Origin of the sequence: Enterobacter sp. DSM 30060 (assembly GCF_013375955.1) — a bacterium.
GTDB lineage: Bacteria > Pseudomonadota > Gammaproteobacteria > Enterobacterales > Enterobacteriaceae > Enterobacter > Enterobacter intestinihominis.
In genome coordinates, this window is record NZ_CP056118.1 from 4,348,412 (window position 1) to 4,404,824 (window position 56,413).

A 56,413-nucleotide genomic window follows, 5' to 3' on the forward strand; every position below is an offset into this window, starting at 1 on the left:
CAGCTTTTACCGCCATCGTGGTCGCGTTACGGGGAGGTTTCGTTCTTCCTGGGGACTGATGATCTCGGACGCGACGTGCTAAGTCGTTTACTGAGCGGCGCCGCACCTACGGTAGGCGGCGCGTTCGTGGTCACCCTGGCCGCCGCGATATGCGGCCTTGCGCTGGGCATTTTTGCCGGCTCAACCCACGGGCTGCGGTCTGCCGTGCTTAATCATATTCTTGATACCTTGCTCTCGATTCCTTCGCTGTTGCTGGCGATTATCGTCGTGGCCTTCGCGGGGCCGCACCTCACACATGCGATGTTCGCCGTCTGGCTGGCCATTCTGCCCCGCATGGTGCGATCGGTTTACAGCCTGGTTCACGACGAACTGGAGAAAGAGTATGTCGTCGCCGCCCGTCTGGACGGTGCCACCACGTTTAATATTTTGTGGTTTGCCGTGCTGCCTAACATTGCCGCCGGGCTGGTGACGGAGATCACCCGCGCCCTGTCGATGGCGATTCTTGATATCGCAGCGCTGGGCTTCCTGGACCTGGGCGCGCAGCTCCCCTCCCCGGAATGGGGCGCAATGCTCGGCGATGCTCTGGAGCTGATTTACGTCGCGCCGTGGACGGTCATGCTGCCGGGCGCGGCCATCATGGTGAGCGTTCTGCTCGTTAACCTGCTTGGCGACGGGATCCGCCGCGCAATCAATGCGGGGGTGCAATAATGCCGTTACTTGATATCCGCAACCTCACGATCGAAATTAAAACGGGCGAAGGCTGGGTTAAAGCGGTGGATCGCATCAGTATTACGCTCGCAGAGGGCGAAATACGCGGGCTGGTGGGCGAATCGGGTTCCGGTAAGAGTCTAATCGCCAAAGCCATTTGCGGCGTGGCGAAGGACAACTGGCGGGTGACCGCCGACCGTATGCGTTTCGACGACATCGATCTGTTGCGTCTCTCCCCGCGCGAACGCCGTAAACTGGTGGGCCATAACGTCTCGATGATTTTTCAGGAGCCGCAATCCTGTCTCGATCCGTCCGAGCGCGTCGGGAAACAGCTGATGCAGAATATCCCCGGCTGGACCTATAAAGGCCGCTGGTGGCAGCGTTTCGGCTGGCGTAAACGCCGTGCCATTGAGCTATTGCACCGTGTGGGGATCAAAGACCATAAAGACGCGATGCGCAGTTTCCCCTACGAACTGACCGACGGTGAATGCCAGAAAGTGATGATTGCTATCGCCCTGGCCAATCAGCCGCGTCTGCTGATTGCGGACGAACCGACGAACGCGATGGAGCCAACGACTCAGGCGCAGATTTTCCGCCTGCTCACGCGTCTGAACCAGAATAACAACACCACCATTTTGCTGATCAGCCACGACCTGCAAATGTTGAGCAAGTGGGCGGATAAAATTGACGTGATGTATTGCGGACAAACGGTAGAAACCGCGCCAAGTGAAGACCTGGTGACGACGCCGCATCATCCCTACACGCAGGCGCTGATCAGGGCGATCCCTGATTTCGGCAGCGCAATGCCACACAAGAGCCGTCTGAATACTCTGCCTGGCGCGATTCCGCTGCTGGAATCGCTGCCCATTGGCTGCCGTCTGGGTCCGCGTTGCCCGTATGCTCAGCGTAAATGCATTGAAACACCGCGCCTGACAGGGCCGAAAAATCATCTGTTTGCCTGTCATTTCCCGCTGAACATGGAGAGAGAGTGAAATGGTCGAAACCTTACTGGAAGTGCGTAACCTGAGTAAGACCTTTCGCTATCGCACCGGCCTGTTTCACCGTCAGACCGTCGAGGCGGTTAAACCGCTGAGCTTTACGCTGCGCGAAAAGCAGACGCTGGCGATTATCGGTGAAAACGGCTCGGGCAAATCGACCCTGGCAAAAATGCTCGCGGGTATGGTTGAGCCAAGCGGCGGTGAAATACTGATTGACGATCATCCTCTGGAATTTGGTGACTACTCTTTCCGCAGCCAGCGCATTCGGATGATTTTTCAGGATCCGTCAACGTCCCTCAACCCGCGCCAGCGTATTTCGCAGATCCTGGATTTCCCGCTGCGGTTGAATACCGACCTGGAGCCGGAAGCGCGTCGCAAGCGGATTGTCGAAACCCTGCGTCTGGTAGGTCTCCTGCCCGACCATGTCAGCTATTACCCCCACATGCTGGCTCCGGGCCAAAAACAGCGTCTCGGACTGGCCCGCGCGCTGATCCTGCGCCCGAAGGTCATTATCGCCGACGAAGCGCTGGCGTCGCTGGACATGTCGATGCGTTCGCAACTCATCAACCTGATGCTGGAGCTACAGGAAAAGCAGGGGATATCGTATATCTACGTGACTCAGCACCTGGGCATGATGAAGCACATCAGCGATCAGGTGCTGGTGATGCACCAGGGTGAAGTCGTTGAGCGCGGCAGTACCGCTGACGTGCTGGCCTCCCCGCTCCACGACCTGACAAAACGCCTGATTGCCGGACACTTTGGTGAAGCATTGACGGCCGATGCGTGGCGGAAAGATCGTTAGCCGTTGCGTAACCCGCTTGCCAGCAGAGTAAACACCTCGATGGCATGCGGCAGCGTCTTCTGCGGCTCATCACTCGCGGCAATCATCAAGGCAGCATTCAGCGCAACGCCGTTCAACAGATGGGCTGCGACTTTCGCATCCATTTTTTTAAGCACGTTGCGTTCGATTAATTTTTCGATAGTCTGGCGGGTCGACTCAAGACAGCTGTTCTGGCTGGGCCATTGCGCCGGATCGCCCAGAACGGCCGGACCGTCAAGAAGCACGATACGCTGAACTTCCGGAACGAGCGCCATGTTGATGTAGGCGATGCCTTCCGCCAGCAGTCTCTCCCAATCATCGTCTGTGGCCGCGGCAACGGCTTTCGCGTTGCCCGCCATTTCGCTGTCTATCTGCGCGACCACCGCCGCCAGTAACCCTTTCTTATCTCTGAAATTATGATACAGCGCACCGCGCGTTAACCCCACGCTTGCCGTCAGTTCATCCATCGACGCTGCAGCAAAGCCTTTCTCAGCAAACGCCTTTCGCGCCGCATGAATCAATTTTTCGCGATTTTCCTGAGCTGTTTCAGCACGACGTTTTGTAGCCATAGAACTTCCTATAAAAGCGATATTTTTAATTTGACATACGCGGCGTATGTGAATTACATTTTTTCACATACATTGCGTATGTTACTTCTCTTAAGTAACCACAACAACGCCTCTGACAGAAAAGGAAATGCCATGCATCCACGTAATCCTGTCTTCCCTGCCAATCGACATGCCCTTTATGAGGAGCATGGCTATTCGGCTGCCATTCGCTCTGGCGATCTGTTATTTGTTTCCGGTCAGGTCGGCAGCCGCAGCGATGGCACGCCTGAGCCTGATTTCGCCGCTCAGGTGCAGTTGGCATTCGATAATTTACAGGCGACTTTGGCCGCCGCAGGATGCACTTTTGACGATCTGATTGATGTCACGACGTTTCATACCGATCCAGAAAACCAGTTCCCCGTCATCATGGAGGTGAAAAAACTGGTGTTTCCACAGCCACCTTACCCAAACTGGACGGCTATCGGCGTTAACTGGCTGGCCGGATTTGATTTTGAAATTAAGGTTATTGCCCGAATCCCCTCGCCAGCGAATTAATATCCGGCCGTCTTAGCGCGAAGCTTCTGGCCAACCTCTGGTTGGATGAGGCGAACCCAGCACCTGGTGATATACTGCTGGAATACACACGAAATAGCCTGATAAAGAGTCAGTTCAACGTCTTTCGTGCGCCCAGTCACGGCACGTGAGCGAGAAATATCGTGACACAAGGGGCTGTGAGTGGGCTATAATTTCGAGCTAATTTCGAATGATTTTGAAATACTGCCTGTAACGCTATGAATTACAAGGCAAAATAAGCAATGAATATAAGGATTAAAGCTATGGGTTTTCTTTCCGGTAAGCGCATTCTGGTAACTGGCGTTGCCAGCAAACTGTCCATCGCATACGGCATCGCACAGGCTATGCATCGCGAAGGCGCTGAGCTGGCGTTCACCTACCAGAACGACAAGCTGAAAGGCCGTGTTGAAGAATTTGCCGCGCAGCTGGGTTCCAGCATTGTTCTGGAATGTGACGTTGCACAAGACGAAAGCATTGATGGCATGTTTGCTGAACTGGCTAAAGCATGGCCGAAATTCGACGGTTTCGTTCACTCCATCGGCTTCGCTCCGGGCGATCAGCTGGACGGCGACTACGTGAACGCGGTTACCCGTGATGGCTTCAAAATCGCCCATGACATCAGCTCCTACAGCTTCGTTGCGATGGCAAAATCCTGCCGCGCGATGCTGAACCCGGGCGCAGCCCTGCTGACCCTGTCCTACCTGGGCGCAGAACGCGCTATCCCTAACTACAACGTTATGGGTCTGGCGAAAGCGTCTCTGGAAGCCAACGTGCGCTATATGGCGAACGCAATGGGTCCTGAAGGCGTGCGTGTTAACGCAATTTCTGCGGGTCCAATCCGTACTCTGGCCGCTTCCGGGATCAAAGATTTCCGTAAAATGCTGGCACATTGCGAAGCGGTTACCCCGATTCGTCGTACCGTTACCATCGAAGATGTGGGTAACTCTGCGGCATTCCTGTGCTCTGACCTTTCCGCGGGTATCTCCGGCGAAGTGGTTCACGTGGACGGCGGCTTCAACATCGCTGCCATGAACGAGCTGGAAATCAAATAAGTCTGTTACTCTCTTCCCGACTGGGAAGAGAGTTTTCTCCCCTCCCCGCACTTCGTTATTCCGTTCTGCTATTTGTTATCACCTAACAATATTTTTCCCCTCATCCGCCTTACGCCAGGATATTGATCGCCATTTTGAGATCAAGGAACGCCCATGGAACAACGCCGTTTTTCCGGCAAAGGCCACTGGTATCACGAAACCCAGTCGAATCATTCGCAGACGGACGTTCTGCCGCTGGTGCCTGAAGCCGCTAACGTCGACGATCGTTTTTTGCTCGATTTAGCCCTGCCTGACGACATTGCCGCAAGCTGTTGTGGGTGGCTTACGCCAGCCCGAACCTTGTGCCGCCTCTTATTCCCGCTCGATACTCCCGTAAACCGTCTGCACACGCTTAGCGCCTACGACAGACTGAGCACGGCGTTGACGGTTTCCCAGGCGTGTGGCGTCCAGCGGCTCTGTAACCACTACGCGGCGCTCCTCGCCCCCCTTCCGGGCCCCGACTCTTCCCGGGAAAGCAATCGACGCCTTGCAGAAATCACTCAGTATGCCCGCCAGCTGGCGAGCTCCCCGGACGTCATTGACGATAAAGCGCAAACCCAGCTTGATGAGGTGGGACTGACAACGTATGACATTGTGCTTATCAACCAGATCATCGGCTTTACTGGTTTTCAGGCGCGGGCGGTTGCAGTGTTTCAGGCGCTGCTTGGCCATCCGGTACGCTGGCTACCGGGACACCACATTCAGCCCCATACACTACCGCTGAGCTTTACCCGATGGACAGCCACCCAGCCCGTAGTCGAACTAAAATATGCCAGTGCGGTTCAACTTGAGGCGCTCTCACGCTGGCAGGCCGAACCTGCGCTTTCAGCGCTCACGCCGGTTCTCTGCCATGAGCCGATGCTGCTGAATCTGACGGGCGAGATACTGGTTAACCACCCACAAAGCGAAGCCCAGCCATCTGCATCGCTCTCAGCCGCCCATACGCTGCTGCTTACGTCTCCCGATCGTTTTAGCGCCGCCCAGTTAACGCCTCTCACGGAGGCCGGTATCCCACCGGGCAAGGCAATTAACCTGTTAACCCACGGCGCTTTTAATGGCTGGCTGGACCGTCTTCGCGTGGCGCTTGGCAAAGAGGAATAACCACACGCTTTACCTAAAGAGCGCTTGCTGTAGCAGTGAGAATCGCGTAAAACTGTCAGCCGCTCAATGGCTACGAAAATAGAACATTATGTTTCAGGACAACCCGCTGCTAGCGCAGCTTAAACAGCAACTACATTCCCAGACGCCCCGTGCAGAAGGGGTCGTAAAAGCCACGGAAAAGGGCTTTGGCTTTCTTGAAGTTGACGGACAGAAGAGCTACTTCATTCCGCCTCCTCAGATGAAGAAAGTGATGCATGGCGACCGCATTTCGGCCGTTATTCATACCGAAAAGGAACGAGAGTCTGCCGAGCCGGAAGCACTGATCGAACCTTTCCTGACCCGCTTTGTCGGGAAAGTGCATAAAAAAGACGATCGTCTTTCTATCGTACCGGATCATCCTCTCCTGAAAGATGCCATCCCTTGCCGCGCTGCGCGTGGCGTTGAGCATGACTTTGTCGAGGGTGACTGGGCGGTTGCCGAAATGCGCCGTCATCCTTTAAAAGGCGATCGCGGTTTCTACGCCGAGCTGACCCAGTTCATCACCTTTGGCGACGACCATTTCGTCCCATGGTGGGTGACGCTGGCGCGCCACAACCTCGAAAAAGAAGCGCCGGATGGCGTAGCGACCAAAATGCAGGACGAAGGTCTTGAGCGTCGCGATCTGACAGCGCTGGACTTTGTCACCATCGACAGCGCCAGCACCGAGGATATGGACGATGCGCTGTATGCCGAAGAGGCAGCGGATGGCAAAATGCATCTGACCGTCGCCATCGCCGACCCTACCGCATGGATTGTCGAAGGCAGCAAGCTGGACGAAATGGCCAAAGTGCGTTCGTTCACCAACTACCTGCCGGGCTTCAACATCCCGATGCTGCCGCGCGAGCTTTCCGACGATCTCTGCTCCCTGCGTCCCCATGAAGTGCGTCCGGTACTGGCCTGCCGCATGACCATCGCGGCTGACGGTACCATTGAAGAAGATATCGAATTCTTCGCCGCCACTATCGAATCCAAAGCTAAACTGGCTTATGACAACGTGTCCGACTGGCTGGAAAATACCGGCAGCTGGAAGCCTGAATCCGATAATATCGCTGCGCAAATTCGTCTGCTGCATCGCGTCTGCCAGAGCCGCAGTGAGTGGCGCCAGACCCACGCGCTGGTATTTAAGGACCGCCCGGACTACCGCTTTGTGCTGGGGGAAAAAGGCGAAGTGCTCAATATCGTCGCCGAGCCACGCCGTATTGCCAACCGTATCGTTGAAGAAGCGATGATCTCCGCCAACATTTGCGCCGCACGCGTGCTGCGCGACAAGTTAGGCTTTGGCATTTACAACGTGCACACCGGCTTTGACCCGGCTAACACCGAAGCGCTGGCCGCCCTGCTCAAAACCCATGACGTCCACGTCGATCCGGAAGAGGTGCTGACCCTGCCAGGCTTCTGCAAGCTGCGCCGCGAGCTGGACGCACAGCCGTCAGGTTTCCTTGACAGCCGCATTCGCCGCTTCCAGTCCTTTGCGGAAATCAGCACGGAGCCAGGCCCGCACTTCGGTCTCGGTCTTGAGGCTTACGCCACCTGGACCTCCCCGATCCGTAAGTACGGCGACATGGTTAACCATCGTCTGCTGAAAGCGATCATCAAAGGGGAATCTGTTGCCCGCCCACAGGATGAGACTACGTTGCAGATGGCAGAGCGTCGCCGTCTGAACCGTATGGCGGAGCGTGATGTCGGCGACTGGTTGTACGCGCGTTTCCTGAATGATAAGGCAGGGACTGACACCCGTTTCCCGGCTGAAATCATTGACATCAGCCGCGGCGGTATGCGCGTGCGTCTGGTGGATAATGGCGCCGTTGCCTTTATTCCTGCCCCGTTCCTGCATGCCGTTCGCGACGAACTGGTTTGTAGCCAGGAAAACGGGACCGTGCAAATTAAAGGCGAAACGGTTTACAAAGTCACTGACGTGATTGATGTAAACATCGCTGAAGTCCGCATGGAAACCCGCAGCATTATCGCGCGCCCTGTCGCCTGATAACCGCGTAGACTCCCGGCCGTTCCGTTCAGGGATGGCCGGGAGTTCTCCCCAGTATTATCTCTCGCAAAATCATCGTTTTTTCTCACACTTTTCTGTTTCCTACCGCCACATTTCGCCAGAATTATCTACAGTAAAAAGAGCCGTCATAGTCGACTGCAAATGAATAATTTGTGCGCTACTCAGCAGCCGCGGGAGAAAACGGGATGGACGATCTGGAGCAGAATTTGCTGTTTCGTTACATGGGTACGCATAGCCCCTGGTGGCGACTAACAGCAGACAGCAATGCTCTGCATCTTGCTGCCAGTGAAAGCGCTGACATCGTTCAGGTGGTTGCGCTGGACGATGAGCAGGCTGCTCTGATTCGCCAGCTCACCGTTATCACCGCCAGCATTGCCATGACCCTTCCCTTGTATGGTTTGGACGTTCCCGTCCATCTTGTCGGTCGTAAAATTAACAAAAATGAGTGGGCGGGAACGGCATCAGCATGGAACGACACGCCTTCCGTGGCGCGCGATCTGGCGCAGGGACTCTCCTTCGCCGAACAGGTGGTGTCCGAAGCTAACTCCGTAATTGTAATCCTCGACCAGAACGGGAATATTCAGCGCTTCAACCGTTTAAGTGAAGAATATACGGGCCTGAAGGAACAGGAAGTCATCGGGCAAAACGTGTTTAAACTGTTCATGAGCCGCAGCGAAGCCGCGGCCTCAAAACGCAACATCACCGGTTTTTTTCGTAACGGCAGCTCCTACGAAGTCGAACGCTGGATCAAGACCCGCAAGGGGCAACGCCTGTTTCTCTTCAGAAATAAATTCGTTCACAGCGGCAGCGGGAAAAATGAAATTTTCCTCATCTGTTCGGGTACCGACATCACGGAAGAGCGTCGGGCCCAGGAGCGCCTGCGCGTTCTCGCCAATACGGATACGATTACCGGTTTGCCTAACCGAAATGCCATCCATGAGCTGATCTCCGACGCCATCACCTCCCGGGGTGAAACGCAGGTGGGCGTGGTTTATCTCGATCTGGATAACTTTAAAAAAGTGAACGATGCCTATGGGCATATGTTTGGCGACCAGCTGCTACAGGCCGTTGCGCTGGCGATCCTGAGTTGCCTGGACGACGGACAAACCCTGGCGCGCCTGGGTGGGGATGAGTTTATCGTGATGGCCACCGATACCTCGCAGGGCGCTCTGGAAGCTATGGCGTCGCGCATTCTGACCCGACTGCGGCAGCCTTTCCGCATCGGGCTGATAGAGGTTTACACTGGCTGCTCGCTTGGTATCGCGCTTGCGCCCCAGCACGGTAACGATCGGGAAAGCGTCATTCGCAATGCCGACACCGCCATGTACACCGCCAAGGAAAATGGCCGGGGTAAATTCTGCGTCTTCTCGCCAGAGATGAACCAGCGCGTATTTGAATATCTGTGGCTGGATACCAACCTGCGTAAAGCGCTGGATAACGATCAGCTGTTAATTCACTACCAGCCAAAAATGACCTGGCGCGGCGAAGTCAGAAGTCTGGAGGCGCTGGTGCGCTGGCAGTCACCAGAGCGTGGCCTGATCCCGCCGATGGAATTTATCTCCTATGCAGAAGAGTCAGGGCTGATAGTGCCCCTTGGCCGCTGGGTTATGCTCGATGTGGTGCGCCAGGTGGCAAAATGGCGCGACAAAGGGATCAACCTGCGCGTCGCGGTCAACGTCTCCGCCCGTCAGCTGGCGGACCAGACCATCTTCAGTGACCTGAAGCAGGCGCTGAAAGACCTGAATTTTGAATACTGCCCGATTGACGTGGAATTGACCGAAAGCTGTCTCATCGAAAATGAAGAGCTGGCCCTGTCAGTGATCCAGCAATTTAGCCGCCTGGGGGCGCAAATTCACCTTGATGACTTTGGTACGGGGTACTCTTCCCTGTCGCAGCTGGCGCGCTTCCCTATCGACGCCATCAAGCTTGACCAGTCCTTCGTCCGGGATATCCATAAGCAGTCCATTTCACAGTCGCTCGTGCGCGCGATAGTCGCCGTGGCACAGGCGTTGAATCTGCAGGTCATTGCTGAAGGGGTGGAGAGTGCAAAAGAAGACGCCTTTCTGACGAAGAATGGCGTCAACGAACGGCAGGGTTATCTTTTTGCTAAGCCCATGCCCGCAGCCGCATTCGAGCGATGGCTAAAGCGCTATCAGGCCAGGAATGTCCGTTAGCTGGCTTTGCGTAAGCCCGTCGCCTGATGGCGATTTTGCAGCATAACCAGCCGCTCCATGTAGGCGATATCCTTCGGTTCAAGGCAGAAGGCGGCATCCACCCAATCCTCTGTAATGTCCATCAACTCGCTTCGCGGAAGTGGCAGAACACGCGTACGCGCGCGCAGCATGGCCCTTACGCCGTTCAGCTTCGGCTGTAGCGTGTCGATAAACGTCCGTACCGAAACATAGCTCTGTAACGGCTCGAATAAGAGATCCACAAGACCGTGCTGTTCATACCATTCCGCCGTATGCGACTCACCTTTATAAATCAGCGCCTCTGCCATTTTCATGCCGGCACGACGCGCCACCAGTGAATAACCGCCCATGCCCGGGAACAGATTGAACGCGATTTCCGGAAAGCCTAATCGGGCATCGCGCTGGGCCAGAATGAAATGATGCGCGAGCGCGGCTTCAAACCCGCCCCCTAACGCGCTTCCTTCCACCATCGCCAGCGTGACAGCACCGGTATCGAACCCTCGTGAGGCGGCATGAACGCAGTCCACACAGGCCCGGGCATAGGCGCGTAACGCTTCGCGTCGGTTGTTTTTGATGCACTCAACGAAGAATTGTAAATCACCGCCAGTATTGTAGATGTCAGGGACCAGCGATCCGGTGACCCAAAAATCAACGACATATCCGGACTGGCGAACCAGCCAGGAGAGATTCATGATCTCCTCGATCAGCGCATGATTGAAGCAAGGCCGTGGCGTGGCACGTAACATCATCCACACCGTGCGCCGTTCGGCCTCATAATAAGCCGCCAGTTGAGTGAATCGTTCAGCATCAGTAAACAATGTGCAGGTTGTCTGGTTGATAACTGTCATAGTCGAATTCCTCTTATAAAAAAGCGCGTTGCGCGCAGTTTTAGACTAATCCACCCCTACAACCCGCAGCATACGGGGGTTAAATTTGTCACTTTCATTTATGAACTTTGGTTATTGCATTTTTTACCTTCTCTTTTGAATCAATTTTCTGCATCATTGATAATATTAACTTTTCGCTTCAGGGTGAGCTTATGTCTAACATTGATGCAACAGCCGTGGCACAGCGTATTGATACTGTGCTGGATATTCTTGTCGCGGGCGATTATCACTCTGCTATCCGTAATCTTGAGATCCTCAAGTCTGAACTGCTGGCTGAGAACGGCACTGATAACGCATCAGAATCCACTCAACCAAAAGCCCCGTGGGAAGTGTAACCACGTCGTTTTCGCCCTTGCCTTTTAAATGGATGCTATGAATTCCCGACAACAAATCATTTTGCAGATGGTGATCGATCAGGGACGCGTAAGCGTAGTCGATCTCGCTAAAGCTACCGGCGTTTCTGAAGTCACCATTCGTCAGGATCTGAATTTTCTGGAAAAACAGAGCTACCTGCGGCGTGCGCACGGATATGCCGTTCCACTGGACAGCGACGACGTTGAAACCCGCATGATGAACAATTTTGCGCTCAAGCGGGAACTGGCGGAGTTTGCTGCATCCTTAGTGAATAACGGTGAGACCGTCTTTATTGAAAATGGCAGCAGTAACGCCCTTCTGGCGCGCACGCTTGCCGATCAAAAAGACGTTACCATCATTACCGTAAGCAGCTATATCGCCCATCTGTTGAAGGAAACTCGCTGCGAGGTCATTCTGCTGGGCGGCATTTACCAGAAGAAAAGCGAAAGCATGGTGGGGCCATTAACGCGTCAATATGTTCAGCAGGTTCACTTCAGTAAGGCATTCATTGGCATTGACGGCTGGCAGCCCGACACCGGCTTTACCGGTCGCGACATGATGCGTTCAGACGTGGTGAACGCCGTACTCGCCAAAGAGTGTGAAGCGATTGTGCTGACCGATAGCTCTAAGTTTGGCGCCGTACACCCTTATACGATGGGTCCGGCTTCGCGCTTCAGCCGTGTGATCACGGATGAGCGTTTACGCGATGAATATCGCCAGCAATTAGAACAAGACGGCCTGACTGTCGATATTGTGAAAAAAACGGCCTGATTATCCTGCTGCGCCCGAATAATGGGCGCACTTAAACCTTTCTCTGAGAGTATTCCGACCCTTCCTTTAAGAGTTTTTACCTGTTGAAACTGTTCTAAACACGTAAAATTAATATTAGCGATATAACAGGAAGTGACTATCACCTGCGTGATGATGTAACGCCTGCGCGACCAGCTTTCACGGGAACAGAATTTAAGTATGGATATTGTCTATACTTAAAGTGCATTCCTTTCCGTGAATCGATAATTCAGGAGAAAGTATTATGACCTTTACCAGCAAAAAATTAGCCGCCGCTGTTCTGGCAATCACTGTAGCAATGTCTCTGAGCGCTTGCTCTAACTGGTCTAAACGTGACCGTAACACCGCGATTGGTGCCGGTGCTGGTGCGCTTGGTGGTGCAGTATTAACGGATGGTAGTACGCTGGGTACATTAGGTGGTGCTGCCGTAGGTGGTATTATCGGTCACCAGGTGGGCAAATAATCACCATAACGGCTCTCACCGGTATAATAATATATTTTGTATTTTCAGGTCTGACTTACGCACGTAAAAAAAAGAGCCACGGCAATGTCCGTGGCTCATTTATTTTAACCGCCCGCCAGTTTGACTTTCATACCTTTGGCTTCCAGGAGCGTTTTAATTAAATCCCGCTTATCGCCCTGAATCTCAATTATGCCGTCTTTTACTGCCCCACCGCATCCGCACTTCTTTTTAAGCTCAGCGGCGAGCTTTACCAGCTCTGCATCATCCAGATCAATGCCGGTGATAAGGCAAACGCCTTTCCCTTTTCTGCCACTGGTCTGGCGCTGAATACGCACGATTCCATCGCCTTTCGGACGTTCAGCTTTCTCTTTTGGCTCTTCAATGCGCCCGGTATCTGTTGAATAGACCAGACGAGTGTTGGCATCACGCATTATGCCCCCTTTTTCAGTGATGCATTAATCGCTTTCAGAGTCTCTGCCGGATAAGCGGATTTCGTCACCGGGCGACCAATTACCATATAGTCTACCCCCGCGCTCAGCGCCTGCTCTGGCGTCATGATGCGTCGCTGATCCCCTGACTCGCTGCCTGCCGGACGGATACCTGGCGTCACCAGTTTAAATTCGCGGCCTAACTCAGATTTGAAGCGAACCGCCTCCTGAGCTGAACAGACCACGCCATCAAGCCCACATTGTTGCGTGAGGCGCGCCAGACGCTCCGCATGTTCGGCAGGTGACAACGTCACACCCAGGTCACGAAGGTCAGATTCATCCATACTGGTCAGCACGGTGACGGCGATAAGAAGCGGAGCGTCATTGCCAAACGGCACCAGCGCTTCGCGCGCAGCCGTCATCATACGTGCCCCACCGGAGGCATGAACGTTAACCATCCACACACCTAGTTCAGCCGCCGCAGCAACGGCGTGGGCAGTGGTATTCGGAATATCATGGAATTTCAGGTCGAGGAAAACGTCGAAACCACGCTGGTGCAGATCGCGGACGATTTGCGGACCGAACAGCGTAAACATCTCTTTGCCTACTTTAAGACGGCAATCCCGGGGATCAATACCATCAACAAAGGCCAGTGCGGCGTCACGGTTATTGTAATCCAGAGCAACAACTACAGGAGAATCGGTAACTACGCGGGAAGTGGAGGAAGTAACAGACGTCATGACCAGCCCTTTTCGTCTATGGGCGCGCAGCGGCGCGGAACAGATAAACGGCGTGCATTCTACCTGCCCTCGGGGTAAATGAACAGAATCGAATGCTTTTCCTGCTGAACCACAGACCGCACGGTGCTGAAAGAAATAATGTACTCTTTAGTATGTTGTAACTAAAATGGAGTGTTTTAAAAAATCACTGCCCGTCCAGACCACGAATTGGCTTGATGGTGGACCAGGCCCGGCAGGAAGGGCAATGCCAGTAGAGCGAATAGGCGGTGAAGCCGCATTTCTGGCAGCGATAGCGCGGCTTGCTCCGCACCTGTTCACCGACCATGTCTCGCAGCACCATCAGGCTCTCTTTAGCGCGCCCTTCTTCTGCATCGTTAAGATGATAATCCATCAGCTTGTGGAAGACGCGCATCGTCGGATGGCGCTGCAACTGACGGGTAATGTATACCTGGGCGGTATCACTCCCTTCGTGCTCTTCGACGACATCCGACAGCATCAGCTCGGCTGTGGCACCGGTGTTTTCTTCAACACAGCGGCGCAGGAATGCAACCCACTCGTCCTGCTTACCTAACTGCTGATAGCAGGTTTGCAGCATTTCCAGCGTTTCGCTGACCAGCTCTTTGTCCTGATCGATAACGCGAAGCAGGCTTTCCACGGCTTTGGCGTAATCACCATTAGCCATAAAGACCCGCCCCATCATTATCGAGATGCGGGCGCTGTTGCGATCGGCCGCGGCGCCTTTTTTTAGCAATGCCATGGCCTTATCCATGTCATCGCTACCCATTTGCTGAAGGGCAAGCTCGCAGTAAAAATGGGCAATTTCGACGCGCTGTTTATCTTTGCCGAGTTTGACCAGCCGTTCGGCGGTATCAATCGCTTTTTGCCAGTCGCTGGTTGCCTGGTAGATTTGCAGAAGTTGCTGAAGCGCACCGATACGGAAATCGGTCTCATCCACCAGCTGAGAGAACATATCTTCTGCGCGATCGTACAGGCCCGCCGCCATGTAATCTCTGCCCAACTGCTGCACGGCCAGCAACCGTTGCTCATAGGTCAACGATGCGCTTTCCATCAGGGTCTGGTGGATACGGATGGCACGGTCAACCTCTCCGCGCGAGCGGAACAGGTTTCCCAGGGTGAGATGCGCCTCTACGGTGCCGGTATCCTCTTTGAGCATGTCGAGGAACAGATCGACCGCTTTATCCTGCTGATTGCTCAGCAGGAAGTTCACCCCCGCAACGTAGTCACGGGAGAGTCGGTTTGCTTCATCCTGTTTTGTTTGTTGCGCGCTTCTGCGGCCCATATACCAGCCATAGGCTGCGGCGACAGGCAAAAGCAGAAACAACAACTCCAGCATATTCGATTATTCCTTGACTACCGGCACACCAGAGCTCGCCGGAATGTCAGTCGCAGGCGTAAGTTGATGTTCAAGTCGTTTAATTTTACGTTCAGCGCGAACAAGGGAAACACGAACCTTAAGCCAGAACAGGCCACATACAAGCCAGCCGATGACAAAACCCGCTGCGAATAACACAGCCAGCAGGCTCGACACCCGGTACTCGCCCTGCGCCAGCAGATAGTTGAAACTTACCTGTTGATCGTTTTGCGCGCCCAATGTGACTGAAATGACAAAAATCGCCAACACCAGTAAGAAAATGAGTAAATATTTCACATGACTTCCCGTTATGTGGTTCGAGCGTATAAAGCGTGTTCAACTCACTGCAATCAGCCTTATAAGCTACCATTTTAGTGGCGGGCGCGAAACGGAAAAAGTAATGCGCCCTTCATGGATTTATGGTCAAAATGCGGAATATCAAGCTTCAGGTTCCGCCTGACTCCCTTTCGGCTATTTCTTCCTTCTCTTCCTGCGGTGGCGTCAGAGGCCCACAGAAACGTTGTGCAAGCCAGGTCGCCAGCGTCACCAGTACCCACGAAATCAGCGTAGCCACCACCAAATCACGCGGCCAGTGCATACCCAGCAGCATCCGGCTGCCCATTACGCCTGTCGCCCAGACCAGCAAAATCGCAATCGTGAGGGTACGTCGACGTGGCCAAAGCAGCCCCACGCCGAGTAGCGCCCAGCTGGCAGCAAACATCGTATGTCCGGAAGGAAACGCAAAGCCGGTCTCTTTTTGCCAGTGTTTGCGTAAAAATGTCGGGATATCCTGCTGTTCCGCAAGCTGTTCTTTCACCAACGCCCCGCGATCCTTACGCTTTAAAGTGTAGAACTCATCTACCGGAATATGGTGCGTTTTTTCCAGCCAGATAACAAAGGGACGGGGTTCCTGCACGCGATCTTTCACCCACGACTTCACCCCCTGCCCGACAAGAATGGCACCTCCGAGAATGGCAAATAATACCAGCGCCGCGCGAAGACGAAAGCGCAGGCACCACAGGAACCAGGCACAGAGCAGCACGTGCGTAATAATCCCCCAGGGCTGGGTGACCGTCTCAGTTATCCAGTATAAGGCTTTCAGCCACGTCTCGTTTTGTCCGGGCTTCCACATCCAGCCGGAGAACCAAACGATCAGGGGTATAACAAGCAATACGGCGGCGCCTGCGGCCGTGCGTCTGGCAATTGAAAGCATGTCCTCTCCTTTTTCACTAAGCACCACAATCATAACTGAGTTTCCACCTTCTGGTGGATATGTCGGATCGTGCGTTTAACGTCCGTATAGCGTGGTGGTGATTAGGTGAAGTAGCCGGGCTTGTGGCAAAATAGTCCAATACAGAAAGCAAAATGGGGCAAAGGCACGAAACGTGTCAGCCTGGTATGGAGAATCACATGCAGCTTAAACGTGTGGCAGAAGCCAAACTGCCAACCCCATGGGGCGATTTCCTGATGGTGGGTTTTGAAGAACTGGCAACCGGACAAGATCACGTCGCCCTGGTATACGGTGACATTTCGGGGCAGACGCCGGTACTGTCCCGCGTTCATTCTGAGTGTCTGACCGGTGACGCGCTCTTCAGCCTGCGCTGTGACTGCGGTTTCCAGCTCGAAGCCGCTCTTTCTCATATCGCAGAGGAAGGACGTGGCGTGCTGCTGTATCACCGCCAGGAAGGACGCAATATCGGTCTGCTGAATAAAATCCGTGCCTACGCGTTGCAGGATCAGGGCTATGATACCGTCGAAGCAAACCATCAGCTCGGCTTTGCTGCTGACGAGCGCGATTTCACCCTCTGCGCGGATATGTTCAAGCTGCTGGGCGTGGACGAAGTGCGTCTGTTGACCAATAACCCGAAAAAAGTGGAGATCCTCACTGAAGCGGGCATCAATATCGTTGAACGCGTGCCGCTGATTGTTGGCCGCAATCCGAAAAACGCGCACTACCTCGATACCAAAGCTGCAAAGATGGGGCACCTGCTGAGCGAGTAAACGCAAAACGCCCGGCACTTCTGCCGGGCGAGTTTTATCAGTCCAGCATCTTTCTAATCACATAATGTAAAATGCCGTCGTTCTGGTAATAGGTTAGCTCTGTTGCCGTATCAATTCGACACCGACAATCCAGCACTTCTGTTGTACCATCTGCCCGCGTTAACTTCACCGGAACGGTTTTACCCGGTTGCAGATTTTGCAGACCGCTGATATCAATCTGCTCTTCCCCGGTCAGACCCAGCGTTTTACGCGTTATGCCCTGCGGGAACTCCAGCGGCAGGATCCCCATCCCGATCAGGTTTGAGCGGTGGATACGTTCAAAGGATTCGGCAATCACCACGCGAACCCCGAGCAGACGTGGACCTTTAGCCGCCCAGTCGCGACTGGAACCAGAGCCGTACTCTTTACCGGCAATAACGGCCAGCGGCGTACCCTCCTGCTGATACTTCATGGCTGCGTCATAAATTGAAATGACCTCTGTATCCGGCAGGTGGCGCGTCATGCCCCCTTCCACGCCCGGGACCATTTCATTACGAATGCGGATGTTGGCAAATGTCCCGCGCATCATCACTTCGTGGTTACCGCGGCGCGAACCGTAGGAGTTAAAATCGCGACGTTCCACGCCACGGCTTTGCAGATACCGACCTGCCGGACTGTCCGCTTTGATGCTCCCCGCTGGTGAGATATGGTCAGTGGTGACGGAATCGCCCAGCATCGCCAGAATGCGCGCGCCGTGAATGTCTTTCAGCGGTGCAGGCTCCGCCAGCATCTCATCGAAGAAGGGCGACAGACGAATATAGGTGGAATCATCCTGCCAGTCATAGGTATCGGAACCCACCACGTCGATCGCTTTCCATTCCGCTGTACCTTCGAACACTTCCGCATACTCTTTGCGGAACATCTCGGTGGAAACTTTCTCTACCGCGCGCGCAATTTCACGCGATGATGGCCAGATGTCTTTCAGATAGACAGGTTCATTTTTGCGATCGTGACCAATCGGATCGGTCGCCAGGTTAATGTTCATGTTTCCGGCCAGAGCATAGGCTACAACCAGCGGCGGCGAGGCCAGCCAGTTGGTTTTCACCAGCGGATGAATACGCCCCTCAAAGTTTCGGTTACCGGAAAGTACCGCGCCAACGGTCAAATCACCCTGCTTGATCGCCACTTCAATAGGCTCAGGCAGTGGACCAGAGTTACCGATGCAGGTCGTACAGCCGTAGCCCACCAGGTTAAAGCCCAACTCGTCGAGGTACGGCGTGAGTCTGGCCTGCGCCAGGTAATCGGAAACCACTTTCGAACCAGGCGCCAGCGACGCCTTAACCCACGGCTGTGGCTTGAGCCCCAGTTCTACCGCTTTTTTCGCTAGCAGCCCGGCTGCCATCAGCACACTCGGGTTGGACGTGTTGGTACAGGAGGTGATAGCGGCGATCACCACGGCGCCGTCAGGGAGCTGATACTGATGCCCGTTCAGAACATAGTCCACAGGACGGTGATCTTTTTGCGCGGCGTTAACCTCCAGCTCATTGCTGGCGGCAAAGGCTTTCGGAACGTTGCTCAGGGCGACGCGGTCCTGCGGTCGTTTCGGCCCTGCGAGGCTTGCCTCAACGGTGCCCATATCCAATTCCAGCGTGCTGGTAAATACCGGCTCGTCACCCGGGTTACGCCACATGCCCTGCGCTTTGGTGTAGGCCTCTACGAGCGCCACCTGCTCCTCGCTGCGACCACTGAGGCGCATATACTCCAGCGTAACGCTATCAATCGGGAAAAAGCCGCAGGTCGCACCATATTCCGGCGCCATGTTGGCGATGGTGGCCCGGTCCGCCAGCGGCAGTGAATCCAGACCATCACCATAAAATTCAACGAATTTACCCACCACGCCATGCTTACGCAGCATCTGGGTGACCGTCAGAACCAGGTCCGTGGCGGTAATGCCTTCGGACAATTTACCGGTCAGCTTAAAGCCCACCACATCGGGAATGAGCATCGATACCGGCTGGCCGAGCATGGCCGCTTCCGCTTCAATACCACCGACGCCCCAGCCCAGAACGCCAAGGCCGTTAATCATGGTCGTGTGTGAATCGGTGCCCACCAGCGTATCCGGGTAAGCCACCCACTCTTTATCCTGCAATTCACTCCAGACGGCTTTGCCGAGATATTCCAGGTTGACCTGGTGACAAATGCCGGTGCCTGGTGGAACAACGCTGAAGCGGCTGAACGCCTGCTGACCCCATTTGAGGAAGACATAGCGTTCATGGTTACGTTCCATCTCCAGACGGACGTTTTCACCGAAAGCATCGTCGTCACCAAAGTGATCGACGGTGACGGAGTGGTCGATGACGAGGTCTACCGGTGAGAGCGGGTTCACCTTAGCCGTATCGCCCCCGAGACGCTTAACAGCTTCACGCATGGCGGCCAAGTCCACAACCGCCGGCACGCCGGTGAAATCCTGCATCAATACCCTGGCCGGGCGGTAGGCAATTTCTTTGTCTGCGTGAGCATTTTTCAGCCACCCTGCCAGAGCCTGGATATCCTCCTCGGTAACCGAGTCGCCATCTTGCCAGCGCAAGAGGTTTTCCAGTAGTACTTTCAACGACTTGGGTAACCGCGAAATGTCCCCAAGCGTTCTGGCAGCCAGCGGTAAGCTGTAGTAGCGCCAGGTTTTATTTTCCGCCTGTAATGTGTCCTTACTGGCTTCGCGTAGGGTTAACGACATAAGCTCCTCCTTAAAAACAGGGATGTCCTGACAATCATCAGGGCTGTAATTAAAGATAACACAAAGATGTCGTAACGTTTTGATAACAACCCAAATTGATAAATTTAGGAATGGTCCAACGCGAGGGATTAAACAAAAAACCCCGCCGTGGCGAGGTTTTACGATTTAGTGTAAGGCCAGCCAGAGGAGCTGACACCAGAAGAGGATCGACGCTGAGAATACGCCGAGCCATGACCAGTATTTTACGGTTGTCATGTTATTCATCATAGGGACACCAGACTTTAATTATTTAAGGATGCGAGGTCTGCCCTCGTTCTATATTGCTGATGTGTATTTATTAAGGAGTACAAAAGTGCACAGTCTTTATTCAGACTATTTGCATCATTACGCAAAAATCAAAATTATTGTTTTTTGGGTTCGTCTTCTGCGAACACATCAATAAAGGCCTGCTGCTGTGGCGTCAGTTGCCAGGAGGCTGGCACGCTGGTTGCTGGCGCCTTACGCGCTTTGTGAGCATTGTCACGAAGCTGACACATCTCTTTTCTCGCGTCAGTACGCACCGTCATGACCATATTCAACCCCAATATTTCCAGACGAGAAGAGCAACAACCACCCAGAACAGGGCAGAGCCGAGAAAGACCGCCAGCCAGGCTTTACGCTTAAGCGCGGGATCCCTTTGCGGTTCTTCACTTCCTGACGGCATTGCTAACCTCATACAATCGATATCGCTTATCATTTAGAGACCAAACAATTGGCACAAGTAATCATCTGATGAGATAAATCCTAAAGAAACTTTAGCCGAAAAGCCAGTGAATTTACGAATCTGAGCCTGGGAAAATTCAATCTTTTGACCAGAAATAAATAATTGAAAAGAATAATTTGCACACCTGTAAATTAGTTTCTACTTTTGTCGCAAATTTGCGACAGTAAAACCCTATTCATCAAATGGGTTATGACGATATATGACAGTAGGCGCAGATGAGGTTAATTCTAATTTAGATTTAAAGGGGGAAACCGGTATCTTTCCAGAAGAGAAAGATACCGGGTGTAATTATTTGGCAGGAAGTTTGATGTCTTTAAACATCTCTTCGATGTCTTCATTGGAGCGTAACGCCACGGCCGTGTCGACCACGTCACGTGTTAAATGCGGTGCGAAGCGCTGAATAAAATCATACATATAGCTGCGAAGGAACGTGCTGCGACGAAAACCTATCTTGGTGGTGCTGTGGCTGAAGATATCATGAGCGTCCAGACGCACCAGATCCGGGTCTGATACAGGATCCACCGCCATGCTGGCAATAACGCCTACGCCCAGACCCAGACGCACGTACGTTTTAATGACGTCCGCATCCGTTGCAGTGAAGACGATCCGTGGCGTTAATCCGGCGCGGTTAAAGGCGGTGTCTAGCTCAGAACGGCCCGTAAATCCGAACGTATAGGTAACCAGCGGGTATTGCGCCAGCTCTTCGATTGTCACTTCGCCCTTCCCCGCCAGCGGATGATCGGGGGTCACGACAATAGAGCGGTTCCAGTGGTAGCACGGGAGCATGACCAGATCATCGTACAGATGAAGAGCTTCCGTCGCGATGGCAAAATCAGCATTGCCTTTAGACACGGCCTCTGCGATTTGCGTCGGTGAGCCCTGATGCATATGCAGGGAAACGCGGGGATAGCGTTCGATGAAACCTTTGATCACCCCGGGAAGCGCATAACGCGCCTGCGTGTGCGTGGTGGCAATATACAGAGAGCCTTTATCCGGCCAGGTATGTTCCCCGGCGACGGATTTAATGGCGTCGACTTTGGAGAGCACTTCCCGTGCGATGCGTATGATTTCCTGTCCTGCCGGGGTGACCTGAGTCAGGTGCTTACCGCTGCGGGCAAATATCTGAATACCTAACTCATCCTCCAGCATACGCACCTGCTTACTGATGCCGGGCTGAGAGGTATAAAGACCTTCTGCGGTGGAAGAGACATTGAGGTTATGATTGACGACCTCAACGATATAGCGAAGCTGCTGTAATTTCATGCCAGACCATCCGATTTAGCGCATGCGTCAATCGCTTAATACGATTTGATAATAAGAAACGGGTTAACTATAACCACTATATCATTTATAGCCAGGCTGTATAGTACGGAACAAAAAATAATAACTACGTAATAAAAAAGGGCCGGAAGTCCGGCCCTTTTACAGGTAAGTTACGGTAAGGGAAGATTATTTCTTGCCTTCAACCCATTTCCCGTCGACAAAGAAGGCTGACCATCCGGTCGCTTTGCCCTCTTTCTCTGCCGCCACGTACTGCTGCTTCGTTTTACGGCTGAAGCGCACCACGGTTTTGTTGCCTTCCGGATCCTGCTGTGGCGCATCGGCCAGGTAACGCAGTTTCTCCGGCAGACGGTCGCGGAAGCGGTACAGCTCTTCTACCAGCGGCGCACGGGTTTCGCGCGATTTCGGGAAGGTGTTGGCCGCCAGGAATACCCCGGCAGCGCCGTCACGCAGCACGAAATACGCATCTGACTTCTCGCACGGCAGCTCAGGAAGCGGAACCGGATCTTCCTTCGGCGGCGCAACTTCACCGTTACGCAGGATCTTACGCGTGTTTTTACAGTCGTCGTTGGTACATGCCATGTACTTACCGAAGCGTCCCATTTTCAGGTGCATTTCGGAACCACATTTCTCACACTCAACGATCGGACCGTCATAGCCCTTAATGCGGAACTCACCTTCTTCGATCTCATAACCGTCGCAGGTTGGGTTATTACCGCAAACGTGCAGTTTACGTTTTGGATCGATCAGGTAGCTGTCCATCGCCGTGCCGCATTTCTTACAGCGGCGCTTGGCGCGCAGTGCGTTGGTCTCCGCATCGTCACCTTCCAGCACGTTGAGAACTTCGTTCTCCGGCACGAGGTTGATAGTGGTTTTGCAACGCTCTTTCGGCGAAAGCGCATAACCAGAACAGCCGAGGAACACGCCCGTGGTTGCGGTACGGATCCCCATTTTACGGCCACAGGTTGGGCAGTCGATGCTGGTCAGTACCATCTGGTTAGGCAGCATGCCGCCTTCTTCAGGATCTTTCTCAGCTTTCTCAAGCTGGTTGGTAAAATCGCTGAAGAAGCTGTCGAGAACTTTCTTCCACTCGGCCTTATGGCTGGCAACCTCATCGAGACTGTCCTCCATCTGCGCGGTGAAGTCATAGTTCATCAACTCACGGAAGTTAGCTTCCAGACGGTCGGTAACAATCTCACCCATTTTTTCAGCATAGAATCGACGGTTCTCAACGCGAACGTATCCACGATCCTGAATGGTTGAAATGATTGACGCATAGGTAGACGGGCGACCGATGCCGCGTTTTTCCAGCTCTTTTACCAGCGACGCTTCGCTGAAACGCGCAGGCGGCTTGGTGAAGTGCTGGGCCGGTACCAGATCAACCAGCGACAGCTCGTCGCCTTTGTTGACGGAAGGCAGCGTTCTGTCTTCATCACCTTTACGCAGCGCAGGCATCACTTTTGTCCAGCCGTCGAAACGCAGAATGCGGCCGCGCGCTTTCAGGCGGAAATCACCCGCGCCAACGGTCAGCGTAGTGGAGTCGTATTTCGCTGGCGTCATCTGGCAGGCCACGAACTGGCGCCAGATCAGCTGATACAGCTTCTGGGCGTCCGCTTCCATATCTTTAAGAGATTCCGCCAGAACGGAAACGTCAGAAGGACGGATCGCTTCGTGCGCTTCCTGAGAATTCTCTTTGCTGGCGTACTGATTAGGACTGTACGGCAGGTATTTCTTACCGAAGTTGTCCTCGATATAGCCACGCACCATGCTGACAGCGTCCTGGCTCAGGTTGGTGGAGTCAGTACGCATGTAGGTGATGTAACCCGCTTCATACAAACGCTGGGCCATCATCATGGTTTTCTTCACGCCGTAACCCAGACGCGTACTTGCCGCCTGCTGAAGCGTTGACGTGATAAACGGTGCGCCAGGCTTGCTGCTGGTCGGTTTGTCTTCACGATCCAGCACCTGATAACGCGCTTTTTCCAGCAGCGCTACGGCGGCCATGGTCTGATCGCGATTTTCAGGACGGAACGGTTTGTCGTTGTGGTGGCTCACCTGCAACGGCAGCGCATCGCCGCCCGGCGTGGTGACATTCGCATCCACTTCCCAGAACTCTTCCGGGACAAACGCTTTGATCTCGCGTTCACGTTCGACAACAAGACGAACAGCCACAGACTGCACTCGTCCCGCAGACAGGCCGCGAGCGACCTTTTTCCACAGCAACGGCGAAACCATGTAGCCTACAACGCGGTCCATAAAGCGACGCGCCTGCTGAGCGTTAACACGGTCGATATTCAGTTCACCCGGCTTTTCAAACGCCTGACGAATCGCATTCTTTGTAATTTCGTTAAACACTACACGGCTGTAGCGTTTGTCATCACCCCCAATCACTTCCCGCAGGTGCCATGCGATGGCCTCCCCTTCGCGGTCAAGGTCGGTTGCGAGATAAATGTGGTCTGCTTTTTCAGCAAGCTGTTTCAGCTCGTTAACGACTTTTTCTTTGCCTGGCAGCACTTCGTATTGTGCATCCCAGTTGTGCCATGGGTTAACACCCATGCGGTTGACAAGCGCGCTACGTTCATCCTTTTTAGGCTTTTTAGCCCCTTTGGTGGAGGTAGAGTCTGCGCTCTTTTTGCTGGCTGAGCCACTTGTCGGCAAATCGCGAATGTGACCAACGCTGGACTTAACCACGTAGTCATTGCCCAGATATTTATTGATCGTTTTGGCTTTTGCCGGGGACTCAACGATGACGAGAGCTTTACCCATATTCACCTTTACCTAATTTAATTCTTCCAGGAATACGCCGCACGTTGATTTCCCTTCCGCTGACGACGAGCCATTGATATTGCGACGTCGTCAGGGGATATCAACCCCTTTGTCTTACCGAACGTCAGTATGGCGACATCCAGGTCATTGAGTTTTCGGGTATTTTTCTCACATCAAAGTTCATTCGTGACGAATTCCCGGTCGAATGTCAAGCAATTCTGTTGCCAGAATGACGAAAGCGCACACTGTACCTGATAAAATTCGTTACGCAACTTTATTAGCATGCAAAAGCAAATCCCGCCAGCCAGCCCCTGTTCCTTATACCCGTGGATAGCAGGGAAAATTTGCCCCCGAAGCGACCCAGGCGTAGACTATTGTCACTGTTTAAGGAGTGGAATATGCAGAATACGACCCAACCCATTGACCGAGCTTCACTGCTTATCGAAGCAAACAAACTCATTCGCGACCATGAAGACACCCTGGCGGGGATTGAAGCGACTGGCGTGGAACAACGTAATGGCGTGCTGGTGTTCAGCGGTGAATACTTCCTTGATGAACAAGGGTTACCAACCCCGAAAAGCACCGCCGTGTTTAACATGTTTAAATACCTGGCGCATACCCTCTCAGAGAAGTACCACCTGGTCGATTAAAACGAAAACGCGAGGCATCTGCCTCGCGTTTTTCTTTACAGCAGCGGCTTTTGTCCGCGCTGCAACCAGCGTATCAGCAGGCGATCCGCGCTTTCTGCCGCACTATTGGTTAAACGGTCGAGCAGGCGCTTACGTCGGGTGAAGCGCACCCCCACCAGCTCACGACCTTCCATCAGGTTGAGCAGGAGGTCGTCGCTGGTACCCACTTCATCCACCAGCCCTTTCTCCTGCGCCTGCGTGCCGTACCAGTGTTCGCCCGTAGCCACCTGCTCAATGTCCAGCGTTGGGCGCATGCGGTGCACGAAATCCTTGAACAGATGGTGGGTTTCGTTCAGATCTTCCCGGAACTTCTGCCGTCCCTCTTCGGTATTTTCGCCGAGCAGCGTCAGCGTACGTTTGTACTGACCCGCCGTATGCAATTCGATGTCGATCTCTTTATTTTTCAGGAAACGATTGAAGTTAGGGATCTGCGCAACCACCCCAATCGAGCCGATAATGGAGAACGGTGCTGCGACGATTTTATCCGCCACGCACGCCATCATATAGCCGCCACTCGCCGCGACCTTATCTACCGCCACGGTGAGCGGGATCTGTTTATCCCGCAGACGTTGTAACTGCGAAGCCGCCAGTCCATACCCATGCACTACGCCGCCCGGGCTTTCAAGGCGTACCACCACCTGATCTTGGGCTGTCGCCACGGCCAGCACCGCGGTCACTTCCTCACGCAGAGAGGAGACTTCATGCGCATCCATGCTACCTTTAAAATCGAGCACATAGACGCGCGGTTTTGCGTCAGCCTGTGGCGTGGCGAGCTTAGCTTTCGCCTTCGCGGCTTTGGCGTCCTGCTTATGTTTTTTCTTCTGGGCTTTTAGCCACAGCTTCTGTTGATGATCGTCAAGCAGCGCCAGAGACATCTCTTCCCGCATCTCTTTATACTGCTCGCTCAGGCGGGTAATGCGTAACTCACCACGCTGACGCTTACGCTGCGTCAGGTTGACAATCAGGACGGCAATCACCGCGACAGCAATAACCACCGTCGCGATTTTGGCCAAAAACAACCCATACTGAGAAAGTAATTCCACGCGTTCCACCTTGATTTAACCACGAATCTTTCACGCCAGTGTACAACAGCCCTGCGCAGGCGTCTCGCTCTGGACATTAGCTCTGCGAGGCGGCTTCAGGAATCCCCCGTTTCTGGTTTAAATCTTTGCAAATTGTTAATTTCCCAGCGTTCTGTCCTGTAGACTGATTGAATTCTGACGCGGTTTCGGGCATAAAGCCGAAAAGTCATAAATAAAGGTGCAAGTCACGCCCAATGCGCCTGAGGAGCCACCGTGCATTATCAGCCACAAAAAAACCTTCTACAGAACCGCATCATTCTGGTTACCGGTGCCAGCGACGGGATTGGTCGCGAAGCGGCGCTGACTTATTCTGAATACGGTGCGAGCCTTATTCTGCTGGGACGTAATGAAGAAAAGCTCAAAGCCGTTGCCCGTGAAATCGAAAACGCCGGCGGTACCCCCACGCCCTGGTATACGCTCGATCTGCTGACCTGTACGTCAGCGTCATGTCAGGCCCTTGCCCAGCGCATTAGTACGCATTATTCGCGTCTGGACGGCGTACTGCACAACGCGGGGTTACTGGGCGAAGTGCGCCCGATGGATGAACAGGATCCGGAGATTTGGCAGCAAGTGATGCAGGTTAACGTCAATGGGACGTTTTTCCTGACCCAGGCCTTGCTTCCTTTATTACTTAACTCAGATTCCGGTTCGCTGGTGTTTACCTCCTCCAGCGTGGGGCGTCAGGGTCGTGCGAACTGGGGGGCTTACGCCGCCTCAAAATTTACCACGGAAGGAATGATGCAGGTGCTGGCCGAAGAGTATCAAAACCGCCATCTGCGGGTTAACTGTATTAACCCTGGCGGTACGCGCACTAAAATGCGTGCCAGCGCGTTCCCGACAGAAGATCCGCAAAAGCTTAAAACCCCGGCCGATATTATGCCTCTTTACCTGTGGCTAATGGGTGACGACAGCCGTCGTAAAACCGGGATGACATTCGATGCTCAGCCAGGCCGCAAACCGGGGATATCGCAATGAGTGAAGACCGTCATCAGCAGCGCCAGCAGCGTCTGAAAGAACAGGTTGATGCACGCGTGGCGGCCGCTCAGGACGAGCGCGGGATCCTCATCGTGTTCACCGGCAACGGCAAAGGCAAAACCACCGCCGCATTTGGGACCGCCACCCGCGCAGTCGGGCACGGTCAGAAAGTGGGCGTGATCCAGTTTATCAAGGGTGAATGGCCCAACGGCGAGCGTAATCTGCTCGAACCGCATGGCGTTGAGTTTCAGGTGATGGCGACCGGTTTTACCTGGGATACCCAGAACCGGGAAACAGATACCGCAGCCTGCCTCGCCGTCTGGGAGCATGCCAAAAGAATGCTCTCTGACCCGTCGCTGAACATGGTGTTGCTGGATGAGATCACGTATATGGTGGCCTATGACTACCTGCCGCTGGAAGCCGTGCTGGAGGCTCTCAGGAACCGTCCTGCACACCAGACGGCGATCGTCACGGGGCGCGGGTGTCATCGGGACATTCTGGAGCTGGCCGATACCGTCAGCGAGCTGCGTCCGGTTAAGCATGCGTTCGATGCGGGTATCAAAGCGCAAATAGGGATTGATTACTGAAGAAAAAAGCCCGGTATATTCACCGGGCTTTTAGATTAACCGTTGTTATTACGGCTGCCAGAGCGGCGATTGCTGCTAACCTGGCTGTGACGTTTGACCGCACGGCGGATCTGATTCGCCTTCATACGACGACGATCTTTCTCTACCGCCACTTTCGATGTGGTTTCTGGCGTCAGGCCAACCAGATCGCGCAGGTAGTTAGTTTGCGTCAGATCCAGCTCGGTATAGCCGCCACGTGGCAGGCCTTTCGGCAGCAGGATGTCGCCATAGCGGACACGAATCAAACGGCTTACCTGGACACCGACCGCTTCCCACAGACGACGCACCTCGCGGTTACGTCCCTCTGTCAGGGTAACGTTGTACCACTGGTTAATGCCTTCACCACCGGTAAACTTGATGGTTTTGAACGCCGCTGGGCCGTCTTCCAGCTGAACGCCACGCGACAGATCGCGCAGTTTGTTCTCATCAACCTGACCGAAGACGCGCACGGCGTATTCACGCTCCACTTCACGACTCGGGTGCATCAGGCGGTTTGCCAGTTCACCATCGGTGGTGAACAGCAGCAGGCCACAGGTATTCACGTCCAGACGCCCTACGGCAATCCAGCGGGCGCCACGCAGTTTTGGCAGACGGTCGAACACCGTCGGGCGGCCTTCCGGATCGTTGCGGGTACACAGTTCGCCTTCCGGCTTGTAGTAAGCCAGCACGCGGCAGATCTGTTCAGCGGACTCTTTCACGGAGATAAGATGGCCGTCAATGCGGATCTTCAGCCCCGGTACGATTTCAACGCGGTCACCGAGTGTGGCGATTTTACCGTCCACACTCACGCGGCCTGCTTCAATAATGGCTTCGATTTCACGGCGCGAACCGTGGCCGGCACGCGCCAGCACTTTCTGTAACTTCTCGCTCATTGAGCTTCCTCAGGTGTCGCCTTCACAGGCGTCGAATTAGGTCAAAAACAGGGCAACGCCCTGCTTTGATGGCCGCGTAGTATATCTGCTTACACCCTTACAAGAAAGGCTTAACATCGCCCACGCCTTCACGAATCACTTCTGGCGCGTCTTCGGTGAGATCCACCACGGTGGTCGGTTGCTGGCCTAGATAGCCGCCATGAATAATCAGCTCCACCACTTTCTCCAGACGATCTTTGATCTCTTCCGGGTCGGACTCGGTAAACTCACTGCCCGGCAGCATCAGCGAGGTAGACAGCATCGGCTCGCCGAGGGTTTCCAGCAGCGCCTGGGCAATCGGGTTCGACGGCACGCGCATGCCGATGGTTTTACGTTTTTCCTGCAACAGACGACGCGGCACCTCTTTTGTCCCTTTCAGAATGAAGGTGTAGTTTCCCGGCGTGTTGTTTTTGATCAGGCGAAAGGCCACGTTGTCGACATAAGCATAGGTCGACAGCTCAGAGAGATCGCGACACATTAGGGTGAAGTTGTGGCCGTCCGGCAGTTGGCGGATGCGACAGATGCGCTCCATCGCCCCTTTATCCTCGATTTTACAGCCCAGCGCGTAGCCAGAATCGGTTGGGTAGACAATAACGCCACCTTTACGGACGATTTCCACAGCCTGATTAATCAGACGTGGCTGTGGGTTATCCGGATGGATATAGAAAAACTGACTCATATTTCCCTCTCTTCAATTTGCTGTGGCTGTTCCCAGAGCTGCCAGACGGGCTCAACGCCAGCGGGTAACCAGAGCTTGCGCCCCAGTTCAATCCACGCGCAGGGCTGATGGAAATCTGAACCCTGTGACCCAAGCAGGCCAAACTGACGGGCGTAGGTCGCGAGCTGCGAACGCTCATTGGGTGCCTGCTGACACTGGGCAACTTCCATCGCCTCACCGCCGGATTCGGCAAAGTGGGCCAGCAGCCTTTTCAGCCATTTAGCAGAAAGATTATACCGCCCCGGATGGGCCAATACGGCCTTACCACCAGAATGATGAATCACATCAATAGCTTGTTTTATTGTACACCACTGGGGAGGAACGTATCCGGTTTTCCCGCGGGCCAGATACTTTTTAAACACATTCGCCATGGTCGTCGCTTTACCGGCGTCAACCAGAAAACGGGCGAAATGGCCGCGCGTGACCGCCCCACCGTTCGCCAGCTTGCGCGCGCCTTCCAGCGCACCGGGGATATGCGCCTTCTCAAGACGTTCGCCTATCAACTCCGCGCGTTGATTGCGTCGTGCTTTTTGTTCTTGCAAAAATGCGCACATTGCCGGATGTTCTGTATCAATATTCAGGCCAACGATATGAATTTCGTGGTTTTCCCAGAGCGTGGAGATCTCGACCCCGGGCACCAGATTTAGCGCCAGCCCGCTTCGGGCAATCTCGGCGCGCGCGGCGGGGATGGCGTCTGTTGTGTCGTGATCGGTTATTGCCAGCGTGCCGACACGCATTTCAACGGCGCGATGGACCAGGGCTTCGGGCGTCAGCAGGCCATCTGAAGCCTGCGTATGGCTGTGTAAATCATAAATTACGGCGTAGGTGGTATCGCTCAAAGCACTTCCCATAACAGTCTGGAGACATCCGAAGCACCTATGATACCGACTTACCGCGAAATACTGAAATCAGGGGTTGACAACACGCCATCGAACTAGTTAACTAGTACGCAAGTTCACACGAGAAAGGTATCTGAAAATGACAGCACATTTCGCTCTGCACGGTTGGTGGCGTACTTCCTGATCTTCGGGCAGTGTCACGCGTCTGCGAAAAGCAAACAGATACCCGGCCCGCTCCCAAGCGGGCTTTTTTTTGAACAGAATATGAGAATAACAACATGCAAACAGCCAAACCCCACCTCGAACTGCTGACCTGCGAGGCGGCCTATCGCCATAACCCTACCGCGCTCTTTCATCAGGTGTGCGGTGCACGTCCTGCGACGCTGCTGCTGGAATCTGCTGATATCGACAGCAAGGACGATCTCAAAAGCCTGCTGCTGGTTGACAGCGCGCTGCGCATTACCGCATCGGGTGACACTGTCACTATTAAGGCGTTATCCGAGAATGGCGCGTCGCTGCTGCCGCTGCTGGATGCGGCTCTGCCTTCAGGCATTGAAAATGAGCGTCATCCGGACCTGCGAATTCTGCATTTCCCGCCGGTAAGCCAGTTGCTGGATGAAGATGCCCGCCTCTGCTCACTCTCCGTTTTCGACGCCTTCCGCCTGCTGCAAAATCTGGTCAATGTGCCGGAAGATGAGCGCGAAGCAATGTTCTTTGGCGGGCTGTTTGCTTACGACCTGGTTGCTGGCTTTGAAGATTTACCGGAAACCGAGCAGGGTAACCGCTGCCCGGACTACTGCTTCTACCTGGCCGAAACCCTGATGGTGATCGACCATCAGAAAAAATACACCCGCATTCAGGCCAGCCTGTTCACGCCATCTGTGTCTGAGAAAAATCGCCTCGCGCAGCGCATCGGCCAACTGCAACAGCAGATGTCAGAAGCACCGCCCGCGCTCCCGGTGCAGCGTGTTGAAAAGATGACCTGCGAGGTGAGTCAGACCGACGATCAGTACGGCGCGGTGGTGCGTCAGATGCAAAAAGCGATTCGTGCCGGGGAGATTTTCCAGGTGGTGCCGTCCCGTCGCTTTTCACTGCCCTGCCCGTCGCCGCTGGCGGCTTACGATGTGCTGAAAAAGAGCAACCCAAGCCCGTACATGTTCTTTATGCAGGACAATGATTTCACTCTGTTCGGCGCGTCACCGGAAAGCTCCCTAAAGTACGACGCCACCAGCCGCCAGATTGAGATCTACCCGATAGCGGGAACCCGTCCACGCGGCCGTCGTGCCGATGGCTCCCTGGACCGCGATCTCGACAGCCGCATCGAACTGGAAATGCGTACCGACCACAAAGAGCTCTCCGAACACCTGATGCTGGTTGACCTGGCACGTAACGACCTGGCGCGTATTTGTACGCCGGGCAGCCGCTACGTGGCAGACCTGACCAAAGTCGACCGCTACTCCTTCGTCATGCATCTGGTATCCCGCGTGGTGGGTGAGCTGCGCCACGACCTCGACGTCCTGCACGCCTACCGCGCCTGCATGAACATGGGCACGTTGAGCGGCGCGCCGAAAGTCCGCGCCATGCAGCTGATTGCCGAAGCTGAAGGCCGCCGTCGCGGCAGCTACGGTGGCGCGGTGGGCTATTTCACCGCTCACGGTGACCTCGATACCTGCATCGTGATTCGCTCCGCCTACGTTGAGGACGGCATTGCTACCGTCCAGGCCGGGGCCGGGATTGTGCTGGATTCTGTTCCGCAGTCGGAAGCCGACGAAACCCGCAGTAAAGCGCGCGCGGTAGTGCGCGCCATTGCTACCGCACACCATGCACAGGAGATTTTCTGATGGCTGACATTCTGCTGCTCGATAATATCGACTCCTTTACCTACAACCTGGCAGATCAGCTGCGTGCGAATGGGCACAACGTCGTTATCTATCGCAACCACGTTCCGGCCCAGACGCTGATTGACCGTCTGGCGACCATGCAAAACCCGGTGCTGATGCTCTCCCCGGGGCCAGGCGCACCGAGCGAAGCGGGCTGTATGCCTGAGCTGTTGACCCGTATGCGCGGCAAGCTGCCGATTATCGGCATCTGCCTCGGCCACCAGGCGATTGTCGAAGCCTACGGTGGTTACGTGGGTCAGGCGGGGGAGATCCTGCATGGTAAAGCGTCAAGCATTGAACATGACGGTCAGGCGATGTTTGCCGGTCTGCCGAACCCGCTTCCGGTGGCGCGTTACCACTCACTGGTCGGCAGCAATATTCCGGCCGGGCTGACGATTAACGCCTCGTTTGAAGGGATGGTGATGGCGGTGCGTCACGATGCGGATCGCGTCTGCGGGATGCAGTTCCACCCAGAATCTATCCTGACGTCTAACGGCGCGCGCCTGCTGGAGCAAACGCTCAACTGGGCGTTGCAAAAGCTGGAGCAGACCAACACCCTGCAACCGATTCTGGAAAAACTGTATCAGGCCCAGACCCTGAGCCAGCAGGAGAGCCACCAGCTTTTCTCCGCCGTAGTGCGCGGCGAGCTGAAGCCTGAGCAGCTGGCCGCTGCGCTGGTGAGCATGAAAGTGCGCGGCGAAAGCCCGCAGGAGATCGCCGGTGCGGCAACCGCGCTGCTGGAAAATGCCGCCCCGTTCCCGCGCCCGGACTATCCGTTTGCCGATATCGTTGGGACCGGTGGCGACGGCAGCAACAGCATCAATATTTCGACCGCCAGCGCCTTTGTGGCGGCGGCATGCGGACTGAAAGTGGCGAAGCACGGCAACCGCAGCGTGTCCAGCCGTTCCGGATCGTCCGACCTGCTGGCGGCTTTCGGTATCAACCTGGACATGAACGCTGAGCGTTCCCGTGAAGCGCTGGATGACCTGGGCGTCTGTTTCCTTTTTGCGCCGAAGTATCACACCGGTTTCCGCCACGCGATGCCCGTTCGCCAGCAGCTTAAAACCCGGACGCTGTTTAATGTGCTCGGTCCACTCATTAACCCGGCGCACCCGCCGCTGGCGCTGATTGGCGTTTACAGTCCGGAGCTGGTCCTGCCGATTGCGGAGACGCTGCGCGTCCTCGGTTACCAACGCGCCGCCGTGGTACACAGCGGCGGGATGGATGAAGTTTCCCTGCATGCGCCCACGCTGGTGGCCGAACTGAATAACGGCGAAGTGCTGAACTATCAGCTTGAGGCCGCTGATTTCGGGTTGACCCCGTACCATCAGGACGCCCTGGCGGGCGGCACGCCGGAAGAAAACCGTGACATTCTCACGCGCTTATTACAAGGTAAAGGTGAGGCCGCCCATGAGGCCGCCGTGGCGGCCAACGTAGCCATGCTGATGCGTTTACATGGCGAGGAAGATCTGAAAGCCAACGCCCAAAAAGTTCTGGACGTACTGCGCTCCGGTGCAGCTTACGATCGCGTTACCGCACTTGCGGCAAGAGGGTAAATAATGCAGACCGTTTTAGCGAAAATCGTCGCCGATAAGGCCATCTGGGTGGAAGCCCGTAAGCAACAGCAGCCGCTCGCCAGTTTTCAGAATGACGTCGTTCCGAGCAGCCGTCGTTTCTATGATGCCCTCCAGGGCGCGCGTACCGCGTTTATTCTGGAGTGTAAAAAAGCGTCTCCGTCCAAAGGCGTGATCCGTGACGATTTCGACCCGGCGCGTATTGCCGGTATCTACAAGCATCATGCGTCTGCCATTTCTGTGCTGACGGATGAGAAATATTTCCAGGGCAGCTTCGATTTTCTGCCCGTAGTCAGCGGCATCGCGCCGCAGCCGATTCTGTGCAAAGACTTTATTATCGACCCGTATCAGATCTGGCTGGCGCGCTTTTACCAGGCCGATGCCTGCCTGCTGATGCTCTCCGTGCTGGATGACGAACAGTATCGCCAGCTCTCCGCCGTCGCGCACAGCCTGAATATGGGCGTGCTTACCGAAGTGAGCAACGAAGAGGAGCTGGAGCGCGCCATCGCGCTGGAAGCCAAAGTGGTCGGCATTAACAACCGCGACCTGCGCGACCTGTCGATTGACCTCAACCGTACGCGCCAGCTTGCGCCGCGTCTGGGTGCGGGCGTCACGGTGATCAGCGAATCCGGAATCAACAGCTACGCTCAGGTGCGCGAACTCAGCCACTTTGCCAACGGTTTCCTGATCGGTTCCGCGATGATGGAACACGACGATCTTAATGCGGCCGTGCGCCGCGTGCTGCTGGGTGAGAACAAAGTTTGCGGCCTGACCCGTGAACAGGATGCGCAGGCGGCGTATGAGGCGGGCGCAATCTATGGTGGTCTGATCTTTGTTGAGTCCTCTCCTCGCGCCGTTAATGAAGAACAGGCGCGCAAGGTGATTGCGGCTGCGCCACTGAGCTACGTGGGCGTGTTCCGCAATGCGGATATTAACGACGTTGCGGCGAAAGCGGACGCGTTATCCCTGAGCGCGGTTCAGCTACATGGCGATGAAGATCAGACATACATCGATGCTCTGCGACATGTTCTGGCACCTCAGGTTCAGATCTGGAAAGCGCAAAGCGTTGGCGCCATCCTGCCCGCGCGTAACCTTACGCATGTTGATAAATACGTGCTCGACAACGGCCAGGGCGGCACGGGGCAGCGTTTCGACTGGTCACTGCTGCGTGGCGAAGTGCTGGACAATGTCCTGCTGGCGGGGGGATTAAGCCCCGATAACTGTGTGGAAGCAGCCAAAACCGGCTGCGGCGGCCTCGATTTCAATTCAGGCGTAGAGTCCCAACCGGGCATAAAAGACGCCAGCAAGCTGGCATCGGTATTTAAAACTCTGCGTGCATATTAAGGAAGAGAAGATGACGACATTACTTAACCCGTATTTTGGTGAGTTTGGTGGGATGTACGTCCCACAAATCCTGATGCCCGCGCTGCGCCAGCTGGAAGAAGCGTTCGTGAGCGCGCAGAAAGATCCGGCGTTTCAGGCGGAGTTTACTGACCTGCTGAAAAACTACGCCGGTCGTCCGACGGCACTGACCAAATGCCGCAACCTGACCGAAGGCACCAGAACCACGCTCTACCTTAAACGTGAAGATCTGCTGCACGGCGGCGCGCATAAAACTAATCAGGTGCTTGGCCAGGCTCTGCTCGCCAAACGTATGGGTAAAACCGAAATTATCGCCGAAACCGGCGCGGGCCAGCACGGCGTGGCCTCTGCCCTCGCCAGCGCCCTGCTCGGCCTGAAGTGCCGCATCTATATGGGGGCGAAAGACGTTGAACGCCAGTCGCCTAACGTGTTCCGTATGCGTCTGATGGGGGCGGAAGTGATCCCTGTACACAGCGGTTCTGCCACGCTGAAAGATGCCTGTAATGAAGCGCTGCGCGACTGGTCTGGCAGCTACGAAACCGCCCACTACATGCTCGGTACCGCGGCAGGCCCGCACCCGTTCCCGACCATCGTGCGTGAATTCCAGCGCATGATCGGTGAAGAGACTAAAGCGCAGATCCTCGAAAAAGAGGGTCGCCTGCCGGATGCGGTGATCGCCTGCGTTGGCGGCGGATCTAACGCCATCGGCATGTTTGCCGATTTTATCGACGAAACCAGCGTTGGGCTGATTGGCGTTGAGCCTGCCGGCCACGGCATTGAAACGGGTGAGCACGGTGCGCCGCTGAAGCATGGCCGCGTGGGGATCTATTTCGGCATGAAGGCCCCGATGATGCAGACCGATGAAGGGCAGATTGAGGAGTCTTACTCAATCTCTGCCGGGCTGGATTTCCCGTCCGTAGGGCCGCAGCACGCGTTCCTCAACAGCACCGGCCGCGCGGATTATGTCTCCATCACCGATGACGAAGCGCTGGAGGCCTTCAAAACGCTGTGCCGCAATGAAGGGATCATCCCGGCGCTGGAGTCTTCCCACGCGCTGGCGCACGCGCTGAAAATGATGAAGGAAAACCCGGAAAAAGAGCAGCTGCTGGTGGTAAACCTTTCCGGTCGCGGTGACAAAGATATCTTCACCGTTCACGATATTCTGAAAGCACGAGGGGAAATCTGATGGAACGCTACGACAACGCATTTTCACAACTGAAAGCCCGCCAGGAAGGCGCTTTCGTTCCCTTCGTGACGCTGGGCGACCCCGGTCCGGAGCTGTCGCTGAAGATTATCGATACCCTGATTGACGCCGGTGCCGACGCGCTGGAGTTGGGGATTCCGTTCTCCGATCCGCTGGCGGATGGCCCGACAATCCAGAATGCGACGCTTCGCGCGTTTGCTGCGGGCGTGACGCCGGGCCAGTGCTTCGAAATGCTGGCGGCGATCCGCCAGAAGCACCCGACCATTCCGATCGGCCTGCTGATGTACGCCAACCTGGTGTTCAGCCGCGGTATTGATGCGTTTTACGCAGAGTGCGCCCGCGTGGGCGTTGACTCCGTGCTGGTGGCTGACGTGCCCGTTGAAGAGTCTGCGCCGTTCCGTCAGGCGGCGATGCGCCACAACGTCGCGCCGATTTTCATCTGTCCACCGAATGCTGATGACGATCTGTTGCGCCAGATTGCCTCTTACGGACGGGGTTACACTTACCTGCTCTCCCGTGCGGGCGTCACCGGTGCGGAAAACAAAGCCGCGCTTCCGCTGCATCATCTGGTGGAGAAGCTGGCAGAATACCATGCTGCACCGCCGCTTCAGGGCTTTGGGATTTCCTCTCCGGATCAGGTTACTGCGGCGATTGACGCGAAAGCCGCCGGGGCCATTTCCGGTTCGGCTATCGTGAAAATCATCGAGAAGAATGTGGATAAGCCAGAGCAGATGCTGGCTGAGTTACACGCATTCGTCACATCCATGAAAGCGGCCACACACAAGGCGTAACCGTTAACACCGTCTGGCCCCGGCGTCAGGCGGTTTTCCCTTATCTCTTCCTGAAAGAAGCAGGTCAAAATTGATCCTGTCGATATTTTCGGTGTGAATGACTTTTCAAACTTTCGCGTAAGCGTATGGTCTGGGCTCTTTTTAGCGTTACCCTTCTGAGTTCAGAGGTTATTCATGTCCTGGCATTCCTTCAAACAGACTTACCTGGTTAAGTTCTGGTCACCTGTTCCGGCCGTTATCGCGGCAGGCATTCTCTCTACCTATTATTTCGGTATTACCGGCACCTTCTGGGCTGTTACGGGCGAGTTTACCCGCTGGGGTGGGCAGCTATTACAGCTGGCAGGCGTTCATGCCGAAGAGTGGGGTTACTTCAAACTGATCCATCTTGAGGGCTCACCGCTGACCCGCATCGACGGAATGATGATCATTGGCATGTTTGGCGGATGTTTTGCGGCCGCGCTGTGGGCCAACAACGTTAAGTTGCGCATGCCGAAAAGCCGCATCCGCATTATGCAGGCCGTGGTCGGCGGTATCATTGCCGGGTTTGGCGCCCGCCTGGCGATGGGCTGTAATCTGGCCGCGTTCTTTACCGGTATTCCGCAGTTCTCGCTGCATGCCTGGTTCTTTGCCGTCGCCACCGCCATAGGCTCATATTTCGGTGCAAAGTTCACCCTGCTGCCACTGTTCCGCATTCCGGTGAAAATGACGAAAGTTAGCGCTGCATCTCCGTTAACGCAAAAAACCGATCAGGCGCGTCGTCGCTTCCGCCTCGGTATGCTGGTCTTTTTTGCTATGGTTGCCTGGGCGATTTGCACGGCGATGAATCAGCCCAAACTCGGTCTGGCCATGCTGTTCGGCGTCGGCTTTGGTCTGCTGATTGAACGCGCGCAGATCTGCTTTACCTCCGCGTTTCGCGATATGTGGATCACCGGACGTACCATGATGGCGAAAGCCATTATTGCCGGGATGGCCGTGAGCGCGATCGGGATCTTTAGCTATGTTCAGCTCGGCGTTGAGCCGAAAATCATGTGGGCCGGTCCTAATGCGGTCATTGGCGGGCTGCTGTTTGGTTTTGGCATCGTGCTGGCGGGCGGGTGTGAAACTGGCTGGATGTATCGCGCCGTGGAAGGCCAGGTGCATTACTGGTGGGTTGGTCTGGGTAACGTGATTGGCTCAACCCTCCTGGCGTACTACTGGGATGACGTCTCTCCAGTACTGGCAACCAACTGGGACAAGGTCAATTTGCTGAATACCTTTGGTCCACTCGGGGGGCTCATGGTGACCTACGCCCTGCTGCTTATCGCCTTCTTACTGGTTATTGCGCAAGAAAAGCGCTTCTTCCGGCGTGCCACCGTCAAAACTGAAACTCAGGAGAATGCCGCATGAAAGAGATCGTGCCTGATTATCGTCTCGATATGGTGGGTGAACCCTGCCCTTACCCGGCTGTCGCCACGCTTGAGGCGTTACCGCAGCTTAAGAAAGGTGAAATTCTGGAAGTGGTGAGCGATTGCCCCCAGTCGATCAATAACATTCCGCTTGATGCCAAAAATCACGGCTATACCGTGCTGGATATCCAGCAGGACGGACCAACCATTCGTTATTTAATTCAGAAGTGATTTCACGATCGAAAAAGGCCTCTCAGAGGCCTTTTCTAGTTCACTGGCTTTGGCCACCGTCGTCGTCTGAGCTTCGGCAGGCATGAATAAATGGTGAGACGTGTTCCGCAAACGGAACAGATAGCACCGTGAGGTAGGCTATGTGCTGGGCTGAACGTCGTGAACTGAAACTGTTTACCTGCACAAACCGGACACTCAAATTTGATGTTGGGGATATCCCCTCCAGCCAGGTGTGTGGAACAACCACCATACAGCAATCACCGGCTGACAGGGGATATATCTTCTGTCAGAAACGATAGCCTGCTGAGAACATAAATACCCACGGATCCAGACGGGTATTGATACTTTGCTGCTGGCCGCCAGCTTTAAAGCGCACGTCCGTATCAATGTCCATATACCAGACCGAGGCGTTGATCAGCCAGTCACGGTTAATCAGATAATCCAGACCAACCTGCCCCGCCATGCCCCACGAGTCTTTCAGGCTGAGATCGGATAGCCCAGCCTCTTTACCGGTATCGTTAAATTTCTCATCAAAGAAGGTGGTGTAGTTAACGCCTGCACCAATATAAGGGCGTAACTTGCTGCTGGAATCGGCGAAGTACCACTGCGCCATCAGGGTTGGTGGTAAATGGTGCACCGTAGCAATGTCCCCGGTCGGCCCTAAACCGACGCGGTGACGGAATGGCGTGGCGGCCAGAAGCTCAACGCCAATGTTATCCGTAGCCATATACGTGAATGTCAGGCCTAACTGGGTGTTATTGCTAACGTTAAACCCGCCCATACCCAGTACATTGTCGGAACCTTCCGTTGGACGCACCGTTGCCGAACCGGCACGAATAAAGAATTCACCTGCTTCATGCGCGTACGCGCCGCCAGAGAGACTGCTTAAGATAAGGGCTGCCACCGCTAATTTTTTCATATCCGCTCCATCGTTGTGGTTTTAATTGCGGAGGAGAATATACTCACAAATGAGTAATAAGTGATCTAACACAGATCACATTAAAACCAGTAAGTTAACATTCATTGATCTAGGTTAATTTTTGGTGACGCCTCATAAAGCAATAAGTTGTTACCGCGTCAATTTTTGGCATTTCATAGTTACAAAATTTTCTGTTTTTCCTCTCTTGCGCTTCCTGTAGCGGCTGGATAATTTATCGCTCTCACAATCTGATTTGATGCGTTCTACTTTTGCAGGTGTGCCATGAGTGATCATAACCCGTGCATGACGTGCGGAGCCTGTTGTGCGTATTTTCGAGTCTCTTTCTACTGGGCTGAAGCCAGCGATGGCGGCGGCACCGTTCCGGTTGATCTCACTGAACCCTTGACCCCTTTCCTGCGTTGCATGCGCGGCACCAACCAAAAACAGAGCCGCTGTGTGGCACTGCAAGGTGAACCTGGGGTATCCACCCGCTGTTCCATTTACGCGGATCGCCCCAGCCCGTGCCGCACTTTCGCGATGTCGGGAGAGGATGGACAGGTCCATGAGGCATGCAATCGCGCCCGCGCCCGCTATGGATTACCGCCGCTTTACAAAGATATGCTTTTCCATACAAGCCTTGATGCTGCCACCAGCGTGTTATCCGGTGTACAATTGCCGGCTAATTAACACCTGCAATACTCAAGGAGAGTGCATGTCTATCACGGCGAAGTCTGTCTACCGTGACACGGGAAATTTTTTCCGCAATCAGTTCGTTACTTTTTTACTGATCGCGTTGTTGTGCGCCTTTATTACGGTGGTGCTGGGTCATGCGTTCTCACCCAGTGATGAACAGATTGCCTCGCTGAGCCAGGGGGATCATCTTGCAGGCAGCGCAGGGTTATTTGACCTTGTGCAGAATATGACGCCAGAGCAACAGCAAATCTTGCTGCGTGCATCTGCGGCATCTACCTTCTCGGGGCTGATCGGCAACGCCATTCTGGCGGGTGGCGTGTTGCTGATGATCCAGCTGGTGTCTGCCGGCCAACGCGTCAGCGCGTTACGTGCCATCGGGGCCAGTGCTCCGGTGCTGCCGAAACTGTTTATCCTCATCTTCCTGACCACGCTGCTGGTCCAGATGGGGATAATGTTGGTTGTCGTTCCGGGCGTGCTGCTGGCTATCGTGCTTTCATTTGCGCCAGTAATGGTTGTGCAGGACAAAATGGGTATTTTCACCGCCATGCGCAGCAGCATAAGGCTCGCGTGGGCGAATATGCGTCTGGTCGCCCCGGCCGTTATCAGCTGGTTGCTGGCCAAGACTCTACTGTTGCTGTTTGCGCCGAATTTTGCGGTATTAACGCCAAACGTCGGCGCGGTTGTCGCCAATACGCTGAGCAATCTGATTTCAGCTGTACTGCTGGTCTATTTGTTCCGCCTGTACATGTTAATTCGTCAGTAACCGGGATCGCAGAATGAAGCAGTTTCTTGATTTTTTACCGCTGATCGTATTTTTCGCTTTTTATAAGCTGTACGACATCTATGCCGGCACGCTGGCGCTGATTGTGGCAACGGCTGTGGTGCTGATTTACAGCTGGGTTCGCTATCGCAAAGTTGAAAAGATGGCGCTCATCACTTTCCTGATGGTGGCGGTGTTTGGTGGTCTGACGTTGTTCTTCCACAATGATGAATTTATCAAATGGAAGGTCACAGTGATTTACGGCCTGTTTGCGGGCGCGCTGCTCATCAGCCAGTGGGTGATGAAGAAGCCGCTGATCCAGCGCATGCTGGGGAAAGAACTGACGCTGCCGCAGGCTGTGTGGGGGCGTCTGAATATCGCCTGGGCGCTATTTTTTATTCTGTGTGGTCTGGCGAATATCTATATCGCATTCTGGCTGCCGCAGAATATCTGGGTCAACTTCAAGGTGTTTGGCCTGACGGCGCTGACCCTTATCTTCACCCTACTCAGCGGCGTTTATATTTATCGCCACATGCCGCAGGATGACAAGCACTGATCCTTCTGGCCAGATCGTCACGCGGTCTGGCCTCTTTTCCCGCCTTCCCTTTTCTCCACAACCTTCCTGCGAAAATGTCTGAATCATGAAGATTTTATGGAGATTGCTGTCGCTTTATTGTAATGAGAATCACTATCATTAATATTCTTCATCGCATTTTTAACAAATGGAAATGAGTTGATGAATAACATAATAAGATTTGCCCCGGCTACACTTACGCTCGCCATTCTTTCAACGCTATACCAGAGCGCGCACGCAGCGGAAGATCCTCTCGCCGATGGTGAAACAATGGTCGTTCAGGCAACCGCTGAAGAGGCCCTAAAGCAACAGCCGGGGGTTTCCATCATCACGGCAAAGGACATAGAAAAGGATCCACCGGTTAACGATCTTTCGGAAATTATTCGCAAAATGCCCGGGGTTAACCTCACCGGAAACAGCGCGACAGGCAGTCGTGGTAACAACCGTCAGATCGACATCCGCGGTATGGGGCCAGAGAACACGCTGATTCTGATTGACGGTGTGCCGGTGACGTCACGTAACTCGGTGCGCTACAGCTGGCGCGGGGAGCGCGACACCCGCGGGGACACCAACTGGGTTCCGCCAGAGATGGTTGAGCGTATTGAAGTGCTCCGGGGACCAGCTGCCGCCCGCTATGGTTCGGGGGCTGCCGGCGGCGTCGTCAACATCATTACCAAACGCCCGTCCAACGACTGGCACGGCTCCCTCTCCCTGTACACTAACCAGCCTGAAAATGATAAAGAGGGGGCGACGAAACGCGCTAATTTTGATCTGAGCGGCCCCCTCGCGGGCGATGCGTTAACGATGCGCCTGTACGGGAATATCAACAAAACCGACGCAGATGCTCAGGACATCAACACCGCGCAAAACGGCTCTTACGCCGCCGGGCGAGAGGGCGTACGTAACAAGGACATTAATGCCCTGCTCTCCTGGAAACTCACGCCACAGCAGATTATCGATTTCGACTACAGCTACAGCCGCCAAGGCAATATCTACGCGGGTGATACTCAATACAGCAACAGCAACGTCAGCCCTGACGGTCTGGTGTCGTCCCTGTATGGACACGAAACCAACCGAATGTACCGCCAGTCTTATGGCATTACGCACAACGGCATCTGGGACTGGGGTCAGTCAAAGTTCGGGGTTTATTATGAAAAGACCAACAACACCCGACTGGAAGAAGGCTCTACGGGCAAAGTTGAAGGGATGATCAATAGCGATAAATACGATACCAGCCGGCTGGAGTCATACCGTTCAACGGGTGAACTGAACATTCCTTTCTTCTGGCTGGTCGAACAGACGCTAACCGTGGGTGCAGAATGGAACCGTGATGAACTGAACGATCCGGCCTCAATGCAGTCGACAAATGTGTCGGGAGAAGTGATTAACGGCGTTCCCGGCACGGCTTCTGAGCGCAACAGCAAAAACAGCGCTGACCTCACCGGCATCTATCTTGAGGACAATATTGAAGCGCGTCAGGGCACCAACCTGATCCCAGGGCTCCGCTTTGATTATCACAATCAATTTGGCAGCAACTGGAGTCCGAGCCTGAACCTCTCTCAGGATTTGGGTGACATGTTCAAGGTTAAAGCGGGTATCGCTCGGGTATTTAAAGCGCCAAACTTGTATCAATCCAGCGAAGGCTATCTGCTTTCCACCCGCGGCAATGGCTGCCCGAATAACGTTTCCGAAGGAAGCTGTTACCTGTTAGGTAACCCGGATCTGGATCCGGAAATCAGCGTGAACAAAGAGATCGGCCTGGCCTTTGTCCTGGAAGGCTACGAGGCTGGAATTACCTGGTTCCGCAATGATTACAAAAACAAGATCGTTTCAGGAACGGACGTGCTGGGGCAGACAAGCAGCGACGCAAATATCCTGCAATGGGAGAACGGCGGTAAGGCCGTTGTTGAAGGTCTGGAAGGCAACCTCACCGTCCCTGTTATCCGCGACACGCTAACCTGGCGTACTAATGCGACGTATATGATTCAGTCTGAAAGTAAAGACACCGGTAATCCGCTGTCGATTATCCCCAAATATACCGTCAACACCATGCTGGACTGGGAGGTTAACAGCAAGCTTTCAGCCAACGTAAGCTGGACGATGTACGGCCGCCAGAAGCCCAGAGAAAACGCTGAAATCCGCAAAGAGGAAAATGCGATGTCCAACAGAGAGATCGGCGCGTATTCCATCGTGGGTATCGGCAGTAACTATCAGCTGACCAAAAACCTGCGCCTGAATGCCGGCATCAGCAACCTCTTTGATAAGCAGATTTACCGTGAAAATGACGGTGCATCTACCTATAACGAACCGGGCCGCGCCTATTACGCTGGCGTAACCATGTCCTTCTGACCTTCAGGCGCCCGCGCTGCGGGCGCTAACCCTATTCTCTCCAGCCAGAAATCATAGTAGCATCCCGCCTGAAGTCTTCAGTTACGAGTTTAAAAACAATGACAACAAATGACGCCCCACAGGGCGAACTGGTTTTACGCACACTGGCAATGCCTGCGGATACGAATGCCAATGGCGATATTTTTGGTGGCTGGTTAATGTCGCAGATGGATATGGGCGGTGCAATCCTGGCAAAAGAGATTGCACACGGGCGCGTGGTAACCGTCCGGGTCGATGGCATGACCTTCCTGCGCCCTGTCGCGGTGGGGGACGTGGTGTGCTGTTACGCACGCTGCGTAACACGCGGCAATACGTCTATCTCCATTAACATTGAAGTATGGGTGAAAAAAGTCTCTTCTGAACCGATTGGTCAGCGCTATAAGGCGACGGAGGCCCTGTTCATCTACGTGGCAGTGGATAGCGACGGTAAGCCCCGCCAGCTCCCACGGAGCTGATCCTCACGTAAAAAAAGCCTCCTTGCGGAGGCTTCTTTTATTCCATCTGTGCCCCGCCGTTCAGGCGGAAGACAATATTTACAATCAACCCATTGCCGGGTTTACCGGCTTCATAACGCCACCTGCGCATGGCCGATTTAACTTCGCGTTCAAACATATTCGCCGGCTGTGCGGACAGGATTTCCACGTTATCCACACGTCCATCAGCCGTAACGTCGAATTTTACCCGTACACGCCCTTCAATACGTAACGCCTGAGCACGTGCCGGATACTGCGGCTGGTTACGGCTCAGCGCGCGCGGGCCCGCTGGCGCCGTTACCGTCGGTTTTGTCGCGGTCGTGGTGTTACTCATCAGCGGACGTGACGGGGCGGCATTTTCAACCGGCTGCGTGGTGCGCGGCTCAACCGGACGCACTTCGCGTTTCGGACGCTCTTCCACCTTTTTGACCGGCTTGGGTTTTGGCTTCGGCTTAGGTTTCGGCTCTGGCTTATGGATCACCACCGGCGCTTCTTTTGGCGGTTCAGGAATCGGCTCGGGTTCCGGCTCGGGTTCAACAACGGGCTGTGGCGGCGGCGCAACCTGCGGCGGTTCAAGATCCGCGGGCGATACCATGGTCACAGAAATTGGCTGCGCTGGCGCTGGCATTTCAATAACCTGATGAACCGAGGTATAGAGCAGACCCGCCACGACAGCACCGTGAATAACGACGGAAAGCAGCGTCGGCCATGGAAAGCGGCGAGGTAAATCAAGGGTCATCGAAGTCATAATCATCAACGTTAAAAAACCGAACCTCGATTTTAAATGCAAATAGCAATCATATTCAATAAGACACTTTGTCCTGGCGCAATTTAAGCGTATAAGAGGGCAAAAAAGGGGCATCCAGATCAGGGTTTTAACATTGTTATTATCTTTATATTGCAGTCATTTGTGCTTTCACATAACGTAAATGTCACTTTTACCGGTTAAGGAGCTTTGCCGTGCTTTATGTGATTTACGCTGAAGATGTACCTGATTCTCTGGAAAAACGTCTTTCCGTTCGCCCTGCCCATCTGGCGCGTTTACAGCTGCTACAGGATGAAGGTCGGTTGCTGACCGCAGGCCCGATGCCTGCCGTTGACAGCAACGATCCGGGAGCAGCGGGTTTTACCGGCTCCACGGTGATTGCCGAGTTTGAATCTCTGGAAGCCGCGCAGGCCTGGGCAGAAGCAGACCCGTACGTCGCAGCCGGCGTATACGAGAAAGTCACGGTTCGCCCGTATAAAAAAGTGTTCTGAAATGAAAGGCTCCCTCGGGAGCCTTTTCTTCATTCAGTGCAGCGACGCCAGCCTAGCCGCAAATCCAACAAACAGCAGGCCTATCAACCCGTTCCCCAGCTTCGCCAGTTTCTTTTTGGTTTTCAGGTAACGCGTGACAAACGCGCCTGAGAAAATCAGGAAGCTCATGTACATGAAGCTGATCAGCTCAAGCGTTGTGGCGAGGATCAGGAACGACGTGCCGGTATTCTTCGCATTGACATCAATGAACTGCACGAAGAACGATACGTAAAAGAGAATCGCTTTCGGGTTCGTCAGGCTCAGCACCAGCGAACGCTTAAGGATCGCGCTTGCCGGTTCGGCGCTACTTTCGTGCGCATTTTTTTGACGTGTCATAACGGACCAGAGCATTTTTCCGCCGAGCCACAGCAGATAAAACGCCCCAAGATAGCGGACAATATTAAATAATACCGGAGTGGTCTGGATCAACGCGGCGACGCCCGCCCAGGCCAGAAACATCAGCACGGCATCACCAATAAACACACCGGTGGCTGCCAGATAGCCTTTCTTAACGCCGTGGCCAATCCCTGTTTTCAGCACAAACAAGGTGTTCGGTCCTGGAACCAGCACGATAAAAAATGCGCCGACAACATAGGTCCAGAAATTCAGTACACCAAACTCCGCAAACACGTCTCACTCCTTTTGCTCAAAAACAGCGGGGATACCGGTAATAACGGTATCCCCTGAATCAGTTGCGCTATTGTACGCCGTTATAGCCATCAAGATAAGTCGCGGCCAGTTCGTTACCAAATAATATGGCGTCTTTACTGTCCAAGTCCGAAGACCATTTATCCTTCGCGTTGCCTGCGTACAATTCCTGCGACTTCGCATTTTCTTTCAGCTGATCGCGAATGCTTTGCGCGTATTCACTGGCTTCAGCCTGAGTCCGCCCTTCCGCACGGTCAGCTTTGCCCCTGGCATAAAGCTCGCGGAACTGTGCTACGTTCAGGTGATAATTTTTCTGCACGCTGGAGGTATAATTGCCGCCAGTAAAGCTGGACTGATGCGACACGAAATAAAACGCGTGCCGTTCGGGTGAGGTTTTGCTACTGGCACAACCGCTTAATACTGCAATCCCGAAGAGTGCTGCCATCACTTTTACGTTCATCCTTTTTTCCTTTAATAAAGCCAATGTATTCCCCACGCAAAAACATAATCTGCCAATGAGGAAAATGACGAAAGTCCTAAACCTTCCCTGAGCGCATCCAGCGCCAAAAGTGCAATAAAAATCCAGAGATAAGGATTCATCTTTTAATATCATGACGTTATGGGGACGTAGTATATCGTGGAAAGCAGACGGGAGGAGACTGCAAAAATTGATAGTCTGGATGTTTAATGGGCACCTTTACGGTGCCCCTCATGCTTTTCAGATATACTGGACCGCGAACAGCAGCGCGTTACGGTGTCTGTTCAGGCCACATTTTCTGATGGCGTGGATACGCATATTGCGGCGGGATTGTGCTTCCAGCCAACGAGCCTTACGACGACTCACCTGTCGCAACATGCGCCAGCGCCCTACTTCAGTTCTACTGCGCTTCATGTCTACAACTCTTTCTCTAACAGAGATGCCATTATATGCCTAAGCAGGCGGCAAACCAGCGCTTTTATCTGCCGTTTTTATTTGCCAGATGAATCCTGATGCGTAAACTCATAACAATACGCTTTCAAAAGGATTTTTTATTTATGACAACCTTCTACACCGTGGTGAGTTGGCTGGTCATTTTAGGATACTGGCTGTTAATTGCCGGGGTGACGTTGCGCATTCTGATGAAACGCAGAGCGGTGCCTTCCGCCATGGCCTGGCTTCTGATTATCTACATTCTGCCGCTGGTGGGCATCATCGCCTATCTCTCTTTCGGTGAACTTCATCTGGGTAAACGCCGGGCCGAACGCGCCCGTGCCATGTGGCCCTCCACGGCAAAATGGCTTGCCGACCTTAAAGCCTGCAAGCATATCTTCGCCGAAGAGAACAGCAGCGTGGCCGCATCTTTGTTCAAGCTGTGCGAACGCCGCCAGGGCATTGCTGGGGTAAAAGGCAATCAGCTGCAACTGATGACCTCTTCCGATGACGTGATGCAGGCGCTGATCCGTGATATCCAGCTCGCCCGGCATAATATCGAGATGGTGTTTTATATCTGGCAGCCGGGCGGCATGGCGGACCAGGTCGCCGAATCGCTGATGGCCGCTGCACGTCGCGGTATCCACTGCCGCCTGATGCTGGACTCCGCCGGCAGCGTGGCCTTTTTCCGTAGCCCGTGGGCAGGCATGATGCGCAACGCCGGTATCGAGGTGGTCGAGGCGCTGAAAGTGAATCTTATGCGCGTCTTTCTGCGCCGCATGGATCTTCGTCAGCACCGGAAAATGGTTCTGATCGATAACTATATCGCCTACACCGGCAGCATGAACATGGTCGACCCCCGCTTCTTTAAACAGGATTCCGGCGTGGGGCAATGGATCGATTTGATGGCTCGCATGGAAGGCCCGGTGGCAACCTCTATGGGCATCGTCTATTCGTGCGACTGGGAAGTTGAAACCGGTAAACGCATTCTTCCCCCGCCGCCGGATGGCAATATCATGCCGTTTGAGGAAGCCAGCGGGCACACTATCCACACTATCGCCTCCGGTCCTGGCTTCCCGGAAGATCTGATCCATCAGGCACTGCTTACCGCCGCGTACTCCGCGCGGGAATATCTGATCATGACCACGCCCTATTTCGTCCCCAGCGACGACCTTCTGCACGCCATCTGTACAGCGGCACAGCGCGGAGTGGATGTGAGCATTATTATGCCGCGCAAGAACGATTCGCTGCTGGTCGGGTGGGCAAGTCGCGCGTTCTTTAGTGAGCTGCTGGCCGCGGGCGTTAAAATCTATCAGTTCGAAGGCGGTCTGTTACACACCAAGAGCGTGCTGGTAGACGGAGAGCTGAGCCTGGTGGGTACCGTCAACCTCGATATGCGCAGTCTGTGGCTGAATTTTGAAATTACGCTGGTCATTGATGACGCCGGTTTCGGCGGCGATCTGGCGGCGGTTCAGGATGATTATATCTCCCGCTCACGCCTGCTGGACGCCAGACTGTGGGCGAAACGTCCGCTGTGGCAGCGAATTGCCGAACGACTGTTTTACTTCTTTAGTCCGTTGCTGTAAAACGTGCCCAACGATGTTTAACAGGTAGTCATCATGGAAATGGATCTGAACAATCGCCTGACCGAAGACGAAACGCTCGAACAGGCCTACGATATTTTTCTCGAGCTGGCGGTCGATAATCTCGACCCTGCTGACGTCATTCTTTTCAACCTGCAATTTGAAGAGCGTGGCGGTGCTGAGCTGTTCGATCCGTCTGAAGACTGGGCCGAACACGTCGATTTTGATCTCAACCCGGACTTCTTCGCTGAGGTAGTAATTGGCCTGGCAGATGAAGACGGCGGAGAAATTAACGACATCTTTGCCCGCGTCCTGCTGTGCCGCGAGAAAGACCATAAGCTGTGCCATATTCTCTGGCGCGAATAATAAAAAAGGCTGCCCGCGCAGCCTTTTTTATTTAATCCGGCAAGGCATTTCCACAGCGGTGACAAAACCGCGCCCCGGGTTCATGATTTCCCTGCTGACAATTCGGACATTTGCGTTGCTGCTTGCTGTTCTGGAAGGCGCTGCTCATATGGGTGGTAATTAGCCCCGTCGGTATCGCTATCACCGAATAACCGATCAGTATAAGAACCGATGCCACAATACGTCCGAGCGGCGTATGCGGTGTAATATCGCCATAGCCCACGGTGGTCACCGTGACGATAGCCCAGTAAACCGACGCATTAAGCGTGGTAAACCCGTATTTTGGCCCTTCGATTAAATACATCAGGGAGCCAAAAACGATCATCACGATAGCAATAAACGAATAGAAGAGAATAAGCTGGTGGCGGGCGCTGACAATGGCGACCCAAAAAACCCTCAGCGACGGCATAAAGCGCAGCAGCTTCAGAATTCGTAACACACGAATCGCCCGCATTGCGCGCCAGGCAAACACATAATTCAGGCTGATCTCAGGCCACAGCCACATGACATACAGCGGCAGGATAGTGGCTAAATCAATAAATCCCCAGAAGCTGAAAACGTATTTCGCCGGATTTGGCCAGCTAATGACCCTCAGCACATACTCTGCGGTAAACACCAGCGTGACGATCAATTCCAGCCAGACAAATACGTGCCACTCCTCATACGTCATGTGGTACTGCGTTCCGGCACCGGATTCGATAAAGATAATAATGACGCTAATCAGCGCAAATAAGCCACACAGACCCTCGAAACGGCGACCGGAAACCGTTTCTGGATCAAATAAAAGGTGATAAAGCCGCTGACGGGCCGACGTGAATAATCGCGACACATTAACCTCTAAAAAATAAGGGCTGACATCATGTCAGCCCTTGCGATTATAACGGGTCTACTTTCAGGCAGGAAACCGCATGTCGGAAACTGCCCTCCAGAACCGGCCGTGTTTTTGCACATTCCGGCCCGGCTATTGGGCATCGCGTACGGAATACGCAGCCTGAAGGCGGGTTGATTGGCGAAGGCAGTTCACCTTCCAGAAGCTGAATGGTTTTATTTTTTTCCAGATCGGGATCCGGAACGGGAACCGCAGACATCAGCGCTTTGGTATAAGGGTGCAGTGGATTATGGTACACCTCATCATACGTGCCCAACTCCACGGCGTGGCCCAGATACATGACCAGCACACGGTCTGAAATGTGTTTTACCACCGCCAGATCGTGGGCGATGAAGATCAGCGACAGCCCCATTTCCCGTTGCAGTTTCTGTAGCAGGTTAACCACCTGGGCCTGGATGGAAACGTCCAGCGCCGAAACCGGCTCATCACAGATAATCAGTTTCGGTTCAAGGATCAACGCGCGTGCGATACCGATACGCTGGCACTGACCGCCGGAAAACTCGTGAGGGTAGCGGTTGATGAGGTTAGGCAACAGACCCACCTTCAGCATCATCGCTTTCACCCGATCGCGAACTTCCTGGCGCGGCATCTTCGGATGATAGGTGCGCAGCGGCTCGGCAATGATTTCGCCAATGGTCATACGCGGGTTCAGGGACGCCAGAGGATCCTGGAAAATCATCTGGATATCACTGCGCACATTGCGCCATTCATCCGGCTTCATCCCCAGCAGATCTTTGCCAAGCCAGGCCACTTTCCCGTCGGTGGCTTTCACCAGGCCGATGATCGCACGCGCAAACGTCGACTTGCCGCAGCCGGATTCGCCCACCACGCCCAGAGTCTCCCCTTCGTACAGGCGTAGCGTGACGCCATCCACCGCTTTCAGGGTTTTGGCTGGCTGCCAGAACCACTGTTTACCGTCTTTGATATCGAAATGGACCTTCAGGTCAGCGATTTCGAGCAGCACATTTCTTTTTTCGTCGATTGCGTTCATACCAGCTCCTCCAGCGGCTTAAAGCAGGCGCGTAGACGGCCTAGGGCAAACGCTTCCAGCGGCGGTGCGCTGTTACAGATTTCCATCGCATGCGGACAGCGTGGCTGGAACGGGCAGCCTTTTGGCAAACGCAGCAGGTTTGGCGGGTTGCCCGGGATAGTCAGCAGCGACTCCCCTTCCGCATCGAGGCGCGGTACGGCATTCAGCAGCCCGATAGAGTACGGGTGGGCTGGCTGGTAGAACACATCGCGGGCATTACCGTATTCCATCGTGCGGCCTGCATACATGACTAACACTTTGTCGCAGATCCCGGCAACGACGCCTAAATCGTGGGTGATCATGATGATGGCGGTGTTGAACTCACGCTTCAGCTCGTTCAGCAACGTCATGATCTGCGCCTGGACGGTCACGTCAAGGGCGGTGGTTGGTTCATCAGCGATCAGCAGTTTTGGCCGGCAAAGCAATGCCATCGCGATCATGACTCGCTGACGCATACCGCCGGAGAACTCGTGCGGATACATGCGCATGCGCTTGCGTGCTTCAGGCATTTTCACCGCATCCAGCATTTTGACGGACTCTTCAAACGCTTCGGCTTTGCCCAGCCCCTTGTGGAGCATCAGCACTTCCATCAGCTGTTCACCCACCCGCATATAGGGGTTCAGGGAGGTCATCGGATCCTGGAAAATCATTGAAATCTGCTCGGCGCGCAGCTTGTTCAGCTCATGTTCCGGCAAATTCAGGATCTCTTTCCCGTTAAACGTCGCCGAACCCCCTATCACGCCGTTTGATGCCAGCAGGCCCATCAGCGCGAATGCGGTCTGGGATTTACCGGAACCGGATTCGCCCACAATGCCCAGCGTTTCACCGGCACGCAGGTCGAAGTTGAGATCGTTAACGGCAGTCACATCACCGTCGGGGGTTTTAAACGTCACGCGGAGGTCTTTAACGTCCAGCAGTGCGCTGGTCCGCTGTTGCGCCTGTGGCGCGGTTGCCGTTTCAATAATGGTCATGACGGCGCTCCTTAACGGTCTTTCGGGTCGAGGGCATCACGCAGGCCATCGCCGATAAAGTTGAAACAGAACAGGGTGACGACCAGGAAGCCCGCCGGATACAGCAGTAACCACGGTGACACTTCCATGGAGTTTGCGCCGTCACTTAACAGAGCGCCCCAGCTACTCAACGGCTCTTGCGTACCTAATCCCAGGAAGCTCAGGAAAGATTCAAACAAGATCATACTTGGCACCAGCAGGGAGGCGTATACCACCACCACGCCCAGCACGTTAGGAACGATATGACGCACCACAATATTGGCGGTAGAAACGCCACCAACCTGTGCGGCTTCGATAAACTCCTTACGTTTAAGGCTCAGCGTCTGGCCGCGCACAATACGCGCCATATCCAGCCAGGACACCATCCCGATCGCCACGAAGATCAGCAGGATATTTTGACCAAAGAAGGTCACCAGCAGAATGACGAAGAACATGAACGGGAAGGAGTTCAGGATTTCAAGCATACGCATCATCACGGAGTCCACTTTCCCGCCGAGGTAACCGGAAAGCGAACCGTAAAGCGTGCCGACAATTACCGCCACCAGCGCCGCTGCGATGCCAACCATCAGGGAGATACGGCCGCCAATCGCCACACGCACCAGCAAATCACGCCCGGAGGAGTCGGTACCGAAATAGTGCCCGGATTCCATATCCGGCGCGCTGGACATCATGCCCCAGTCCGTATCGAAATAGGTGAACTGAGAGAGCATTGGTGCCAGGGTTACGAACAGCGCGATAAGCACCAGCACGACCAGGCTGGCAACGGCGGCACGGTTATGCATAAAACGACGGCGGGCGTCCTGCCAAAGGCTACGACCTTCGACCTCCAGCTTTTCACTGAAGTTTTCCAGCGCCTCGCTGTTTTTCTTACTCAACATCATGGCGTGCTCCAGTTAGTAACGGATTTTCGGATCGATAACGGCATACAGCACATCGACAACGGCATTAAACAGAATGGTCAGCGCGCCCACGAGGATCGTCAGGCTCAGCACCAGCGAATAGTCTCGGTTAAGCGCCCCGTTAACAAACAACTGCCCGATGCCCGGCAGGCCATAAATGGTTTCAATCACCATTGAACCCGTAATAATGCCGACGAATGCAGGACCCATATAGGAGAGCACCGGTAACAGTGCAGGCTTGAGAGCGTGACGGAAAATAATCCGGCGCATCGGCAACCCTTTCGCTCGGGCGGTACGGATAAAGTTTGAATGCAGGACTTCAATCATTGAACCACGCGTAATACGGGCGATACTGGCAATGTAGGCCAGAGATAATGCCACCATCGGCAATATCATGAACTTCAGCGCCCCGCCATTCCAGCCGCCCCCGGGCAGCCATTTAAGGGTTATCGCGAATATCATGACCAGCAACGGCGCGACAACGAAGCTGGGGATAACCACCCCGGTCATTGCGACCCCCATTACGGCGTAATCCCATCGGGTATTTTGTTTTAGTGCGGCGATAACGCCCGCAGTGACACCGAGAACAACGGCCAGGATAAATGCAGCAGCCCCTAATTTAGCCGATACCGGGAAGCTGGACGCCACCAGGTCGTTAACGGAATAGTCTTTATATTTGAATGACGGACCAAAATCACCGTGTGCAAGTTGCTTCAGATAGTTGAAGTACTGCGTGGTGATAGGATCGTTTAAATGGTATTTCGCTTCGATGTTGGCCATAACTTCTGGCGGAAGCGTGCGTTCACCGGTAAAAGGACTGCCCGGCGCAAGACGCATCATAAAGAAGGAAATTGTAATTAGAATAAATAACGTTGGAATCGCTTCAAGACAGCGACGCAGGATAAATTTCAACATTGCCCGTACCTTCTGGCGTGTGCCTGATGAATGTTACAAAATAGACACAGTGGGGCAAGCTCGCTCGCCCCACGTATTGCCATTAATGCTTGATAATATAAAGATTCTTAACGGAAATATTATCCAACGGGTCTTTACCGGTATAACCCCCTACCCATGGTTTCACCAGGCGGGCGTTAACGTAGTAGTAAACCGGAACGATCGCAGAGTCTTTATCGAGCTGTTGTTCTGATTTCGCGTACAGATCGGCGCGCTGGGCGTCATCTGCCACTTTCAGGGTATCGCCAATCAGTTTATCAAACGCCGGGCTCTTATAGTGTGCGGTATTGTTCGAACTGTCGCTGAGCATGGTGTTCAGGAATGAGGTCGGTTCGTTATAGTCCGCACACCATCCTGCACGTGCCACGTCAAAGGTTCCCTGATGGCGCGTATCGAGGAAGGTTTTCCATTCCTGATTTTCCAGCTTCACGTTCACGCCGAGATTTTTCTTCCAGATTGACGCGACGGCAATAGCCAGTTTTTTATGCAGATCGGAGGTGTTGTACAGCAGACTAAACGTCAGCGGCTTGTCGGCGGTATAGCCCGCTTCAGCCAGCAGCTTTTTCGCTTCTTCATTACGTTTTTCCTGGGACCATTTGAACCATTCAGGTTCAACCAGCTTCATACCGTCGGTGTAAGGCGGGGTGTAGCTGTAAGCCGGCAGGTCGCCCTGATTCTTCACTTTATTCACGATAATGTCGCGATCCAGAGCCAGCTTCAGTGCGGTACGAACACGTACGTCGGTGAACGGTGCTTTCTGGTTGTTAATTTCATAATAGTAGGTGCACAGATACGGATCGACGTGAACTTCTTTCGGGATCTCTTTTTTCAGCTTCTGGAACAGTTCAATCGGCATGTTGTTATAGGTCATGTCGATTTCGCCGCTGCGGTAGCGGTTTACGTCCGTTACCTCAGAAGAGATTGGCAGGTAGGTGACCTGATTGATAACCGTCTTGGCATTATCCCAATACTGCGGGTTGCGCTCCAGCACCATACGCTCGTTAACGACCCAGTCCTTCAGCTTATATGCACCGTTGGTCACGATATTCGCAGGCTGCGTCCATTTTTCACCAAATTTTTCTACCGCGGATTTTGGTACCGGAGAAACGGACGGGTGAACCAGCAACTTATAGAAGTACGGAACAGGTTCGCTCAACGTCACTTCAAAAGTGTTGGCATCGATGGCTTTTACGCCCAGGTCGGTTACTGGCTTTTTACCCGTGATGATGTCATCAATATTGGCGATATGGCCATACTGGAGGTAACTCGCGTACGGGGAGGCGGTATTCGGATCCGCCAGACGCTGCCAGCTATAGACGAAATCTTCGGCGGTAACCGGCGTACCGTCAGACCATTTGGCATCTTTACGCAGATGGAAGGTCCAGACTTTAAAATCTTTGTTGTCCCATTTTTCCGCCACGCCCGGAGCCGGGTGGCCGTCTACGTCAGTCACCAGCAGACCTTCAAACAGATCGCGGTTAACGTTAGACTCTGGAACACCTTCAATTTTGTGCGGATCAAGAGACTGCACTTCCGCACCGTTATTACGTACCAGCGTTTGCTTCTCAGCCAGCTGAACACCAGCAGGAACGTCCGCAGCCATTGCAGCGTTGCCCGCGATTAGCGCAGTTAAAATCCCCGCCGCTACCAGACTTTTTTTTGTGATGATGGACATTGTGTTGATACTCCACTCATTATTATGACTGGCCTTCGCCAGTTGTGTAATCCCCTGTTGGGGCCTGTACAGCGCAGGAGTTTTTTTTGCTGCTGTCAGGTTCTTTTTTTACTTCTTGCTATCATCGACTTCATTATTACTGACCGCTCGTACGGCGATCTTGCGTCGATTCTTTACACCTCTCCCCTGTCAGTGAGGTGTGCTGGAAAGCTTAAGTGAGGTCTATATGAAAATAGTTCTCATCAACTTGTTTAATGCCGCAAAATATAAGGCCGGAAAGTACCAAATGGTGCCAACTCTCGCCAATACATTTTGCAAATTTGTTAAGCATTTCTCTTTTACGGAGTCAGGCGTTGCTATGCCGCCGACCACCTTTCACACCAAAAACAAGTAAAACCCTTACAATAC

59 protein-coding genes, 1 pseudogene and 1 other annotated feature (1 of these 61 only partly in view) are annotated in these 56,413 nt (G+C 54.2%); of the genes and pseudogenes, 31 read left to right on the forward strand and 29 right to left on the reverse strand.

What is annotated here, in order from left to right; translation table 11 throughout:
* The 3 genes in view from sapC to sapF are tightly spaced (at most 1 nt apart) and all read left to right on the forward strand, a layout consistent with a single transcriptional unit that may run on beyond the window.
* Window positions 1–708 carry the 3' portion of a putrescine export ABC transporter permease SapC gene (sapC, locus tag HWQ15_RS20760; RefSeq protein ID WP_003856843.1) on the forward strand. 183 nt of this gene lie to the left of the window's left edge, so 708 of the gene's 891 nt are visible here — the last part of the coding sequence; the start codon falls outside the window, past its left edge; its stop codon occupies window positions 706–708.
* A complete protein-coding gene (gene sapD, locus HWQ15_RS20765) occupies window positions 708–1,700 on the forward strand; it encodes a putrescine export ABC transporter ATP-binding protein SapD (protein WP_003856840.1) in 993 nt (330 codons plus the stop codon). Before sapC ends, sapD begins: the two co-directional genes overlap by 1 nt.
* 1 nt (window position 1,701) lies before the next feature.
* Complete coding sequence (gene sapF, locus HWQ15_RS20770; RefSeq protein WP_003856838.1) at window positions 1,702–2,508, forward strand: putrescine export ABC transporter ATP-binding protein SapF; 807 nt, start codon at window positions 1,702–1,704, stop codon at window positions 2,506–2,508.
* Here sapF and HWQ15_RS20775 read toward each other — a convergent pair.
* Window positions 2,505–3,095, reverse strand: a complete 591-nt coding sequence (locus HWQ15_RS20775; protein WP_022648309.1) for a TetR/AcrR family transcriptional regulator — start codon at window positions 3,093–3,095, stop codon at window positions 2,505–2,507. The genes sapF and HWQ15_RS20775 overlap by 4 nt on opposite strands.
* Window positions 3,096–3,227: 132 nt before the next feature.
* Between HWQ15_RS20775 and HWQ15_RS20780 the strand changes: the two genes are divergently transcribed.
* The 5 genes from HWQ15_RS20780 to pdeR all read left to right on the forward strand — a co-directional run bounded on the left by HWQ15_RS20780 (window position 3,228) and on the right by pdeR (window position 10,057).
* Window positions 3,228–3,629: a RidA family protein gene (locus HWQ15_RS20780; protein WP_045308900.1), complete on the forward strand. Its 402-nt coding sequence runs from the start codon at window positions 3,228–3,230 to the stop codon at window positions 3,627–3,629.
* Window positions 3,630–3,910: 281 nt separating this feature from the next.
* On the forward strand, window positions 3,911–4,699 hold the full coding sequence (gene fabI / locus HWQ15_RS20785) for an enoyl-ACP reductase FabI (protein WP_003856831.1): 789 nt from the start codon (window positions 3,911–3,913) through the stop codon (window positions 4,697–4,699).
* Between the two features lie 153 nt (window positions 4,700–4,852).
* Complete coding sequence (locus HWQ15_RS20790; RefSeq protein ID WP_023300250.1) at window positions 4,853–5,839, forward strand: oxidoreductase; 987 nt, start codon at window positions 4,853–4,855, stop codon at window positions 5,837–5,839.
* Window positions 5,840–5,927: 88 nt separating this feature from the next.
* A complete protein-coding gene (locus HWQ15_RS20795) occupies window positions 5,928–7,862 on the forward strand; it encodes an exoribonuclease II (protein ID WP_023300251.1) in 1,935 nt (644 codons plus the stop codon).
* A gap of 206 nt (window positions 7,863–8,068) precedes the next feature.
* Window positions 8,069–10,057 (forward strand): cyclic di-GMP phosphodiesterase, encoded by a 1,989-nt coding sequence (pdeR, locus tag HWQ15_RS20800; RefSeq protein WP_032624132.1) that lies wholly within the window; start codon window positions 8,069–8,071, stop codon window positions 10,055–10,057.
* Here pdeR and HWQ15_RS20805 read toward each other — a convergent pair.
* Window positions 10,054–10,923, reverse strand: coding sequence for a crotonase/enoyl-CoA hydratase family protein (locus HWQ15_RS20805; RefSeq protein WP_022648314.1), 870 nt, complete (start codon window positions 10,921–10,923; stop codon window positions 10,054–10,056). The two genes, pdeR and HWQ15_RS20805, sit on opposite strands and share 4 nt — an antisense overlap.
* A gap of 191 nt (window positions 10,924–11,114) precedes the next feature.
* On the opposite strand from HWQ15_RS20805, the gene HWQ15_RS20810 reads away from it, so the two are divergent.
* The 3 genes from HWQ15_RS20810 (at window position 11,115) to osmB (ending at window position 12,568) form a co-directional block, all read left to right on the forward strand.
* Window positions 11,115–11,297, forward strand: a complete 183-nt coding sequence (locus HWQ15_RS20810; protein WP_022648315.1) for a hypothetical protein — start codon at window positions 11,115–11,117, stop codon at window positions 11,295–11,297.
* 37 nt (window positions 11,298–11,334) lie between these two features.
* The gene (locus tag HWQ15_RS20815; protein WP_063149432.1) at window positions 11,335–12,087 is read left to right on the forward strand and encodes a DNA-binding transcriptional regulator YciT; all 753 of its coding nucleotides are present in this window, start codon (window positions 11,335–11,337) and stop codon (window positions 12,085–12,087) included.
* A gap of 262 nt (window positions 12,088–12,349) precedes the next feature.
* Window positions 12,350–12,568, forward strand: a complete 219-nt coding sequence (gene osmB, locus HWQ15_RS20820; RefSeq protein WP_003856823.1) for an osmotically-inducible lipoprotein OsmB — start codon at window positions 12,350–12,352, stop codon at window positions 12,566–12,568.
* A gap of 104 nt (window positions 12,569–12,672) precedes the next feature.
* On the opposite strand, the gene yciH is transcribed toward osmB, so the two are convergent.
* From yciH to pgpB, 5 genes are all read right to left on the reverse strand, one after another.
* Complete coding sequence (gene yciH, locus HWQ15_RS20825) at window positions 12,673–12,999, reverse strand: stress response translation initiation inhibitor YciH (RefSeq protein WP_046619721.1); 327 nt, start codon at window positions 12,997–12,999, stop codon at window positions 12,673–12,675.
* Complete coding sequence (gene pyrF, locus HWQ15_RS20830; protein WP_023306389.1) at window positions 12,999–13,736, reverse strand: orotidine-5'-phosphate decarboxylase; 738 nt, start codon at window positions 13,734–13,736, stop codon at window positions 12,999–13,001. The genes yciH and pyrF overlap by 1 nt, the downstream gene beginning before the upstream one ends.
* A 184-nt stretch (window positions 13,737–13,920) precedes the next feature.
* Window positions 13,921–15,090 (reverse strand): lipopolysaccharide assembly protein LapB, encoded by a 1,170-nt coding sequence (lapB, locus tag HWQ15_RS20835; protein ID WP_003856819.1) that lies wholly within the window; start codon window positions 15,088–15,090, stop codon window positions 13,921–13,923.
* A gap of 6 nt (window positions 15,091–15,096) precedes the next feature.
* Window positions 15,097–15,405: a LapA family protein gene (locus tag HWQ15_RS20840; RefSeq protein ID WP_006810839.1), complete on the reverse strand. Its 309-nt coding sequence runs from the start codon at window positions 15,403–15,405 to the stop codon at window positions 15,097–15,099.
* Window positions 15,406–15,553: 148 nt separating this feature from the next.
* A complete protein-coding gene (gene pgpB / locus HWQ15_RS20845; protein WP_032622464.1) occupies window positions 15,554–16,321 on the reverse strand; it encodes a phosphatidylglycerophosphatase B in 768 nt (255 codons plus the stop codon).
* 197 nt (window positions 16,322–16,518) lie between these two features.
* On the opposite strand from pgpB, the gene ribA reads away from it, so the two are divergent.
* Window positions 16,519–17,109 (forward strand): GTP cyclohydrolase II, encoded by a 591-nt coding sequence (gene ribA, locus HWQ15_RS20850; RefSeq protein ID WP_013096372.1) that lies wholly within the window; start codon window positions 16,519–16,521, stop codon window positions 17,107–17,109.
* 37 nt (window positions 17,110–17,146) lie between these two features.
* Here the strand turns inward: ribA and acnA are convergent, their stop codons facing one another.
* The 6 genes from acnA to topA all read right to left on the reverse strand — a co-directional run bounded on the left by acnA (window position 17,147) and on the right by topA (window position 24,632).
* Window positions 17,147–19,822, reverse strand: a complete 2,676-nt coding sequence (gene acnA, locus HWQ15_RS20855) for an aconitate hydratase AcnA (protein WP_023306390.1) — start codon at window positions 19,820–19,822, stop codon at window positions 17,147–17,149.
* A gap of 165 nt (window positions 19,823–19,987) precedes the next feature.
* A complete protein-coding gene (ymiC, locus tag HWQ15_RS23380; protein WP_032103392.1) occupies window positions 19,988–20,086 on the reverse strand; it encodes a small membrane protein YmiC in 99 nt (32 codons plus the stop codon).
* A gap of 137 nt (window positions 20,087–20,223) precedes the next feature.
* On the reverse strand, window positions 20,224–20,388 hold the full coding sequence (locus HWQ15_RS20860) for a hypothetical protein (RefSeq protein WP_162181317.1): 165 nt from the start codon (window positions 20,386–20,388) through the stop codon (window positions 20,224–20,226).
* An 8-nt stretch (window positions 20,389–20,396) separates the two neighbouring features.
* On the reverse strand, window positions 20,397–20,537 hold the full coding sequence (locus tag HWQ15_RS20865; protein ID WP_096168876.1) for a YmiA family putative membrane protein: 141 nt from the start codon (window positions 20,535–20,537) through the stop codon (window positions 20,397–20,399).
* Window positions 20,538–20,873: 336 nt separating this feature from the next.
* Complete coding sequence (cysB, locus tag HWQ15_RS20870) at window positions 20,874–21,848, reverse strand: HTH-type transcriptional regulator CysB (protein ID WP_006810844.1); 975 nt, start codon at window positions 21,846–21,848, stop codon at window positions 20,874–20,876.
* A gap of 186 nt (window positions 21,849–22,034) precedes the next feature.
* Window positions 22,035–24,632, reverse strand: coding sequence for a type I DNA topoisomerase (gene topA, locus HWQ15_RS20875; RefSeq protein WP_063149430.1), 2,598 nt, complete (start codon window positions 24,630–24,632; stop codon window positions 22,035–22,037).
* Window positions 24,633–25,030: 398 nt separating this feature from the next.
* Here topA and HWQ15_RS20880 point away from each other — a divergent pair, with 398 nt between their 5' ends.
* Window positions 25,031–25,282, forward strand: a complete 252-nt coding sequence (locus HWQ15_RS20880) for a YciN family protein (RefSeq protein ID WP_003856804.1) — start codon at window positions 25,031–25,033, stop codon at window positions 25,280–25,282.
* Between the two features lie 35 nt (window positions 25,283–25,317).
* Here the strand turns inward: HWQ15_RS20880 and sohB are convergent, their stop codons facing one another.
* Entirely contained in the window at window positions 25,318–26,364 is a 1,047-nt protein-coding gene (gene sohB / locus HWQ15_RS20885; protein WP_045621558.1) for a protease SohB, read from the reverse strand.
* A gap of 252 nt (window positions 26,365–26,616) precedes the next feature.
* Here sohB and HWQ15_RS20890 point away from each other — a divergent pair, with 252 nt between their 5' ends.
* Entirely contained in the window at window positions 26,617–27,378 is a 762-nt protein-coding gene (locus tag HWQ15_RS20890) for a YciK family oxidoreductase (protein ID WP_176587411.1), read from the forward strand.
* Window positions 27,375–27,965 carry a cob(I)yrinic acid a,c-diamide adenosyltransferase gene (gene cobO / locus HWQ15_RS20895; protein ID WP_046619712.1) on the forward strand — a complete coding sequence of 197 codons (591 nt, stop codon included), beginning with the start codon at window positions 27,375–27,377 and terminating at the stop codon, window positions 27,963–27,965. The genes HWQ15_RS20890 and cobO overlap by 4 nt, the downstream gene beginning before the upstream one ends.
* A gap of 35 nt (window positions 27,966–28,000) precedes the next feature.
* Here cobO and rluB read toward each other — a convergent pair whose 3' ends face one another.
* The 3 genes from rluB to rnm form a co-directional block, all read right to left on the reverse strand.
* Window positions 28,001–28,876 carry a 23S rRNA pseudouridine(2605) synthase RluB gene (rluB, locus tag HWQ15_RS20900; RefSeq protein ID WP_003856794.1) on the reverse strand — a complete coding sequence of 292 codons (876 nt, stop codon included), beginning with the start codon at window positions 28,874–28,876 and terminating at the stop codon, window positions 28,001–28,003.
* 97 nt (window positions 28,877–28,973) lie between these two features.
* Window positions 28,974–29,594, reverse strand: coding sequence for an L-threonylcarbamoyladenylate synthase (locus HWQ15_RS20905; RefSeq protein ID WP_003856793.1), 621 nt, complete (start codon window positions 29,592–29,594; stop codon window positions 28,974–28,976).
* The gene (gene rnm / locus HWQ15_RS20910; RefSeq protein WP_063149421.1) at window positions 29,591–30,472 is read right to left on the reverse strand and encodes an RNase AM; all 882 of its coding nucleotides are present in this window, start codon (window positions 30,470–30,472) and stop codon (window positions 29,591–29,593) included. The genes HWQ15_RS20905 and rnm overlap by 4 nt, the downstream gene beginning before the upstream one ends.
* Before the next feature lie 139 nt (window positions 30,473–30,611).
* On the opposite strand from rnm, the gene trpL reads away from it, so the two are divergent.
* The 8 genes from trpL (at window position 30,612) to yedF (ending at window position 38,899) form a co-directional block, all read left to right on the forward strand.
* Entirely contained in the window at window positions 30,612–30,656 is a 45-nt protein-coding gene (gene trpL, locus HWQ15_RS20915; protein WP_071524153.1) for a trp operon leader peptide, read from the forward strand.
* Window positions 30,633–30,727 (forward strand) — a sequence feature (Trp leader region). Its footprint overlaps the gene before it by 24 nt.
* A gap of 23 nt (window positions 30,728–30,750) precedes the next feature.
* A complete protein-coding gene (locus tag HWQ15_RS20920; protein WP_063149420.1) occupies window positions 30,751–32,313 on the forward strand; it encodes an anthranilate synthase component 1 in 1,563 nt (520 codons plus the stop codon).
* Window positions 32,313–33,908 carry a bifunctional anthranilate synthase glutamate amidotransferase component TrpG/anthranilate phosphoribosyltransferase TrpD gene (gene trpD / locus HWQ15_RS20925; RefSeq protein ID WP_022648332.1) on the forward strand — a complete coding sequence of 532 codons (1,596 nt, stop codon included), beginning with the start codon at window positions 32,313–32,315 and terminating at the stop codon, window positions 33,906–33,908. The genes HWQ15_RS20920 and trpD overlap by 1 nt, the downstream gene beginning before the upstream one ends.
* A 3-nt stretch (window positions 33,909–33,911) precedes the next feature.
* Complete coding sequence (gene trpCF, locus HWQ15_RS20930) at window positions 33,912–35,270, forward strand: bifunctional indole-3-glycerol-phosphate synthase TrpC/phosphoribosylanthranilate isomerase TrpF (RefSeq protein ID WP_063149419.1); 1,359 nt, start codon at window positions 33,912–33,914, stop codon at window positions 35,268–35,270.
* Between the two features lie 10 nt (window positions 35,271–35,280).
* Window positions 35,281–36,474: a tryptophan synthase subunit beta gene (gene trpB, locus HWQ15_RS20935; protein ID WP_022648334.1), complete on the forward strand. Its 1,194-nt coding sequence runs from the start codon at window positions 35,281–35,283 to the stop codon at window positions 36,472–36,474.
* On the forward strand, window positions 36,474–37,283 hold the full coding sequence (gene trpA, locus HWQ15_RS20940) for a tryptophan synthase subunit alpha (protein WP_063146359.1): 810 nt from the start codon (window positions 36,474–36,476) through the stop codon (window positions 37,281–37,283). Before trpB ends, trpA begins: the two co-directional genes overlap by 1 nt.
* A 174-nt stretch (window positions 37,284–37,457) precedes the next feature.
* A complete protein-coding gene (gene yedE, locus HWQ15_RS20945) occupies window positions 37,458–38,669 on the forward strand; it encodes a selenium metabolism membrane protein YedE/FdhT (protein WP_046619700.1) in 1,212 nt (403 codons plus the stop codon).
* Window positions 38,666–38,899, forward strand: coding sequence for a sulfurtransferase-like selenium metabolism protein YedF (yedF, locus tag HWQ15_RS20950; protein ID WP_003856774.1), 234 nt, complete (start codon window positions 38,666–38,668; stop codon window positions 38,897–38,899). The genes yedE and yedF overlap by 4 nt, the downstream gene beginning before the upstream one ends.
* Before the next feature lie 286 nt (window positions 38,900–39,185).
* Here the strand turns inward: yedF and ompW are convergent, their stop codons facing one another.
* A complete protein-coding gene (ompW, locus tag HWQ15_RS20955; RefSeq protein ID WP_046619696.1) occupies window positions 39,186–39,818 on the reverse strand; it encodes an outer membrane protein OmpW in 633 nt (210 codons plus the stop codon).
* 282 nt (window positions 39,819–40,100) lie between these two features.
* On the opposite strand from ompW, the gene HWQ15_RS20960 reads away from it, so the two are divergent.
* From HWQ15_RS20960 to yciA, 5 genes are all read left to right on the forward strand, one after another.
* On the forward strand, window positions 40,101–40,505 hold the full coding sequence (locus tag HWQ15_RS20960) for a YkgJ family cysteine cluster protein (protein ID WP_063149417.1): 405 nt from the start codon (window positions 40,101–40,103) through the stop codon (window positions 40,503–40,505).
* Window positions 40,506–40,530: 25 nt separating this feature from the next.
* On the forward strand, window positions 40,531–41,274 hold the full coding sequence (locus HWQ15_RS20965) for a YciC family protein (protein WP_023300270.1): 744 nt from the start codon (window positions 40,531–40,533) through the stop codon (window positions 41,272–41,274).
* 13 nt (window positions 41,275–41,287) lie between these two features.
* Window positions 41,288–41,827: a septation protein A gene (locus HWQ15_RS20970; RefSeq protein ID WP_003856762.1), complete on the forward strand. Its 540-nt coding sequence runs from the start codon at window positions 41,288–41,290 to the stop codon at window positions 41,825–41,827.
* A gap of 180 nt (window positions 41,828–42,007) precedes the next feature.
* Window positions 42,008–44,194, forward strand: a complete 2,187-nt coding sequence (locus tag HWQ15_RS20975) for a TonB-dependent siderophore receptor (RefSeq protein ID WP_063216143.1) — start codon at window positions 42,008–42,010, stop codon at window positions 44,192–44,194.
* 98 nt (window positions 44,195–44,292) lie between these two features.
* On the forward strand, window positions 44,293–44,688 hold the full coding sequence (yciA, locus tag HWQ15_RS20980; RefSeq protein WP_063149415.1) for an acyl-CoA thioester hydrolase YciA: 396 nt from the start codon (window positions 44,293–44,295) through the stop codon (window positions 44,686–44,688).
* Between the two features lie 37 nt (window positions 44,689–44,725).
* On the opposite strand, the gene tonB is transcribed toward yciA, so the two are convergent.
* On the reverse strand, window positions 44,726–45,445 hold the full coding sequence (tonB, locus tag HWQ15_RS20985) for a TonB system transport protein TonB (RefSeq protein WP_045622004.1): 720 nt from the start codon (window positions 45,443–45,445) through the stop codon (window positions 44,726–44,728).
* Window positions 45,446–45,666: 221 nt separating this feature from the next.
* Between tonB and HWQ15_RS20990 the strand changes: the two genes are divergently transcribed.
* Complete coding sequence (locus HWQ15_RS20990; protein ID WP_003856755.1) at window positions 45,667–45,963, forward strand: YciI family protein; 297 nt, start codon at window positions 45,667–45,669, stop codon at window positions 45,961–45,963.
* A gap of 33 nt (window positions 45,964–45,996) precedes the next feature.
* Here the strand turns inward: HWQ15_RS20990 and leuE are convergent, their stop codons facing one another.
* From leuE to HWQ15_RS21005, 4 genes are all read right to left on the reverse strand, one after another.
* On the reverse strand, window positions 45,997–46,632 hold the full coding sequence (gene leuE, locus HWQ15_RS20995) for a leucine efflux protein LeuE (RefSeq protein WP_006810877.1): 636 nt from the start codon (window positions 46,630–46,632) through the stop codon (window positions 45,997–45,999).
* 67 nt (window positions 46,633–46,699) lie between these two features.
* Window positions 46,700–47,110, reverse strand: coding sequence for an Exc2 family lipoprotein (locus tag HWQ15_RS21000; protein ID WP_063149414.1), 411 nt, complete (start codon window positions 47,108–47,110; stop codon window positions 46,700–46,702).
* A gap of 11 nt (window positions 47,111–47,121) precedes the next feature.
* Window positions 47,122–47,250, reverse strand: a complete 129-nt coding sequence (locus tag HWQ15_RS23500) for a KPN_01571 family protein (RefSeq protein WP_209662595.1) — start codon at window positions 47,248–47,250, stop codon at window positions 47,122–47,124.
* 118 nt (window positions 47,251–47,368) lie between these two features.
* Window positions 47,369–47,542 carry a YciY family protein gene (locus HWQ15_RS21005; protein ID WP_139153393.1) on the reverse strand — a complete coding sequence of 58 codons (174 nt, stop codon included), beginning with the start codon at window positions 47,540–47,542 and terminating at the stop codon, window positions 47,369–47,371.
* A gap of 143 nt (window positions 47,543–47,685) precedes the next feature.
* On the opposite strand from HWQ15_RS21005, the gene cls reads away from it, so the two are divergent.
* Window positions 47,686–49,146: a cardiolipin synthase gene (cls, locus tag HWQ15_RS21010; protein WP_063216145.1), complete on the forward strand. Its 1,461-nt coding sequence runs from the start codon at window positions 47,686–47,688 to the stop codon at window positions 49,144–49,146.
* A 33-nt stretch (window positions 49,147–49,179) separates the two neighbouring features.
* Entirely contained in the window at window positions 49,180–49,509 is a 330-nt protein-coding gene (locus HWQ15_RS21015) for an HI1450 family dsDNA-mimic protein (protein WP_006810881.1), read from the forward strand.
* Window positions 49,510–49,540: 31 nt separating this feature from the next.
* Here the strand turns inward: HWQ15_RS21015 and HWQ15_RS21020 are convergent.
* From HWQ15_RS21020 to oppA, 6 genes and pseudogenes are all read right to left on the reverse strand, one after another.
* Window positions 49,541–50,409, reverse strand: a pseudogene (locus tag HWQ15_RS21020) (ion transporter).
* A 14-nt stretch (window positions 50,410–50,423) separates the two neighbouring features.
* Window positions 50,424–51,428: a murein tripeptide/oligopeptide ABC transporter ATP-binding protein OppF gene (gene oppF, locus HWQ15_RS21025; protein WP_022648351.1), complete on the reverse strand. Its 1,005-nt coding sequence runs from the start codon at window positions 51,426–51,428 to the stop codon at window positions 50,424–50,426.
* Window positions 51,425–52,438: an ABC transporter ATP-binding protein gene (locus HWQ15_RS21030; RefSeq protein ID WP_063149413.1), complete on the reverse strand. Its 1,014-nt coding sequence runs from the start codon at window positions 52,436–52,438 to the stop codon at window positions 51,425–51,427. The genes oppF and HWQ15_RS21030 overlap by 4 nt, the downstream gene beginning before the upstream one ends.
* Window positions 52,439–52,449: 11 nt before the next feature.
* Entirely contained in the window at window positions 52,450–53,358 is a 909-nt protein-coding gene (gene oppC / locus HWQ15_RS21035) for an oligopeptide ABC transporter permease OppC (RefSeq protein ID WP_015570372.1), read from the reverse strand.
* A gap of 12 nt (window positions 53,359–53,370) precedes the next feature.
* Entirely contained in the window at window positions 53,371–54,291 is a 921-nt protein-coding gene (gene oppB / locus HWQ15_RS21040) for an oligopeptide ABC transporter permease OppB (RefSeq protein WP_003856738.1), read from the reverse strand.
* Between the two features lie 82 nt (window positions 54,292–54,373).
* Window positions 54,374–56,005: an oligopeptide ABC transporter substrate-binding protein OppA gene (gene oppA, locus HWQ15_RS21045; protein WP_023300277.1), complete on the reverse strand. Its 1,632-nt coding sequence runs from the start codon at window positions 56,003–56,005 to the stop codon at window positions 54,374–54,376.
* Window positions 56,006–56,413 lie beyond the last annotated feature (408 nt).

Excerpts from the sequence above, each read along its gene's own strand:
- HWQ15_RS20975 (WP_063216143.1), top strand. The coding sequence starts at position 42,008 with ATGAATAACATAATAAGATTTGCCCCGGCTACACTTACGCTCGCCATT.
- trpB (WP_022648334.1), top strand. The coding sequence starts at position 35,281 with ATGACGACATTACTTAACCCGTATTTTGGTGAGTTTGGTGGGATGTAC.
- tonB (WP_045622004.1), bottom strand. The coding sequence starts at position 45,445 with ATGACCCTTGATTTACCTCGCCGCTTTCCATGGCCGACGCTGCTTTCC.
- HWQ15_RS20780 (WP_045308900.1), top strand. The coding sequence starts at position 3,228 with ATGCATCCACGTAATCCTGTCTTCCCTGCCAATCGACATGCCCTTTAT.
- ompW (WP_046619696.1), bottom strand. The coding sequence starts at position 39,818 with ATGAAAAAATTAGCGGTGGCAGCCCTTATCTTAAGCAGTCTCTCTGGC.
- HWQ15_RS21000 (WP_063149414.1), bottom strand. The coding sequence starts at position 47,110 with ATGAACGTAAAAGTGATGGCAGCACTCTTCGGGATTGCAGTATTAAGC.
- HWQ15_RS20860 (WP_162181317.1), bottom strand. The coding sequence starts at position 20,388 with ATGACGGTGCGTACTGACGCGAGAAAAGAGATGTGTCAGCTTCGTGAC.
- rluB (WP_003856794.1), bottom strand. The coding sequence starts at position 28,876 with ATGAGCGAGAAGTTACAGAAAGTGCTGGCGCGTGCCGGCCACGGTTCG.
- cobO (WP_046619712.1), top strand. The coding sequence starts at position 27,375 with ATGAGTGAAGACCGTCATCAGCAGCGCCAGCAGCGTCTGAAAGAACAG.
- HWQ15_RS23500 (WP_209662595.1), bottom strand. The coding sequence starts at position 47,250 with ATGAATCCTTATCTCTGGATTTTTATTGCACTTTTGGCGCTGGATGCG.
- acnA (WP_023306390.1), bottom strand. The coding sequence starts at position 19,822 with ATGTCGTTAACCCTACGCGAAGCCAGTAAGGACACATTACAGGCGGAA.
- HWQ15_RS20810 (WP_022648315.1), top strand. The coding sequence starts at position 11,115 with ATGTCTAACATTGATGCAACAGCCGTGGCACAGCGTATTGATACTGTG.
- HWQ15_RS20970 (WP_003856762.1), top strand. The coding sequence starts at position 41,288 with ATGAAGCAGTTTCTTGATTTTTTACCGCTGATCGTATTTTTCGCTTTT.
- HWQ15_RS20905 (WP_003856793.1), bottom strand. The coding sequence starts at position 29,594 with ATGAGTCAGTTTTTCTATATCCATCCGGATAACCCACAGCCACGTCTG.
- fabI (WP_003856831.1), top strand. The coding sequence starts at position 3,911 with ATGGGTTTTCTTTCCGGTAAGCGCATTCTGGTAACTGGCGTTGCCAGC.
- HWQ15_RS20880 (WP_003856804.1), top strand. The coding sequence starts at position 25,031 with ATGCAGAATACGACCCAACCCATTGACCGAGCTTCACTGCTTATCGAA.
- oppC (WP_015570372.1), bottom strand. The coding sequence starts at position 53,358 with ATGATGTTGAGTAAGAAAAACAGCGAGGCGCTGGAAAACTTCAGTGAA.
- pgpB (WP_032622464.1), bottom strand. The coding sequence starts at position 16,321 with ATGCTTTCAATTGCCAGACGCACGGCCGCAGGCGCCGCCGTATTGCTT.
- HWQ15_RS21005 (WP_139153393.1), bottom strand. The coding sequence starts at position 47,542 with ATGAAGCGCAGTAGAACTGAAGTAGGGCGCTGGCGCATGTTGCGACAG.
- HWQ15_RS20965 (WP_023300270.1), top strand. The coding sequence starts at position 40,531 with ATGTCTATCACGGCGAAGTCTGTCTACCGTGACACGGGAAATTTTTTC.
- HWQ15_RS21030 (WP_063149413.1), bottom strand. The coding sequence starts at position 52,438 with ATGACCATTATTGAAACGGCAACCGCGCCACAGGCGCAACAGCGGACC.
- topA (WP_063149430.1), bottom strand. The coding sequence starts at position 24,632 with ATGGGTAAAGCTCTCGTCATCGTTGAGTCCCCGGCAAAAGCCAAAACG.
- trpD (WP_022648332.1), top strand. The coding sequence starts at position 32,313 with ATGGCTGACATTCTGCTGCTCGATAATATCGACTCCTTTACCTACAAC.
- oppA (WP_023300277.1), bottom strand. The coding sequence starts at position 56,005 with ATGTCCATCATCACAAAAAAAAGTCTGGTAGCGGCGGGGATTTTAACT.
- oppF (WP_022648351.1), bottom strand. The coding sequence starts at position 51,428 with ATGAACGCAATCGACGAAAAAAGAAATGTGCTGCTCGAAATCGCTGAC.
- HWQ15_RS20960 (WP_063149417.1), top strand. The coding sequence starts at position 40,101 with ATGAGTGATCATAACCCGTGCATGACGTGCGGAGCCTGTTGTGCGTAT.
- HWQ15_RS20795 (WP_023300251.1), top strand. The coding sequence starts at position 5,928 with ATGTTTCAGGACAACCCGCTGCTAGCGCAGCTTAAACAGCAACTACAT.
- ymiC (WP_032103392.1), bottom strand. The coding sequence starts at position 20,086 with ATGAATAACATGACAACCGTAAAATACTGGTCATGGCTCGGCGTATTC.
- lapB (WP_003856819.1), bottom strand. The coding sequence starts at position 15,090 with ATGCTGGAGTTGTTGTTTCTGCTTTTGCCTGTCGCCGCAGCCTATGGC.
- HWQ15_RS20790 (WP_023300250.1), top strand. The coding sequence starts at position 4,853 with ATGGAACAACGCCGTTTTTCCGGCAAAGGCCACTGGTATCACGAAACC.
- sapD (WP_003856840.1), top strand. The coding sequence starts at position 708 with ATGCCGTTACTTGATATCCGCAACCTCACGATCGAAATTAAAACGGGC.
- oppB (WP_003856738.1), bottom strand. The coding sequence starts at position 54,291 with ATGTTGAAATTTATCCTGCGTCGCTGTCTTGAAGCGATTCCAACGTTA.
- HWQ15_RS20775 (WP_022648309.1), bottom strand. The coding sequence starts at position 3,095 with ATGGCTACAAAACGTCGTGCTGAAACAGCTCAGGAAAATCGCGAAAAA.
- HWQ15_RS20865 (WP_096168876.1), bottom strand. The coding sequence starts at position 20,537 with ATGAGGTTAGCAATGCCGTCAGGAAGTGAAGAACCGCAAAGGGATCCC.
- yciA (WP_063149415.1), top strand. The coding sequence starts at position 44,293 with ATGACAACAAATGACGCCCCACAGGGCGAACTGGTTTTACGCACACTG.
- HWQ15_RS20805 (WP_022648314.1), bottom strand. The coding sequence starts at position 10,923 with ATGACAGTTATCAACCAGACAACCTGCACATTGTTTACTGATGCTGAA.
- HWQ15_RS21015 (WP_006810881.1), top strand. The coding sequence starts at position 49,180 with ATGGAAATGGATCTGAACAATCGCCTGACCGAAGACGAAACGCTCGAA.
- yciH (WP_046619721.1), bottom strand. The coding sequence starts at position 12,999 with ATGCGTGATGCCAACACTCGTCTGGTCTATTCAACAGATACCGGGCGC.
- HWQ15_RS20815 (WP_063149432.1), top strand. The coding sequence starts at position 11,335 with ATGAATTCCCGACAACAAATCATTTTGCAGATGGTGATCGATCAGGGA.
- cysB (WP_006810844.1), bottom strand. The coding sequence starts at position 21,848 with ATGAAATTACAGCAGCTTCGCTATATCGTTGAGGTCGTCAATCATAAC.
- ribA (WP_013096372.1), top strand. The coding sequence starts at position 16,519 with ATGCAGCTTAAACGTGTGGCAGAAGCCAAACTGCCAACCCCATGGGGC.
- HWQ15_RS20920 (WP_063149420.1), top strand. The coding sequence starts at position 30,751 with ATGCAAACAGCCAAACCCCACCTCGAACTGCTGACCTGCGAGGCGGCC.
- trpA (WP_063146359.1), top strand. The coding sequence starts at position 36,474 with ATGGAACGCTACGACAACGCATTTTCACAACTGAAAGCCCGCCAGGAA.
- yedF (WP_003856774.1), top strand. The coding sequence starts at position 38,666 with ATGAAAGAGATCGTGCCTGATTATCGTCTCGATATGGTGGGTGAACCC.
- pdeR (WP_032624132.1), top strand. The coding sequence starts at position 8,069 with ATGGACGATCTGGAGCAGAATTTGCTGTTTCGTTACATGGGTACGCAT.
- trpCF (WP_063149419.1), top strand. The coding sequence starts at position 33,912 with ATGCAGACCGTTTTAGCGAAAATCGTCGCCGATAAGGCCATCTGGGTG.
- osmB (WP_003856823.1), top strand. The coding sequence starts at position 12,350 with ATGACCTTTACCAGCAAAAAATTAGCCGCCGCTGTTCTGGCAATCACT.
- cls (WP_063216145.1), top strand. The coding sequence starts at position 47,686 with ATGACAACCTTCTACACCGTGGTGAGTTGGCTGGTCATTTTAGGATAC.
- yedE (WP_046619700.1), top strand. The coding sequence starts at position 37,458 with ATGTCCTGGCATTCCTTCAAACAGACTTACCTGGTTAAGTTCTGGTCA.
- sapF (WP_003856838.1), top strand. The coding sequence starts at position 1,702 with ATGGTCGAAACCTTACTGGAAGTGCGTAACCTGAGTAAGACCTTTCGC.
- pyrF (WP_023306389.1), bottom strand. The coding sequence starts at position 13,736 with ATGACGTCTGTTACTTCCTCCACTTCCCGCGTAGTTACCGATTCTCCT.